Source organism: Modestobacter sp. SYSU DS0875 (assembly GCF_054050915.1).
This window is the reverse complement of record NZ_JBJHAH010000018.1, coordinates 1-55,638: the sequence shown is the minus strand read 5'-3', so window position 1 is coordinate 55,638 and position 55,638 is coordinate 1. Positions and strand designations below refer to the sequence as shown.

Here is a 55,638-nt window from a genome sequence, read left to right as displayed (position 1 = left end):
GGTGTACGACCGCATCGGCGTGCTGCGCGCCGACCGGGGCGTGAGCCGGAAGGAGCTGGCGGAGGCCGTCGGCGTGCACCCGCAGACCATCGGCTACGTGGAGCGCGGCGAGTACAGCCCGTCCCTCGCCCTCGCGCTGCGCATCGCCCGGTACTTCGACCTGCCGGTCGAGGCGGTCTTCTCCCTCGAGCCCCTGCCCTCGCTCAGCCAGGAACTCCTCAGGAGGACGTCATGACGCACTCGCCGACCCCGACCTACCTCGCCCGCACGTTCGAGGACGAGCGCTACTCCTGGGCCCGGCGCCCACACGTCCGCCGCCGGGCGGTCGTCGCCGAGGCGACGCTGCTCGCGGCACTGGTCGCCGCCACCCTCGTCGCCGCGACGATCGGGGAGGGGTGGTCGACGTGGTTCTTCGCCGCCTGGACGATCGGCATGTTCTCGTTCATCCCGCTGCACTCGGTGCTGAACCTGGGCATCCGCGGCGTTCTCGACCGGGACAAGCGGTCGCTCGACGAGCACCAGCGACGACTCGGCGAGCAGTCGCACAGCGCCGTGGCCTGGCCGAGCGCGGCGCTGACCTTCGCTGCGTGGGCCGGCGCGGTCGTCCTCGTCGGCCGCACCGGAGAAGTCGCCCTGGCGCTCTGCCTCGGCTTCCTGCTGTGGTTCACCAGCGGCCTGCTGACCTACTGGCACCTGGCGTGGACCTCCCCCGAGGAGCCCGTCGAGGACGCCGACCTGACGGACTGACCCGCCGACCTCAGCCGGACCGGTGACGCGGCCGGGCTGAACAGCGCCTCCACGTCACCGATCCGGCCGAGCGGCTCAGCCCAGCTGCGGGAAGAACAGCGCGATCTCGCGCGCGGCCGACTCGGGCGAGTCCGAGCCGTGCACGATGTTCGCCTGCACCTCGAGGGCGAAGTCACCGCGGATGGTGCCGGGGCCGGCCTTGACCGGGTCGGTCGCGCCGGCCAGCGCGCGGAACGCCTCGATGGCCCGCGGGCCCTCGACGACCAGGGCCATCAGCGGGGCGCTGGTGATGAACTCCACCAGCGAGCCGAAGAACGGCCGCTCGCGGTGCTCGGCGTAGTGGGTCTCGGCGACCTCGGTGGTCAGCGTGCGCAGCTCGGCGGCGACCAGGCGGAGGCCCTTGGCCTCGAGCCGGGCGATCACCTGGCCCACCAGGCCGCGGGCCACGCCGTCGGGCTTGACCAGGACGAGGGTGCGTTCAGCAGTGGGTGCAGACACGCCCGGGAGCGTACGGGACTGCGGTCGTCAACTTCAGTTGACAGGGGACTGTCGTCAACTTACGTTGACGGCCATGTCCACCACCGACGTCACCGCGGCCGCCGCGGCCGACGACCCGGCGACCGGGCTGCGCGCCGTCCGCGCCCTCCGCGAGCTGGCCGACCGCCTGGAGACGCTCCAGGTGGCCAGCGCCCGCGACCGCGGGTGGTCCTGGCAGCAGATCGCCGAGGCGCTCGGCGTCAGCCGGCAGGCCGTCCACAAGAAGCACGCCACCTCGAGAAGGGACCGTTGACGTGTTCGAACGCTTCACCGACGACGCCCGGCAGGTCGTGGTCGACGCCCAGGCGCACGCCCGCGGCCTCCGGGCCGACCGGATCGAGCCGGTGCACCTGCTGCTCGCACTGGCCGGGGACCCCGGTCGCGGCGGGACCGTGCTGCGGGCTGCGGGCGCCGACCACCCGTCTGTCCGCTCGGCACTGGAACGCTCCGGCAGCGCACTGGACGCCGATGCCCTCGCCGCCGTGGGCATCGACCTCGACCGGGTGCGCGCAGCCGCAGAGGCCACGTTCGGCCCCGGCGCGCTGGACCGCGGTGGGAGCGGGCGATCCGGGCACATCCCGTTCGCCGACGGCAGCAAGCGCGCCCTCGAGGAGTCACTGCGCCACGTGCTGCGGTCGAAGGTCCGCCGGCGGGCCCGGGCCATCGACAGCGCGGCCGTGCTCGCCGGGCTGCTCGAGGTCGGCGACCCCCTCGTCGGCCGGGTCCTCCAGCAGCTGGGCACCGACGCCGACCGGTTGCGCCGGCAGCTCGGGGACGCCCCGGCGGCCTGAGGCCGTCAGCCGGCGAGGTCCATCCGGGCCATGTGCCGCCACAGCTCCTGATCCTTCTCGCTGAGCCCGTTCCAGCAGTCGTAGCTGTTGCGGGCGTGCAGCTGCTGGGCCCGGCGCTCGACGGCGTCCTCGGGCAGCCGGAAGCGGACGCGCGCGGCGTAGTCGACGATCGTCGTGCTGATCGGCCCGGCCGGGCCGATCACCGGCTCATCCGTGGTGCTGCGTCGCGCCTTGCGCCCAGGCACGTCGTGGCTGCCCCCGCAGCAACTCCTGTGGTCTGCCATGACCTCTCCCCCGTCCCCAGCGGTGTTCCGCAGAGCGTGATCACCTCTGCACCGTTGGTCACGGCGAGCTTCGCGCACTTCTCGCGTCGAGCGCGCGGGCACTCGCCCGATCGGGTGAGCTCAGCCGGCCGGCGGCGGGCCGAACGCGGTGCCCAGCAGCTCCTTGCGGATCTGCAGCAGGTAGAGCCAGATGAGCAGGAAGATCCCGCCGACGAACCACATCGCGCCCCCGAGCAGCCCGGTCAGCAGCAGCGGCACCTGGAGCGCGGTCCCGATCAGCAGCCCCTGCGGACGACGCTGCAGCCCGCTGGCGAGCACCAGCACCAGCGCGAGAGCCAGCACCGACCACAGGCCGACGCCGGAGAGCCCACCCTCGGTGGGCGCGAACGCCCGCGGCACGAACAGCACCGCGATCCCCTCCAGGAACAGGATCGCCGCGGCCGCGCCGCCCAGCGCCTTCCCCGCGCGGACCGGATCGGGAGCGGTCATGCCCGCCGGCCGGCGAGCAGCGTGCGGGCCTCACCGGCGGTGATCACGCTGCCGGTGACCAGCACGCCGGAGCCGCCCAGCGCGTCGTCCGGCCCGGCCTCGGCGAGTTCGATCGCCGACTCGAGCGCCTCGGTGAGCCGCGGGTGGACGCTGACCCGGTCGGCGCCGAAGACGTCGACGGCCAGCGCCCCCAGCTCGTCGGCGGGCATGGCGCGGGCGGAGCTGTTCTGGGTGACGACCAGCTCGGCGCAGAGCGGCTCGAGCGCCTCGAGGATCCCGCTCACGTCCTTGCCGACGACGCAGCCGACCACGCCGACCAGCCGGGTGAAGTCGAAGGACTCGCGCACCGCGTCGGCCGTCGCGGCCATCCCCGCCGGGTTGTGGGCGGCGTCGATGAGCACGGTCGGCGAGGTGCGCACGCGCTCGAGCCGGCCCGGCGACCGCACGCCGGCGAAGGCCTCGCGGACGACGTCCTGGGCGATGGGTCCGCTGGCCGCACCGGCACCCAGGAACGCCTCGACCGCGGCCAGCGCCACGGCGGCGTTCTGCGCCTGGTGCGCCCCGAACAGCGGCAGGAACACCTCGTCGTACTCCCCGCCGAGGCCCTGCAGGCGCACCTGCTGCCCGCCGACGGCCACCCGCCGCTCCAGCACGCCGAACTCGGTGCCCTCGCGGGCGACGGTGGCGTCGACCTCGATCGCCCGGCGGACCAGGGCCTCCAGGGCACCGGCCGGCTGGTGGGCCAGCACCGCGACCGAGTCGGCCTTGATGATCCCGGACTTCTCCGTGGCGATCGTGGCGACGTCGGGGCCCAGGTACTCGGCGTGGTCCAGGGAGACCGGCGTGACGACGGCGACCCGCGCGTCGACGACGTTCGTGGCGTCCCAGGTGCCGCCCATGCCCACCTCGACGACGGCGACGTCGACCGGGGTCTCGGCGAACGCGGCATAGGCCAGCGCCACCGTGACCTCGAAGAAGGACATCGGCACGTCCCCGCCGGCGTCGACCATCTGCACGTAGGGCGCGATGTCGTCGTACACCTCGACGAAGCGCTCGGCGCTGATCGGCTCCCCGTCGATGACGATCCGCTCGCGCACCGTCTCCAGGTGCGGGCTGGTGAACCGGCCCACGCGCAGGCCGAAGCCGCGCAGCAGCTCGTCGACCATCCGCGCCGTCGTCGTCTTGCCGTTGGTGCCGGTGACCTGGACGACCGGGAACGCGCGGTGCGGCGAACCGAGCAGGTCGACCAGCGCGGTGATGCGGGTCAGCGACGGCTCGAGCCGGTTCTCCGGCCAGCGCGCCAGGAGCGCCTGCTCGACCCGGGCCAGCTCAGGGTCCGCGGCCGCCTGCCCTGGGGGAATGGAGGTGCTCATCGCTCTTAGGATGCCAGTCATGGTCGCTGACACCCGAGCCCCCGAGAGCACGGCGCCGGGAGCCGGTGGCGCCGTACCCGACAAGCCCTCCCTGGAGGGGCTGGAGTCCACGTGGGTCGCCCGCTGGGCCGAGCAGGGCACCTACGCCTTCGACCGGGCCGCGGCGCTGTCGGCCCCCCGCGCCCAGACCCACGCCATCGATACCCCGCCGCCGACCGCGAGCGGTTCGCTGCACGTCGGGCACGTGTTCAGCTACACGCACACCGACATCGTCGCCCGCTACCAGCGGATGCGCGGCAAGCACGTCTTCTACCCGATGGGCTGGGACGACAACGGCCTGCCGACCGAGCGGCGCGTGCAGAACTACTACGGCGTCCGCTGTGACCCCTCGCTCCCCTACGACCCGGCGTTCGAGCCCCCGGCCAAGCCCGGCAAGGACCAGCAGCCGATCTCCCGGCGCAACTTCGTCGAGCTCTGCGAGCGGCTGACCGCCGAGGACGAGGAGGAGTTCGCCAAGCTGTGGCGGCGGGTGGGCCTGTCGGTCGACTGGTCGAACGTGTACCGGACGATCTCCGAGTCCTCCCGGGCCACCGCGCAGAAGATGTTCCTGCACAACCTCGCCCGCGGTGAGGCCTACGCGCAGGAGGCGCCGACCCTCTGGGACGTCACCTTCCGCACGGCGGTCGCGCAGGCCGAGCTGGAGGACCGGGAGCGCCCCGGCGCCTACCACCGGATCGGCTTCCACGGTGCGGACGGCCCGGTCTTCATCGAGACCACCCGGCCCGAGCTGCTGCCGGCGTGCGTCGCCCTCGTCGCCCACCCCGACGACGAGCGGTACCAGCCGCTGTTCGGGAAGACGGTCACCACGCCGCTGTTCGGCGTCGAGGTGCCGGTCGTGGCGCACCGGCTGGCCGAGCCGGACAAGGGCTCGGGCATCGCGATGATCTGCACCTTCGGCGACCTCAACGACGTCACCTGGTGGCGGGAGCTGCAGCTGCCCACCCGCGCCGTCATCGGCTGGGACGGCCGGTTCGTCGCCGAGCCGCCGGCCGACGTGCCCGCCGACGTCTACGCGGAGCTCGCCGGCAAGACCTCCTTCAGCGCCCAGCAGCGGATCGTCGAGCTGCTGCGCGAATCCGGTGACCTGGTCGGCGACCCGAAGCCGATCACCCACCCGGTGAAGTTCTTCGAGAAGGGCGAGCGCCCGCTGGAGATCGTCACCACGCGGCAGTGGTACATCCGCAACGGCGGCCGGGACGCCGACCTGCGCGAGGCGCTGCTGCAGCGCGGCCGGGAGATCCAGTGGGTGCCCGAGCACATGCGGCACCGCTACGAGAACTGGGTCGAGGGCCTGAACGGCGACTGGCTGATCAGCCGGCAGCGGTTCTTCGGCGTCCCGTTCCCGGTCTGGTACCGGCTGGACGACGAGGGTGAGCCGGACTACTCCGCGCCGATCCTGGCGCCGGAGTCGGCGCTGCCGGTCGACCCGTCCTCCGACGTCCCCGAGGGGTTCACCGAGGACCAGCGCGGGAAGCCGGGCGGCTTCATGGCCGACCCCGACGTGATGGACACCTGGGCGACCTCGTCGCTGTCGCCGCAGGTAGCCTCGGGCTGGGAGACCGACCCGGAGCTGTTCGCGCACGTGTTCCCGATGGACCAGCGGCCGCAGGCGCACGACATCATCCGCACCTGGCTGTTCTCCACCGTCGTCCGGGCGCACTTCGAGCACGGCACGGTGCCCTTCACGCACGCCACCATCTCCGGCTTCGTCGTCGACCCCGACCGCAAGAAGATGTCGAAGTCGAAGGGCAACGCGACCACCCCGATCGACGTGCTCGAGCGCTACGGCACCGATGCCGTGCGCTGGCGCGCCGCCGGCGCCCGGCCGGGGGCGGACTCGCCGTTCGACGAGGCGCAGATGAAGGTCGGCCGCCGGCTGGCCATGAAGATCCTCAACGTCGGCAAGTTCGTGCTGGGCCTGGGCGCCTCGACCGCGCTGACCGCCGACCAGGTGACCGAGCCGATCGACCGCGGGCTGCTCGCCGCGCTGGCGTCGGTGGTCGACGAGGCCACCGCGGCGATGGAGGCCTACAACTACAGCCGGGCGCTCGAGGTCACCGAGGCGTTCTTCTGGTCCTTCTGCGACGACTACGTCGAGCTGGTGAAGTCCCGCGCCTACGGCACGGGGGACGCCGCCACCTCCGCGCAGGCGACGCTGGCGATCGCGCTGTCGGTGCAGCTGCGGCTGTTCGCGCCGGTGCTGCCCTTCGTCACCGAGGAGGTCTGGTCCTGGTGGCAGACCGGCTCGGTGCACCGCGCGCTCTGGCCGACCGCTCCGGAGCTGCCCACCGGTGGCGACCCGGCGGTGGTGACCGCGGCCGCCGAGGTGCTGTCGACCGTCCGCAAGGCGAAGTCCGACGCGAAGGCCTCCATGCGCGCCGACGTCGCGACGACCACGGTGACCGCGCCGGCGGCCCGGGTCGCCGCGATCGAGGCGGCCCGCGCCGACCTGGTGGACGCCGGGCGGATCGCGGAGCTGTCGATCGTCGCCGGTGAGGGCCCGCTGCGCGTCGACGTCGTCCTCGCCGCTCCGACCGAGTAGCCCGGCCGCGCACCGCCGAGAGTGGGCGCTGAGTGTCAGCGAACCGCGCCCTGACTGACACTCAGCGCCCACTGTCGAGGCCGAAGAGCCGGCATCGCGCGTCGTACGTCGCCCGGATCTCCCGGCTGCACTGGTCGGCGGCCCGGGTGAACCGTCGGTGGCTGAACCGCAGCGTCTGCCAGCCCAGCGTCGCGGCGAGCGCGTCACGGCGGATGTCCCGCTCCCGCTGGTCGCGAGAGCCGTGCCACGCCGCGCCGTCCATCTCCACCGCCAGCAGCACCTCCTCGTAGGCGGCGTCGAGGAAGACGGTCCCACCCGCCAGCACCAGGGGTCGCTGCTGCACGAAGGCGGGCATTCCCGGGGCACGCAGCACCTGGATGCAGCCCCAGATCTCCAGCTCGCTCTGGCACCCGTCGGCGAGCAACCGCACCAACTCCGCCAGCTCGCGTCGGCCGCGCAGCCGCGGGCGCAACGCGAGTTCCTCGGCCAGTGCCCTGGACGTGCACAGCCGACGCCGGACGGCGGTGATCGCGGCGCCACGGAGTTCGGCCCGGCCGGCGCCGTCCGGATCCCCCCAGGCGTCGACCAGGGACCGCTCGACCGAGGTGACGGGCAGTCCACCGGCCCGCCGCCGGTGCCAGTCGACACCCAGTCCCCGGTGCCGGACGACGCCGTTCGAGCCCCGCCCGCTGGCCCGGGCCGCGACGGTGACGTGCACCGGCCCCGAGGCCGGCGGCAGCAGACCCCACAGGGCCAGCGCGGTCGAGTGGCTGGCCACGGCGTCCGTGCCGTGCAGAGCGGCCGCGACCCGGATCGGGAACTGTCCGGCCGCTGCCGGTGTCGCGTAGCGCGCCGGAGCGACCTTGACCAGCCGCCCGTCGGCCACCCAGGCACGGGCGGTCGTCGGACTCACCTGCCGGGTCAGCCGGTCCCAGGTCGTCCACCCGTCCGGCCCGACGACGGTGGTGGGGTCGCGGCGCACGACGGGAGCCTGCCCGACCGGGCACCGTCGGCGTGCTCACGCGGGTGATCACTGTGGACGGTGACCGACAGCGGGTGCGGAGTGCCAGTTCGACGGGCTGCTGCTGACACCTGGCGCCCACTGTTGCGGAGCTGGAGATGACAACGGCCCGCTCCCCTGCTGGGGAACGGGCCGTCGGCAGAGCCGGCTGGGGTCAGGCGCTCTTCTCGCGGGGGGCGCGGCTGGGCTTGCGGGGCACGATCGTCGGGTTCACGTGCTCCAGCACGACGTCCTTGGTGATGACGACGGTGGCGACGTCCTCCCGGCTGGGGATGTCGTACATGACCGACTGGAGGACCTCCTCCATGATCGCCCGGAGCCCACGCGCGCCGGTGCCCCGCAGGATCGCCTGGTCGGCGATCGCCTCCAGCGCGTCGTCGGTGAACTCCAACTCCACGCCGTCGAGCTCGAACAGCCGCCGGTACTGGCGCACCAGGGCGTTCTTCGGCTCGGTGAGGATGTTGATCAGGGCCTCGCGGTCCAGCTTCTGCACGCTCGTGATCACCGGGAGCCGGCCGATGAACTCGGGGATCATCCCGAACTTCATCAGGTCCTCCGGCATGACCTGCGCGAAGGCGTTGGCCTCCTCGATCTCGGCCTTGCCGCGGACCTCGGCGCCGAAGCCGATCCCCTGCTTGCCGGTGCGGGCCTCGATGACCTGGTCGAGTCCGGCGAAGGCGCCACCCACGATGAACAGCACGTTGGTGGTGTCGATCTGGATGAACTCCTGGTGCGGGTGCTTGCGCCCACCCTGCGGCGGCACCGACGCCGTCGTCCCCTCGAGGATCTTCAGCAGCGCCTGCTGCACGCCCTCACCGGAGACGTCGCGGGTGATCGACGGGTTCTCGCTCTTGCGGGCGATCTTGTCGACCTCGTCGATGTAGATGATCCCCGTCTCGGCGCGCTTCACGTCGTAGTCGGCGGCCTGGATCAGCTTCAGCAGGATGTTCTCGACGTCCTCACCCACGTAACCGGCCTCGGTGAGCGCGGTGGCGTCGGCGATCGCGAAGGGCACGTTGAGCATCCGGGCCAGCGTCTGCGCCAGGTGGGTCTTGCCGCACCCGGTGGGGCCCATCAGCAGGATGTTGGACTTGGCCAGCTCGACGGAGTCGTCACGGCTGCCTGCGCCGCCGGCCTGCACCCGCTTGTAGTGGTTGTAGACCGCCACGGCCAGCGTGCGCTTGGCCTTGTCCTGGCCGATCACGTACTGCTCGAGGAAGTCGTGGATCTCCTTGGGCTTCGGCAGCTCGTCGAACTTGAGGTCCGACGACTCCGAGAGCTCCTCCTCGATGATCTCGTTGCAGAGGTCGATGCACTCGTCGCAGATGTAGACCCCGGGGCCAGCGATGAGCTTCTTGACCTGCTTCTGGCTCTTCCCGCAGAACGAGCACTTCAGCAGGTCGCCACTCTCACCGATACGTGCCACCTGGCTGACCTCCACCTCGAGTGGGACGGCACGGTGGCCGCCCCGGTACGCGTTGTCTTGCCCTGTCGACGCCCCATGTGGTGGGCGCCTGCGGATGTCCCTGCGGTGCGGACCGAACGGTGCGGACCGGGGATCGGGCGTTCGCCGAACCTACCCGGCCGGTGTGACGTTCGGGCGCAGGAACGCACCCGGGTCGTCCGCTTCGCCACACCCGCCCCGGCTCCCCCGCGACGCCGCCGGCGGTCGGGCCGGTGACCTCACGGGATGGGTGAACGGTACGGGCCGGGGACGCGACACGCGCGGCCCCGGCCCGTACCGATCGGGTCGATCAAGCCGGCAGGGCGTTGAGCTTCCGGCTGGCGATGACCTGGTCCACGATCCCGTACTCCTTGGCCTGCTCGGCCGTGAGGATCTTGTCCCGGTCGATGTCCTTGCGGACCTGCTCCTGGGTCTGGCCGGTGTGCCGGGCCAGGATCTGCTCCATCTGGGTGCGCACCCGCTCGATCTCGGCGGCGTGGATCTCCAGGTCGGTGACCTGACCGCCGGCCTCGCCGGAGGGCTGGTGGATCAGCACCCGGGAGTAGGGCAGCGCCAGGCGCTTGCCCGGCGTCCCGGCGGCGAGCAGGACGGCGGCCGCGGAGGCGGCCTGGCCCATGCAGACGGTCTGGATGTCGGGCCGGACGAACATCATCGTGTCGTAGATCGCCGTGAGCGCGGTGAACGAGCCGCCGGGCGAGTTGATGTACATGGTGATGTCGCGGTCGGGGTCGTTGGACTCCAGCGTGATCAGCTGGGCCATGACGTCGTTCGCCGACGCGTCGTCGACCTGCACCCCGAGGAAGATGATGCGCTCCTCGAAGAGCTTGTTGTACGGGTTGCTCTCCTTCATGCCGTAGCTCGTGCGCTCCACGAAGGAGGGCAGGATGTACCGGCTCGAAGGCATCTGGAAGTCGCTCATGTCAGTCCTCCGACCGTTCAGTTCTCGGTGACCGGGTTGTCGGTCTGCGTGGTGCTGGAGGCCCGGGTCACCACGTGGTCGACGAAGCCGTACTCGAGGGCCTCCTGCGCGGTGAACCAGCGGTCGCGGTCGGAGTCCTTCTCGATCTGCTCCACCGTCTGCCCGGTGAACTGCGCCTGCAGCTCGTTGAGCTGCTTCTTCGTGTTGCGGAACAGCTCTGCCTGGATGGCGATGTCCGACGCGGTGCCACCGACGCCGGCCGAGGGCTGGTGCATCAGGATCCGCGTGTGCGGCAGCGAGTACCGCTTGCCCTTGGTGCCCGCGGTGAGCAGGAACTGGCCCATCGAGGCGGCCAGACCCATGGCGTAGGTGGCGACGTCGCAGTCGATGAACTGCATCGTGTCGAAGATCGCCATGCCCGAGGTCACCGAGCCGCCGGGCGAGTTGATGTACAGGTGGATGTCGCGGGTGGGGTCCTCGGCGGACAGCAACAGCATCTGCGCGGCGAGCTGGTTGGCGATCACGTCGTCGACCTGGGTGCCCAGGAAGATGATCCGCTCGCGCAGCAGGCGCTCGTAGACCGAGTCGTTGAGGTTCATCCCCCCGGCGGCCGCACGCAGCAGCGGCGCGCTCGCCAGGTTCGGGTCAGTGGTGCTCACGGGTGCGGTGACCTCCGTAGGACTGCGGTGCAGTCGGTGTCGTGGAACGGGTGGGTCGGTGGTCTCGGTGCGGTCGCGGCCCCCCGCCGACGGGTGTCGGCCGGTGGTCCCGCGGTGACCGCATCGGTGTCACGTCGACCCTAACGCGCACCCCCGACCCGTTCCTCCCGGTCCGGGCCGGTGTTCGCCGTGGGCGCAGCACGAGACCGCCGAACGGCAGCCCCGGGAACGACAGCGCCGCCCGCACCCGGGGAGGGTACGGGCGGCGCTGGGCGACGGGGCGAGGTCAGGCCTTGGCGGCAGCCTCGTCGTCGGTGGTGTCGGCCTCGGTGGTCTCGGCGTCGGCGGCGTCGACGTCGGCCTCGACGGCGTCGTCGTCCCCGTCGGCGGTGACCGTCTTGGGGCGGAGCGCCTCGAGGTCGACCGCGTTGCCCGACGCGTCGGTGATGGTGGTCTGCTCGAGCAGCTGGGCCAGCGCCTTGGTGCGGCGGACGTCGGCGACGAAGTCGGCGATGTTGTTGCCCTGCTGCAGCTGCTGGGCGTACTGCTCCGGGCTCATCCGGTTGCGCTGCGCCTGGGCCATGATCTGCGCCGACAGGTCCTCGTTGTCGACGGTGACCTCACGGGCGTCGGCGATCGAGTCGAGCAGGAACTGGGTCTTGACCGCCTTCTCGACGTTCTCGCGCATCTCCGCGTCGTAGGCCTCCCGGCCGCCCTCGATGCCGGCGGCGGAGAAGTAGGCGTCCCAGTCCATGCCGGCCTGGAGCAGTTCGCGCTCCATCGACTGGGCCCGGAAGGCCAGCTCCTGCTCGACGAGCTTGTCCGGCACCGGGATCTCGGTGGCCTCGATCAGGTGCTCGACCAGCTTGTCGCGGGCCTGGGCGCCCTGCTGCAGCACCTTGGTGCGCTTCAGCCGGGTGCGGACGTCGTCCTGCAGCTCGGCCAGGGTGTCGAACTCGCTGGCGATCGAGGCGAACTCGTCGTCGAGCTCGGGCAGCTCCTTGGCCTTGACCGAGCGCACCGTGACGGTGACCTCGGCCTCCCGGCCGGCGTCGGGGCCGTTGAGCAGCGGGGTGGTGAAGGTGGCGCTCTCGTCGGCGGACAGCCCGCGGACGGCCTCGTCCAGGCCGTCCATCAGGTTGCCGGAGCCGACCTCGTAGGACATGCCGGTGGTGCTGCCGTCCTCGAGCACCTCGCCGTCGAGCTTCGCGTCCAGGTCGATGGAGACGTAGTCGCCGTCCTCGGCGGCCCGCTCGACCCCGGTGAGGGTGGCGAACCGCTCGCGCATGACGGAGATCTGCTGCTCGATCTCCTCGTCGGTGACCTCGACGTCGTCGACGGTGACCGCGAGGGAGTCCAGGGCGGGGAGCTCCAGGCTGGGGGCGACGTCGACCTCGGCGGTGAAGGCCAGCAGCTCGCCGTCCTCCAGGCGGGTGACCTCGACCTCGGGCTGGGTGATGACGCGGACCTGGTTCTCCCGGATCGCCTCGGAGTAGACCTCCGGGACGGCGTGCTGGACGACCTGCTCGAGCACGACGGGGCGGCCGATCCGCTGGTCGATCACGCGGTTGGGCACCTTGCCGGGGCGGAACCCCGGGATGCGAACCTGGTTGCGCAGCTCCTTGTAGACCTCGCCGAAGGCGTGGTCGAGGTCGCTCCACGGCACCTCGATCGCGAGCCGGACCCGGGTCGGGCCCAGGTTCTCGATGGTGCTCTTCACAGCGCAGCGCTCCTCGTGATGGGGACAGACTCATGGGACGCGACGCCTCGGAGGCGCCGCAACTCCCCACGAGTCTAGAGACGTGGGATCCGTGTCGGGGTGGCGGGATTTGAACCCACGGCCCCCCGCTCCCAAAGCGGGTGCGCTACCAAGCTGCGCCACACCCCGTGGCCGCCTGAGTGTAGGCACCCCGGCCACCCGGTACCCTGTGCGGGCACCGCGAGGTGCACTGCGGGTGTAGCTCAATGGCAGAGCCCCAGCCTTCCAAGCTGGCCATGCCGGTTCGATCCCGGTCACCCGCTCCACGCTTTCACGGAAGGTCAACCGGCTCCGGTGACCGGGCTGAGGCCTGCCGTCGCGCCACCCGGACCGGTCACGGAGTTCCCGCGACGCCCGGCAGCGGGTGCAGCGCCCGCGACCTGACACCCCCCCCCGGAGCCGTGCGGCCGTCACCGCGCATCCCGCAGCGGTGCGATGCAGCAGCCGTCGCAGTGGTGCCGGGCGGAGACACCCCCGAGCGCCTGGAGGTCGACGACGTCATCGGGATCGGGGTGGCCCAGGCGGTGCGGGCACAGCCGGACGTGGTAGCCCCGGTCGGCTCGCCAGACCCGGGGCCACTCGCGCATGTGATGCTCACTGGCCACCCCCGCGCAACGCTCCGACTCCGGTTCGGGTGCCGGCTGGCCACCGCCGGGGCGGGGCCGGGGTGGCGCGGGCGTCCGGCCCGCCTCTCCCGCATCGTCCTGGTCGGGACCGGGAACGGAGAGATGGCGGCCTGCGATCGACATGCCGACGATCGTTCCGACGCGCGCTCGCACTGCGGTGAGCACCAGCTGTGCGGGAACTGAGGAACACGGGGGGCTGCACCGTGGCGGGGCAGCTGGCCGGGCGAACCACTCAGTCCACCGGGGTGGGCGTGCGCGGCAGACCGAACAGCTCGAACAGCCGGGGGCCCAGGAAAGCCGTCGTCCGGGCGACCCGGCCGTCGCGGAACTCCAGCGCGTGCACCGCCCACGGCTCGAACGACCCATCCGGCCCGCTGGGCCGCCACTGGGCGAAGGCCGGGTTGCCGTTCATCTGCAGCGGCAGCACGTACGAACCCCGGCACCCGTGGCCCGGACCGAGGTACCAGGTGGCGATGTCGGCGGAGCCGCGCAGCCACATCGCGTACGGCGGCATGTCCATCACCGCCTCCTCGTGCAGCAGTGCCACCAGCGCCTCGACGTCGTAGCGCTCGAACGCGTCGAGGTAGCGGGCCAGCAGCTCGGCGTGCTCCGCGGCGACCGCCGGATCCGGCGCCTCCTCGGCGCCCCGGTGCGCGGCCAGCGTGGCCCGCGCCCGCTGCAGCGCGCTGTTGGCCGCCGCCACCGACGTCTCCAGCAGCCCGGCGACCTCGTCGGCACGCCAGCGGAGCACGTCGCGCAGGATCAGCACCGCCCGCTGCCGCGGCGGCAGGTGCTGCAGCGCCGCGATGAAGGCCAGCTTCACCGACTCGCGCTGGACGGCGAGCTCGGCGGGGTCACCGCCCACCGGCAGCACCTGGCGGTCCAGCGCAGGCTGCACCCATGCGCCGTCGGGCAGCACCCCGGCCAGCGACTCGACCACCGGCGGGCTCGGCTCGCCCCCGGACAGGTCGACCGGCAGCGCCCGCCGCTTGCGCCCCTCGAGGGCGTCCAGGCACACGTTGGTGGCGATCCGGTAGAGCCAGGAGCGCAGCGCCCCGGCCCCCTGCAGGCCGTCCAGGGAGCGCCAGGCGCGCACCATCGTCTCCTGCACCGCGTCCTCGGCGTCGAAGGACGAGCCCAGCATCCGGTAGCAGTACCCGGTCAGCTCCCGCCGGTGCTCGGCCAGCCGCGGTTCCAGCTCAGCCGCCTGCCCCGTGCCGGTCTGCTCGGCCACCACACCGGTCATCGCACCGCTCCTGCCCTCGCCGGACGCTCGCGGTGGATCCTGCCGGGAAGCACCGACAGAACCAAGGGGCCGGCTACTGGTAGGTGATCAGCTCCGGCGTCGGGTGCACCTGCTCGATCGTCTCCCGCGGCGTGAGCATGGGGACGTCCTCGTCGATGAAGTTCTTCCAGCCCCATGCGAGCTCCGGCTGGTCGGCCTGCCGGTGCAGCACCTGCCAGGTGCTCTGCTTGGCCGGCTGCGACCCCTGACCGTCGACGTGCACCATGATCGCCAGCTCGTCGCGGGAGAGGTCCAGCCGGTCCCGGTCGGGGATCATCCGCACCTGGAACTGGTGCAGCACCAACAGCTTCTGCGGCAGCGCCTTCTCCCGGGTGAGGTCGGCCAGCCAGGTGACCACCCGGTTGACCTCGTCGATGCCGACCTGCCCGATCTGGACCAGGTGCACCCCGTTGGGCCCCAGCCGCCACTCCGGGTCCAGCGCCAGCCCGACGTAGGGCAGCTCCAGCAGCGGCTGGTACATCTGCGCCTGGGTGAGGAAGTCCGTGCGGCCGGGCTGCAGGTCCAGCACCACGTAGAGCCCGGCCTCCCCCGCGCCCTCCACCCAGGGACGCAGCGCCTCGACGTCCTGCTCGGCGGAGTAGTCGCCGTCCGCCCCGGCACTCGCCGAGGCGACGGTCGCGATGATCTCGAAGGTCGGGACGACGGTGGTGTCGACCAGCGGCTCGTACTCCGCGGCCAGGTCCTTGGCCCGCTGGATCGCCCCGGGCAGGTCCTGCTCGCCCAGCAGCCCCAGCGCGCCGCTGCCCGGGATGCCGTACAGCGCGACCATCAGCCGGCCGGGGAACAGCACCTGCCCGCCACCCGGCAGCTGGGTGCCGCTGGCCGCGGTGTCCAGCTTCCACTCCAGCCCCGGCTCCTCGCCCAGGTCGGCGCCCAGCACGACGACGGACGGCTCGGCGGCCAGCTGGTCGACCAGCTCGGCCGACGCGCGCGGGTCGGTGCCCTCGATCACCTGGACCTCGGCCCCGGCCGCCCGCGCCGTGGCGACCCCGGCGAGGGAGTCGGGGCTCCCGCTCGTGACCACCAGGGTGTCCTCCAGCGGCTCGCCGCGGTCAAACTCCGGCAGCGGGTCGGGCAGCTCGGTCTCCTCAACCGCCGACGACGAGGCCGCCGACGACGAGGGGGCCGCAGAGCCGTCCGCCTGCTCGTCCGTGGCCGGCTCCTCGGCTGCCGGCGTCTCGGGAGCCGGCTCGAGCGCGGCGACCGACTCCGGGTCCAGCGCGGCGACGGCGGCGACCCGGCCCTCGGCGGCGACCGGCTCGGCAGTGGCCAGGTCCAGCCCCGTCACCGTGCCGACGGCGTCCGGGTCGGCGGGCACGGCGCGCACGTCGACGCCCTCCACCTGAGCATCGCCGACCGCGAGCACCATCTCGGCGCCGAGCCGGTCCAGCTCCGGGGAGAGGACGTCGTCGGCACCCGCCCCGTCGTCGAGCAGGAGGGGCACGCCCAGGCCCACCGCGGCCGAGGCGCCGAGCAGCTGCGCGGCCGCGTCGTCGGCCTCGGCGAGGACGACGACCGGCGAGCTGCGGAACAGTGCCCGGCTGGTCGAGACGGCGGAGGCGACCGGGTCGGCGTCGGTGACCAGGGTGCGCGGCGCGTCGGGCGCTGCCGTCACTGCGGCCGCCACGTCGTCCGAGCCCTCGGCGCTGGGGTCGTCGGAGGTGTCTCCTCCGGTGCACCCGGCCAGCAGGACCAGGGCGAGAGCGGCGGACGGGACAGCGGCGGCGGGGCGCATGGCCTTCTTCCTGTGGCCGCGGCACCGGGGAACCGGGGTCCCCGACTGCGGGCGGGCACGAATGCGGTCGACAGCTTCCCGAGCCTAGAGCCCTCCGTGCGGGACCCACAGGGGAACGGTGCTGGACTGCGGATCCAGCGGCCTGGATCATCGCCGCCGAGATGGACGCGGAGAGGTCGGGACAACCCGAGGGCAGGGCGGCCAGCCAGCGGGCTCGGCCCGCGCCAGCCGGACGAACAGGCTGGTCGGCATGACCACCGACACCTCCGCGCTGCCCGCCCAGGCCGGGCGCCCCGTGGCGTACGAACCCCGGCGCGGCTGGTGGCGCCAGCTCGGCGTCGACACCGGGTACGTGCTGGTCAACTTCTGGTTGTCGATCCTCGCGTTCGTCCTGGTGGTCACCCTGCTGACCGTCGGGGTGGTCACCCTGGGCATCTGGGTCGGGCTCCCGGTCCTGGTGCTGGCCCTGCTGGTCGCCCGCGGCTTCGCGGCGGTGGAGCGGAGGCAACTGCCCGACGTCCTGCGGAGGGAGCTGCCCCGGCCGGTCTACCGGCGCACACAGGCGGACGCCTCGCTGATTCGTCGGCTGATCGCGCCGCTGCGCGACCCGCAGTCCTGGCTCGACGTCCTGCACGCCGTGCTGCACATGACCGTGTCGATCCCGGTCTTCGTCGTGACGGTCGTCTGGTGGGCGATCGCACTGGCCGGTCTGACCTCCATGACATGGGACTGGTCGATCCCCTACGGGGGGGCGGACCAACTGGAGAACCACACGCTGCCCGAGCTCCTCGGACTGGCCGACACCTCCACCAACCGGGTGCTGCTCCACACCGCGATCGGCGTGGTGTTCGCCCTCACCCTGCCCTTCGTCGTCCGCGGCTGTGCGCTCGCCGAGGCGCAGCTGGGCCGCGGCCTGCTGACCTGGCGCGGCGAGGCGCAGGCGGAGATCGGCCGGCTGAGCGAGGGCAGGGACGCCGCGGTCGCCGCCGAGGCGGTGGCGCTCCGCCGGCTGGAACGGGACATCCACGACGGCCCGCAGCAGCGGCTGGTCCGGCTGAGCATGGACCTGCACCGGGCCGAGCGGATGCTCGACCGGGACCCCGCAGGCGCCCGGACCACCCTGCGGGAGGCCGCCGAGCAGACCCGGGAGACGCTCGAGGAGCTCCGCGCGCTGTCCCGCGGCATCGCCCCACCGGTGCTCGCCGACCGCGGGCTGGCCGCAGCGCTCGCCGCCGTCGCCGCCCGCTCCCCGGTGCCGGTCGAGCTCGCCGTCGACCTCGCGCCCGGGCAGCGGCTCGCCCCGGCGGTCGAGAACTCCGCCTACTTCCTGGTCAGCGAGGCGCTGGCCAACGCCGCCAAGCACAGCGGGGCGACCGTCGTCCGGGTGACCGTGGTCTGCGAGTCCGGCCGGCTGCGGGTCGTCGTCGAGGACGACGGCCGCGGCGGGGCCGTGCTCGCCCCCGGTCACGGGCTGGCCGGGCTCGCCGACCGGCTGCGCGCGGTGGACGGTGCGCTCGTGGTCGACAGCCCCCGCGGCGGACCCACCCGGCTGATCGGAGACCTCCCGTGTCCGTGACCACCCTCCGCCGCGTCGTCCTCGCCGAGGACTCGGTGCTGCTCCGCGAAGGTCTGATCCGACTGCTCGAGGAGGCCGGCGCCGAGGTCGTCGCCGCCGTCGCCGACGGGCCCGGCCTGGTGCGCGCCGTCGTCGAGCACCGGCCCGACGTCGCCGTCGTCGACGTCCGGATGCCCCCGACGCACACCGACGAGGGCCTGCGTGCCGCCGTGGAGGCGCGTCGGGTGGTCCCGTCGACGGCGGTGCTGGTGCTCAGCCAGTACGTCGAGGTCGCCTACGCCGACGAGCTGCTGGCCGACGGCGCGGGCGGGGTGGGCTACCTGCTCAAGGACCGGGTCGCCCAGGTCGAGCAGTTCCTCACCGCGCTGGACGACGTCGTCTCCGGCGGCACCGTCCTGGACCCGCAGGTCGTCTCCCAGCTGTTCGCCCGCCGCCGGCGGGACGACCCGGTGCAGGCGCTGTCCCCGCGGGAGCGGGAGGTGCTGGGGCTGATCGCCGAGGGGCACTCCAACGGCGCGATCGCCCGCCGGCTGGTCGTCACCCAGGGCGCGGTGGAGAAGCACACCCAGCACATCTTCGCCAAGCTCGGTCTGGCGCAGGACGAGGACCAGCACCGCCGGGTGATGGCGACGCTGGCCTACCTGCGCAGCTGAGCCGTCCGGGACCGCAGCGCCTCAGCCGGCGGTGCGGACGGTGACGGAAGACCTGCCCGGCGGAGCTCTCGGCCGTCACCTCCTCGGCGGTGACCCCGGTGGCCGAGCCCCGGCACTGACCGGCCGGCGGAACTGGTTGGCGGAACTGGTTGGCGGATCGTCACCCCGGCCCGGTAGACAGCTCCCGTGACCGACCTGGCCGACCAGCTCCGCCCCATCACCGCCGACGAGTGGCCGGGTTTCGCCCGGTCGATGCGCACCACGTTCGCCGAGGAGCACAGCGGCCCGTACCTGGACGAGCCCTCGCCCGTCGCCGAGCTGGACCGGTCGCTGGCGCTGTTCGACGGCGACCGGGTCGCCGCCACCTCGGGCATCTACAGCCTCGAGATGACCGTTCCCGGCGGTGCGGCGGTGCCGACGGCGGGCATCACCTGGATCACCGTCTCCCCCACGCACCGCCGCCGCGGGGTGCTGCGGGCGCTGATGCGCCGGCAGCTCGACGAGGTGCACGCCGCCGGCCGCGAGCCGGTCGCCGCGCTGTGGGCGGCCGAAGCGCCGATCTACGGCCGGTTCGGCTACGCGCCGGCCACCTGGCGGGGCGGGTGGTCCGGCGCCACCGAGCGTCTGCGGCTGCGGCCGGACGTCGACTGCGGCACCGGCACCGTTCGCCTGGTCGACGAGGCGGAGTTCCGCGCCGCCGCCGTCCCGCTGCACGACGCGCTGCGGCGGTGGGTGCCCGGCAACATGGCCCGCGACGACCGCTGGTGGGACCGCCGGCTGTTCGAGCGCCCCGAGGACGTCAAGGGCGGCCCGCCGCGCCAGCACGTGCTGCACGTCGAGGGCGACGGCGCCGTCACCGGCTACGCGACGTACCGGGTCCGGGCGGCCTGGAGCGCAGCCGGGGAGCCCGAGGGCACGCTCACCGTCGGCGAGGTCCGGGCCAGCACCCCGAGCGCCTACGCCGCGCTGTGGCGGTACCTGCTCTCGGTCGACCTGGTGCGCACCGTGGAGGCGCCCGACGCCTCCGCCGACGATCCGCTGCGCCACCTGCTGGTCGACCCGCGCGCCTGGCACGCCCGCCCGGTCGACGCGCTGTGGGTGCGGCTGGTCGACGTCGGCGCGGCACTGTCGGCCCGCCGCTACCCGGCGCGGATCGACCTGGTGCTGGAGGTGCGCGATCCGTTCTGCGACTGGAACGACGGGCGCTGGCACCTGTGGGGCCACCCGGCCGGAGCGTTCTGCGACCGCACCGACCGCGACCCCGACCTGGTGCTGGACGTCGAGGCGCTCTCCGCGGCCTACCTGGGCGGGGTCTCGCTGGCCACGCTGCAGGGCGCCGGCCGGGTGACCGAGGTGAGCCCCGGGGCGGTCGTCGCCGCCTCGACGGCGTTCGGCTGGCCGACCGCGCCCTGGTGCCCCGACCACTTCTAGGAGGACCCCGTCCTCCTCAGTCCTCGCGCTCAGTCCTCGCGAGCTCGGACCGAGCCGCTGGACGGTGCCACGACGTGCGCGGCCACCCCGACCACGCCCGTGCCCAGGGTGGGGACGGGTGCCGCGCCGTCGGGCACCCGGGCGGACAGCGCCCGGACCGCGGCGCCCGCGGCCCGCGGCTCGTCCCCGGTCAGCGGCGCCGACTCACGGGGTGTGGGTGGGCAGCCCGCCGGCCGGGCGGTGCCGGTCCCGCTCGTAGTCGGCCAGCAGCGCGATCCGGCGTGCGTGCCGCTCCTCGCCGCTGAACGGCTCGCGCAGGAACGTCAGCACCAGCGCGGTGGCCTGCTCGACGGTGTGCTGCCGGCCGCCGACGGAGACCACGTTGGCGTCGTTGTGCTGGCGGGCGAGCTTCGCGGTGCTGTCGTTCCACACCAGCGCCGCCCGGACCCCGGGCACCTTGTTCGCCGCGATCTGCTCGCCGTTGCCCGAGCCCCCGATCACCACGCCGAGCGCGCCCGGCTCGGTGACGACCCGCTCCCCCACCTCGAAGCAGAACGGCGGGTAGTCGTCCTGCGGGTCGTAGTCGAAGGCCCCGCAGTCGACGGGCTCGAAGCCCTCGTCGGCCAGCACCTGCATCAGGTGGGACTTCAGTTCGAGACCGGCGTGGTCGGTGCCCAGGAAGACGCGCATGCACCGATCTTCTCAGCACTGCTGGCAGGCTGGCCGGGTGGCGGTGCTCGGGGTCGACGGCTGGCGCGGGAAGTGGGTCGGCGCGCTGTTCGAGGGGCGCACGGTGGAGCTGCAGGTGCTGGACGACGCCGCGGCGGTGCTGGCCGTGCCGGACGTCGCAGTGGTGGCCATCGACATGCCGATCGGCCTGTCCGAGGACGGCGTCCGGGCGTGTGACCGGGAGGCCCGCGACCTGCTGCGGCGCACCGGTACGGCGAGCTCGGTGTTCCCCGCCCCGGTGCGCGCGGTGCTGGCCACCGACGACCACGCCGAGGCCCGGCGGCTGTCCCGGGCGGCCACCGACGGCCGACGCGCGCCGTCGGCGCAGACCTTCCAGCTGGTGCGCGCCATCCGTGCCCTGGACGACGCCCTCGGCGACCCGCCGACCGACCGGGTGGTCGAGGTGCACCCCGAGCTGGCCTTCCGGCAGGGCCTGGGTGGCGTGACCGACCGCAAGGGCACCGCGCGCGGGACGGTGCAGCGCCTGCGGGCGCTCCGCGCGGTGATGGACGTGGAGGAGGCGCTGGCCGGCGCGCCGGCCGGCGTCCCGGTGGTCGACGCGCTGGACGCCTGCGCCGCCGCCTGGTCGGCCCGGCGGATCGCCGCCGGCACCGCCGAGTGCGTGGGTGACGGGTCGCGGGACGCACGGGGTCGCCCGATGCAGATCTGCTGGTGACCGGGGACGCCCTCCCCCCGGTGCGGTCCGGCATCGGCCATGATCAGGACCGGCGCAGCGGTGGCGACGGAACGGGGGTGTGTGCGTGGCAGTGGAGCAGGAGGACGTGAGCCGGGCCCAGCGCTGGGCGGAGACCACGGACACCGCCGTGGTCTGCTTCGACCGCGACTTCCGCTTCGTCTACGCGAACGCCGCGGCGGAGAAGCTGGTCGAGGTGCCGCGGAGCCAGCTGCTGGGACGCACCCCGTGGGCGGTGTTCCCGGCCACCCTCGGCACCGAGCTGGAGCGCGCCTACCGGCACGCCATGTCCACGGGCGAGCGGGTGCTGTTCGAGCAGTACTACCCGCCGCAGGACATGTGGTACCGCCTGGACGTGAGCCCGGTGCCCGACGGGCTCGACGTGGCGTTCGCCGACGTGACCGAGAGCAAGCGGCTCGGCGGTGAGCAGCCGGCCGCCACCTCCGACGAGGCGCAGGCGCTGCTGGACCTGCTCACCGAGACCTCCGCCGCACTCAGCGCGACCCTGGACGTCGACGAGGCCGTCCACCGGCTGGCCCGGCTGCTGGTCCCCCGGCTGGCCGACTGGTGCATCGTCAGCTCGCGGACCCCCGGCGGGCAGCTGCAGGACCTCGCGGTCGCGCACCGCGACCCGCGGCTGGAGCGGGTCGCCGCGCGCTACGCCCGGCACCGGGTCGCGGCCATCGCGCCGGACGCGCCGGCACACCAGGCGCTGGCCACTGGGGAGGTCATCACCGTCGGGGACGGCCGCGCCGAGTCGATCGCGGAGCTGGTGGCCCGGCTGGTCACCGCCCCCACCGCTCGCCGGCTGGTCACCGAGCTCGCCCCGGGCTGGGTGGCCTCGGTGCCCCTGATGTCCGGTGGCCGGGTGATCGGCCTGCTCAGCCTCTACCGGGACGCCGGCCGGCCGGGCTGGTCACTGCGCGAGCTGAGCGCCGCCGCCGACGTCGCCGCCCGGGCCGGCACCGCGGTGGAGAACGCCCAGCTCTTCACCGAGCAGGCCCAGCTGGCCGAGGGGCTGCAGCGCAGCCTGCTCACCGACCCGCCGGAACCGGAGCACGCCGAGATCGCGGTCCGCTACCTGCCCGCCGTGGAGGCGGCCCAGGTCGGCGGCGACTGGTACGACGCGTTCGTCCAGCCCGGCGGGACGACGATGCTGGTCATCGGTGACGTGGTCGGCCACGACGTGCAGGCCGCCGCCGCGATGGGCCAGCTGCGCAGCCTGCTCCGCGGCATTGCCACCCACAGCGACGGCGGCCCCGCCGAGGTGCTCGCCGGCCTGGACCGGGCGATGGCGGTGCTCCGGTTGCGCGCCCTGGCGACCGCCGCGGTCGCCCGGTTCGAGCAGGACGACGGGGAGCGGGACCGGGGCGTCGTCCGGCTCCGGTGGTCGAACGCCGGGCACCTGCCCCCGCTGGCGATCCACCCCGACGGCTCGGTCGTCGTGCTCGGCGACTGGCGGGCCGACCTGCTGCTCGGCGTCGACGCCCACGCCCCCCGCCGGGAGTCGGTGCTCACGCTGGAAGGCGGCGCGACGGTCTTCTTCTTCACCGACGGGCTGGTCGAGGACCGGCGCACCGACCTCGACGCCGGCGTGGCCCGGCTGCGGGCGGCGTTGACGGAGTTCGCCGCGCTGCCGCTGCCGGAGCTGTGCGACGCCGTCGTCGACCGGCTGGTCGCCGGCAGCCCGGACGACGACGTGGCGCTGGTGGCCGTCCGCCTGACCGGACACTCCCGCGACGCCGCCGTCCCGCACACGGCCCGCTGAGGGACGGCGATGGCGGCGGCCGGGACGGCGGGGTGGCGCGAGGTCGGCGACGGTGTGTTCGTCCGGCGGCACGCCGACCTGGACCTGAACTGCGGGCTGGTGGTCGGGGACGGCGCCTGCCTGGTGATCGACACCCGCTGCCACCTGGGTGAGGGCCGCGCCCTCGCCGAGGCGGTGCGGGCGGTGACCCCGCACCCGTGGACGGTCGTCAACACCCACGACCACTACGACCACTGCTTCGGCAACGCCGCGTTCCGCCCCGCGGCCGTGTGGGGGCACCGGCGCTGCGCCGAGGGGCTGGCGTCCACCGGCGAGGCCCAGCGCGCCTCCGTCGTCGCCGGGCTCCGGGAGGACGGCGATCCGGCGGCCGAACTGGTGGCGATCGCGCCGATCGACGTACCGGACAACCTGGTGGACGACGTCGCCGTGCTCGACGTCGGCGGCCGGCCGGTGACACTGCGGCACCTGGGCCGGGGGCACACCGACGGCGACCTCGTCGTCGCCGTGGCCGACGTGCTGTTCGCCGGTGACCTGGTCGAGGAGGGTGGGCCGCCGGCGATGGAGGACGCCTTCCCGCTGGAGTGGGCGGCCACCCTGGACGCGCTGCTCGGGCTGGTCCGCGGCCCGGTGGTGCCCGGGCACGGTGCGGTCGTCGACGCCGGCTTCGTGGTCGGCCAGCGCGACGAGCTGGCCCGGCTGGCCCGCTGGCTCACCGACCCGGCGGACGACGCGCCCTTCGACCAGGCCACCCGGGACGCCGCCCGCTCCCGGCTCTAAGCGAGCCGGCGGACCAGCGGCAGCGGCAGCACGCGCAGCAGGCCGGCGATCGGGCGCCACGGCCACTCGGGCACGTAGGCGCGCACCGGCTCCCGCTCGATCGCCGCGGTCAGGGCGGTGACGCCGGTGGCGAGGTCGACGGTGAAGGGGCCGCGGCGGCCGACGTTGATGTCGGTCTCGATGAACCCCGGGTGGATGGTGCTGACCCGGATGCCGCGGGTGCGCCGGTCGCCCAGCAGGTCCGCCCGGATGCCCTCGGCGAGCACGGCGTCGGCGGCCTTGGAGGTGGCGTAGGCCGTCCGGCTGCCACCCATCCCCCGCACCCCGGCGACCGAGGAGATCACCACCAGGTGCCCGGCGCCCTGGGCGCGGAACAGCGCGACGGCCGCCTCGCAGCAGGCGTGCGTGCCGAGCACGTTGGTGACCAGCACCTGCCGGTTGGGCCGGGCGCCGCCGGCGCCGACCGGGACGCCCTTGCCCAGGCCTGCGTTGGCGATGAACCGGTCGATCCCGCCCAGCTCGGCAGCCAGCCGGGGCACGACGTCGGCGACGGCGTCCGGGTCGTCGACGTCCAGCTCCCCGACCACCACCCGGATGCCCGGGTGCTGCGCGGCCAGCTCGTCACGCAGCTCGGTGAGCCGGTCGAGCCGGCGGGCGACCAGCACCAGGTCCCGGCCGCGGGCGGCGAACTGCCGGGCCATGCCCTGGCCGAGGCCCGCACTGGCACCGGTGATGAAGATCCGCTGACGGACGGGGTGCGCCATCGGCCCAGGATGCCGCACCCCGTCGTCCCGGCCCCGTCCAGAGGCTCGCCCCGAGCGTGCGCGGGGTGAGGAGGACGGGGTCCTTCCTCAGCGGGTGCCGCGCAGCTCCAGGGCGTCGGCGGGCACCGAGGACATGTCCGGGCCTGCGGTGCGGGTGCGCTTGAGCTCCCAGAAGTCGGGCAGGTTGGCCAGCAGGACGGCGCCGTCGAACGCCTTGCCGGCGTCCTCACCGGTGGGCACCTTGCTGATGACCGGGCCGAAGAACGCGACCCCGTCGATGTGCATGACCGGCGTGCCGACGTCGTCGCCGACCGGGTCCATGCCCGCGTGGTGGCTCTTCTCCAGTGCCTCGTCGTACTCGGTGGAGCCCGCGGCCTCGGCGAGCTCGGCCGGCAGCCCGACCCGCTCCAGGGCCGGGGCGATGACGTCCTCGATGTCCAGGCCGTCATGGTGCCGCAGCGTGCCCATCGCGGTGTAGAGGTCGCCCAGCACGCCCTCCCCGTGCTGCTGCGCCGCGGCCACGAGCACCCGCACGGGGCCGATGGCCTTGGCCATCGTGTCGCGGTACTCCTCGGGCAGGTCCCGGCCGCGGTTGAGCACCGACAACGACATCACGTGCCAGTGCAGGTCGATGTCACGGACCTTGGCCGCCTCCAGCACCCAGCGGCTGGTCAGCCACGCCCAGGGGCACAGCGGGTCGAAGTAGAAGTCGACGCGTGCCGTCACGGGAGCGCTCTGCACTGCCTCGGTCATCGGTGGGTGTCCCTCCGGTCGTCTGTCGACCCCGCCAGCTGACGGGGTCCTCCGCGCGCCAGCAAGTCCGGCCGCGGTCGGCTTGTTCCCCCCGGCACCCCGGCGCGAACCGTCGGCGCCACGTGGGAAGCTCCCGGGCGTGGCAGTTCCCAACCTGACTCGTGACGACGCCGCGGCTCGCGCCGCGCTGCTGTCGGTCTCCAGCTACGACCTGGCCCTCGACGTGACCGACGGCGCCGGCCGCCCGGGCGAGGAGACGTTCCGCTCGGTCACCACCATCCAGTTCTCCGCCCGGACGCCCGGCGCCGACACCTTCGTCGACCTGGTCGCCGACCGGGTCCGCTCGGCCACCCTCAACGGCGTCGAGCTCGACGTGAGCACCTACACGCCCGAGGGCGGCCTCCCGCTGCCCGGCCTGGCCGAGACCAACGAACTGGTCGTCGACGCCGACTGCCGGTACTCCCGCTCCGGGGAGGGCCTGCACCGCTTCGTCGACCCGGAGGACGGGCAGGTCTACCTGTACTCGCACTTCGAGCCGGCCGAGGCGAAGCGGATGTTCACCTGCTTCGACCAGCCCGACCTGAAGGCGACCTTCACCGTGCACGTCACGGCGCCGTTCGACTGGCAGGTCGTCAGCAACACCGGCGACCGCACGATCGAGGCGGGTGAGGGCGGCTCCCAGCTGGTGCACTTCACCCCGACCAAGCGGATCTCCACCTACCTGGTGGCCCTGGTGGCCGGCCCCTACGCCCGGGTCACCGACCTGCACGACGGCATCCCGCTGGGCGTCTACTGCCGGGCCTCGCTGGCCCAGCACCTGGACGCCGAGGCGATCTTCGCCGTCACCAAGGCCGGCTTCGACTTCTACCACCGGGTGTTCGACTACCCGTACCCGTTCGACAAGTACGACCAGCTCTTCGTGCCGGAGTTCAACGCCGGGGCGATGGAGAACGCCGGCTGCGTAACCTTCCTGGAGGACTACGTCTTCCGGTCCAAGACCAGCCGTGCCCGCTACGAGCGGCGGGCGGAGACGATCCTGCACGAGCTGGCGCACATGTGGTTCGGCGACCTGGTCACCATGCGCTGGTGGGACGACCTGTGGCTCAACGAGTCCTTCGCCACCTACATCTCCACGCTCTGCCAGGCCGAGGCCACCGAGTACACGACCGCGTGGACGACGTTCGCCAACACCGAGAAGTCCTGGGCCTACGCGCAGGACCAGCTGCCCTCCACCCACCCGATCGCCGCGGACATGGTCGACGTCGCCGCGGTCGAGGTGAACTTCGACGGCATCACCTACGCCAAGGGCGCCTCGGTGCTCAAGCAGCTGGTGGCCTACGTCGGGCAGGACGACTTCCTGGCCGGGGTGCGCCGGTACTTCCGCAAGCACGAGTACGGCAACACCACCCTCGACGACCTGCTCACCGAGCTCTCCGAGGCATCGGGGCGCGACCTGTCCGACTGGTCGGCGCAGTGGCTGCAGACCAGCCAGGTCAACACCCTGCGCCCGGTGTTCACCCTCGATGACTCGGGCCGGTACTCCGCGTTCGCCATCGAGCAGACCGCGGTGCCCGAGCACCCCGTGCTGCGCCGGCACCGGCTGGCGGTCGGGCTGTACACCAGCGGCCCCGACGGGCTCACCCGCGCGCACCGGGTCGAGCTGGACGTCGACGGCGCCCGCACCGAGGTGCCCGAGCTGGTCGGCCACCCGGCCGCGGACCTGGTGCTGGTCAACGACGACGACCTCACCTACGCCAAGCTCCGCCTGGACGAGGGCTCGCTCGCCACCCTGCGCGAGCAGATCGGCGCCATCCCGGACTCGCTCCCGCGGGCGCTGTGCTGGTCGGCGGCGTGGGACATGACCCGGGACGGTGAGCTGGCGGCCCGCGACTGGGTGCAGCTGGTGCTGGCCGGGGTCGACGCCGAGAGCGAGATCAGCGTCGTGCAGTCGCTGCTGGCACGCGTGCAGACCGCGCTCGCCTCCTACGCCGACCCGGCCTGGGCGCCGACCGGCTGGGCGCAGCTGGGCGACAAGGCCCTGGCGTCGCTCGGCAGTGCCGCACCCGGCAGCGACACGCAGCTGCAGTGGTCGCGCACGCTCGCTGCCGCCGCCCGCACCGAGGAGCACGCCGCCGCGCTGCGCGGGCTGCTCGACGGTTCGCGGGTGGTCGAGGGTCTGGCGGTCGACGCCGACGCCCGGTGGGCGTTCCTGCACGGGCTGGTCGCGATGGGTGCCGCCGGTGATGCGGAGATCGACGCGGAGGCCGCGCGTGACGCGACCGCCACCGGTGTCCGCCGCGCCGCGACCGCCCGAGCGCTCCGGCCCACCGCGGAGGCCAAGGCCGAGACCTGGGAGCGGGCGTTCACCGACGAGTCGATCCCGAACGCGGTGCACGAGGCGATGGTCGCCGGCTTCTGGCAGCCGGCCCAGCAGGAGCTCACCCGCCCCTACGTCGAGCGGTACTTCGCCGACATCCGGGGCGTCTGGGACCGCCGGCCCGGCGAGATCGCCAAGAACGCCGTCGAGTACCTCTTCCCGAAGGTGATCGAGGAGCAGACGGTGGCCACCGCCGACCAGTGGCTGGCCGACCCCGGCCACCCGGCCGCGCTGCGCCGGCTGGTCAGCGAGGGCCGTGACGGCGTGGCCCGTGCGCTCCGGGCCCGTGCCCGGGACGCCGCCGCCGGGACGCCGTCCGCCGGCTGAGCGGAGCACTGAACGCCAGCGGCCCAGAACTCGAGGAGAGTTCTGGGCCGCTGGCGTTCAGTCCCCGTCCAGAGGCTCGGCCTGAGCGTGCGAAGGCCGAGGGGGACGGGGTCCTCCGACCTCTTTCAGTGGGCGGTGGCGATCCCGCGCGGGACGTTGTCCTCACGGCGGTGCGGGTGGCCGGCGGCGTCGGACATCTGCCGCAGGCCGTTGACGATCGCGCCCGTCAGGTCACCGGAGCCCAGTCGGTTGGTCATCGCCAGCACGGCCAGCGCGCAGGCGCGGTCCGGCAGCCGGCGGGCCGCCGCCGACCCGGTCACGATCTCCACCACCCGCTGACCGGGCGAGAGCGCGACCAGCACCCCGATCGAGGTGTCTCCGCCCGCGCGGGCGTGCAGGCTCTCGGCGGTGCTGCGGGTGTCGCTGCCCAGGTCACCGACGTACAGCGTGAACCGCAGCCCGGTCTCCCGGGAGGACATGGTCAGCGCCTCGTCCAGCCGGGCCAGGTCGGAGTAGCTGAACGGGCCGGGGCCCGGCTCGGCCACGGCGGTGTTGATCGTGTCCTGGCTGGCGCTGGGGCCGGCGTCGAGGTGCTGCGTCGACATCAGCGGGTGCCTCCGGTCGGCAGGGGACGGCGGGTGGGGTGGGGCAGCGGCACGGCCCGGGTCACCAGGTGCCCCGGGCGCCGCCGGCAGCGGTGCGCTGCGGCACGGGCGCCTCGTGCGGGTGCTGACCGATGGCCAGCGCCGCGGCGGTCGCCCCCAGCCCGCGCCGGCCGTGGTCGCCGGCGCTGCTGTGGTCGGCCGGGTCGTCGTCGCCGTGCCCACCGTGGACGCCGGGGACATCGGGGTGCGGCTCATACCAGACGGGCTCGTGGTCCCAGGGCTGGCCGGGCTTGTACCGCGTCCGGTCCTTGCCGCGGCCGGGGAGGATGGTCACCGCCCAGAACAGCAGGTACACCACCAGCGGGATGGCCGCATAGATCAACACGGTCTCGTACCAGGGCATGGCGCCAATCTACCGGGAGCCCGGGTCAGCGGCCCGGCAGCCGCGCGGTCACCAGGTGGCCGGGTGCCGGTGCGCCCAGGGCCGGGCCTCCTCCAGCTGCGCGGCCAGCGACAGCAGCGTCGTCTCCTCCGCCGGGCGGCCGACCAGCATCGTGCCGATGGGCAGCCCCTCGGGGGTCCACCACAGCGGCACGCTCAGCGCCGGCTGCCCGGTCACGTTGTAGACGGCGGGGAACGCGGCGTAGCGCTTCTGCCGCTCGAAGTCCGCCTCGCCGGGGTCCAGCCCGTCGGCGGGGCCGTCGAACCAGCCCACCGGCCGGGGCGGCAGGGTGCAGACCGGGGCCAGCAGGACGTCGAAGCCGCTGGTCGCCTGGACGAAGCGGCGGGCGAAGACGCGGAGGGTGAACATCGCCTCCATCGCGTCGCGGGCCGACAGGGCCAGGCCGCGCTCGCGGAGGAAGCGGGTCAGCGGGCGCAGCCGGTGCACCTGGGCCTCGGCCACCGGCAGGGTGGTGGCCGACAGCGCCCACACCACCTCGAATGCCGGGAACACCCCCGCGGTCAGCGGTGGGGCGGGCAGGTCCTCGACCTCGTGGCCCAACCCGGACAGCAGCGCGGAGGCGTCCTCGAACGCGGCGCGCACCTGCGGGTCCAGGTCGGCACCGGGCATGCCCGAGTCCAGGTACCGGCCGATCCGCAGCCGCCCCGGCGGGCGCTCGGCCGCACCGAGGAAGGTCTCCCCCGGCGGCAGCGGCGGCGCCCAGTACGGATCGCCGGGCACCGGGCCGGCGATCGCGTCGAGCACCGCGGCGGCGTCGCGGACCGTGCGGGCCAACGGACCCTGCACGCCCAGCCCGGTCACCTCGCTGCCCAGCGGGGCGTTGCTCACCCGGCCGCGGCTGGGCTTGACCCCCACCAGCCCGTTGATGCCGGCCGGGATGCGGATCGAACCACCGCCGTCCGAGCCGTGCGCGAACGGCACCATCCCGGCCGCCACCGCCACCGCGGCGCCGCCGCTGGAACCACCGGCCAGCAGCTCCGGGTCCCAGGGGCAGCGGGCCGGCCCGACCAGGTCGTTGTCGGTGTAGCAGGGGAAGCCGAACTCCGGCGTGCTGGTCTTGCCGAGGCTGATCGTGCCCGCGGAGGACAGGGCGGTGACCACGGCGTCGTCGACCTCGGGCACGAAGTCGGCCAGCAGCGCGGACCCGAAGGTGGTGCGCACGCCGGCGGTGTTGGCCAGGTCCTTGATCGCGGTGGGGACGCCGAACAGCGGGGGCAGCTCGGCGCCGGCCAGCACCGCCCGGTCGGCGGCGGCCGCGGCCGCCCGGGCCCGCTCGGGGGTGACCGTGATGAAGGCGCCGAGCCCGGGGTCGAGCGCCTCGACCCGGGCCAGCGCGGCGTCGACCAGCTCGGTGGGGCTCACCTCCCGGGCCCGGACGGCGGCGGCCTGCTCCAGGGCCGTGAGGTCGTGCAGCTGCGTCCCGCGCGCGGAGGTCACGGTCGGACGCTAGCCAACGCGGGGCAGGATCGGGCCGTGGACCTCTCCCGCGCCGCAGCTGCCGCGGCCGACGCCGCCGATCCCCTGGCCGGCTTCCGCGCCCGTTTCACCGGCACCGACGACGGCGCCGGCAACGAGGGCCCCGACCGGCTGCTGTACCTGGACGGCAACTCGCTGGGCCGGTTGCCGCGGGAGACCCCGGCCGCCGTCGCCCGCGTGGTCGAGCAGCAGTGGGGTGCCGGCCTGGTCGGCTCGTGGGCCGACTGGATCGGGCAGGCCCGCCGGATCGGCGACCTGCTGGCCACCGGGGTGCTGGGTGCCCGGCCGGGTGAGGTGCTGATCTCGGACACCACCAGCGTCGACCTCTACAAGCTGCTGGTCGCCGCCGCCGACGCCCGCCCCGAGCGCGACGTGCTGGTCTGCTGCGCCGACGACTTCCCCACCGACCGGTACGTCGTCGCCGGGGTCGCCGGGCAGCGCGGGAAGACCGTCCGGGAGGTCGGGGCGCACGTCGACGAGGGGCTGGACCTGGACGTGCTGGCCGCGGCGCTCGACGAGCGGGTGGCGGTGGTGGTGCTCTCCCAGGTGGCGTACCGCTCCGGTGCCCTGGTCGACATCGCGGAGGTCACCCGGCTGGCGCGGGACGCGGGCGCGCTGGTGCTGTGGGACCTCAGCCACGGGGCCGGTGCGGTGCCGGCGGAGCTGACCGCGGCCGGCGCCGACCTCGCCGTCGGCTGTACCTACAAGCACCTCAACGGCGGCCCGGGCGCCCCGGCGTTCCTCTACGTGCGGCGCGAGCTGCAGGAGCAGCTGCGCCAGCCGATCTGGGGGTGGTTCGGGGCGCGGGACCAGTTCACCATGGGCCCTGCCTACGACCCGGCCGAGGGCATCGACCGCTTCGCCGTCGGCACGCCGCCGGTGATCGCGATGGCCGCGGTGGAGGTCGGCGTCCGGATCACCGCGGAAGCCGGGGTGGACCGCATCGCGGCGAAGGGCCGGGCGCTGACCGACCTGGTCGTCGCGCTGGCCGACGCCTGGCTCGCGGACCACGGCGTCGCCGTGGCCAGCCCGCGGGACGCCGCCCGCCGGGGCGCGCACGTGAGCCTCGCCCACCCGGCCGCCTGGCAGCTCACCCAGGGGCTGATCGACCGCGGCGTCGTCCCGGACTTCCGGACGCCGGACCGGCTGCGCCTGGGGCCCGCGCCGCTCTACACCCGGTTCGTCGACGTCTGGGACGCGATGGACCGGCTGCGCACCGTGCTGGCCGCAGAGAGCTGGACCGGCTACCCGACCGAGCGGGCCCGGGTGACCTGACCGGACCCGCCCGGTCAGGACTCGGCGAAGACCACGAGGTTCTCGGTCGAGGACCGGCCGCCGCCGCGCTGGAAGCAGGTGATGAGCACCAGCCGCCCGGGCGAGGCCTCCCACACCTCGGTCGCCTCCGGCAGTTCCCCCTTGGCGTACCGCTGGGTGCGCTGCACGGTGTAGCTGACCTGGCCCGTCGGGGTGCTGACCTCCACGACGTCGCCGGGGCCGAGGGTGCTGCCCCCGCCTCCGGAGGCCATCAGCGGGTCGAACCCGTACTCCCCGGTGCCGGTCGAGTGGGCGGCCAGGTAGAGGGTGTTGTCCGCCTGCTCGGCCGAGCCGACCGGGTCGCCGTAGGGCTCGATCCAGTAGGCGGCGGTGAGCGTCGGCGGGTTGATCACCCCACGGCGGGGAGTCAGCGGCAGCACCGGCAGGTCCAGGTCCAGCCCGTCGATCACCAGGTGCACGTCCGAGGAGGGCGTGGGCAGCGCCACGCCCTCCGGAGGGAGCGTCGGCTGGGCCTCCTCGGCCGGGGGCGCCGCCGTGGGCGTGGCCGCGGCCACCGGGTCCGAGGACCCGGTGGCCGCGACGGCGTGCCCACCGCCGGTCAGACCGACGCTGAGCAGCGCGCTCCCCGCGGTCGCGACGGCAGCGACCGCCACGACCGCGGAGGCGCGCCCGCCGGGCCGGATCAGGCGCCGCACGTCCCGCCCTCGACCGCGGGGCGGCGACGGTTGCGGGCGACGGCGACGCCGCCGGCACCCGCGAGGAGCAGCAGCCCGGCGCCCGCAGCGACCGCCACGGTGCCGGTGGAGCCGGTCTCGACGGCCTCGACACCGGTGTTGGACTGCAGCCCGGCGTTGACGACGGTCGGCGCAGCCGGCTCGGTCGGCGCGACCGGCGCGGCGACGGCGTCCGGAGCGACGACCTCCAGCTGGACGGCGAGGACCGAGGCGCCGGTGGTGCCGACCGGCGACACGACCACGAGGCCGTAGGCGCCGGCGGCGGTCTCGGCCGGGACGACGAACGTCGCGGTCGACCCGCTGATGGTCGTGGCGAGCGCCACGGCGGTGCCCGTCGGCAGGCCGGCGGCGTCCAGCGGCTGGAGGCCGACCTCGGTGCCGGTCAGGTCGGTGAGCCCGAGGTCGCGCAGCAGCGAGGGGGTGGGCAGCTCGAGGGTGACCGTCGAACCCGAGGTGACCGGGGTCGGGAACGGGCAGGCGGTGGCCGAGGTGATGGCACAGGGAACCTGCGACCCGGCCAGCAGCAGCGGCGCGAGGTCGACCTGGGCAAGCGCGGTCGTGTCCAGGGCAAGCAGGTAGACGAGGTCGTCGACGACGAAACCCCCGCTCAGCCCGGTGGTGAGGCCGGTGACCAGCAGCTCGGCCCCGGGGCCGTTGGTGCCGTCGTCGGCCGGCAGGGTGATCGTCAGGGTCTGGGTCGCCTGGGTGACGGACAGCGGGTAGGTGCCCGCGGGGTCCGTGGTGTAGGTCTTCTCGGGCGTGCCGTCGCCGTCGTTGTCGAAGATCAGCTCGACGACGGCGGTGGCGGGGTCCAGCTCCGCGGGCAGCGTGATGGTGAGGTCGTCGCCGTACTGGGCCGGCACCGGTGTCCGCGTGGCGGTGTCGTCCATCGGGTCCATGACGCCCGCGAAGTTCTCGACCGGGAAGCCACCGATCGCGACCTCCGGCGGGGCGAGCGGGATGCGGACGTCGGTCGCGGCGCTCGCGGCGGGCGCGATCCCGACGACGAGGGACGCGGACGCGGCCCCGAGGAGACCCAGGCGCCGGAGCGACCTGCGGGACGTGGGCGTGGTCATGAGGACACCTTCCGGCGACGGCAGCGCCCGGGCGGCGCTGTCTGCAGCGGGAACCTACGGGCGCCCGCCGCGCGGGCCGCACACGCGACACACAGCATGGGGCGCGTGGGACGAAAGGGGACCAGGGTGGCGTGAATCCACCGCCCGTTCATCAGCTCCTGACAACCCGACGCCGGACGCCCTCCCCCGCGCCGTCATCCCTCGCCGTGCCGAGAGCCCCATCGCGCCACAATCCGCCAGGACTGGACGGCCGACCCTCACGCGCTGACGGACTCCGCCATGCCCAGCCAGGTGCGCCAGCGCGGGTCGACCGTGCGGTGTCCGAGCAGCCGCCAGGCCGCGCCGTTGGGCGCCCCCGGCGGGTAGGGCAGCGTCCACCCCAGCTCGGCCAGCGACCGGTCGGCCTTGGTGTGGTTGCACCGGCGGCACGCGGCCACCACGTTGTCCCAGGTGTGGGTGCCGCCCCGGCTGCGCGGCACCACGTGGTCGATGCTGGTGGCCGACCCGCCGCAGTAGACGCAGATCGAGCCGTCGCGGGTGAACACCGCGCGGCGCGACAGCGGCACCTGCACCGGGTAGGGCACCCGCACGTAGCGGGTCAGCCGGACGACGACCGGGACGGCGACGGCCAGCCGTTCGGCGTGGACGAGGTCCTCGGTGACGTCCACCGGCTCTGCCTTGGCCGTCAGCACGAGCACGATCGCGCGGCGGCTGGAGACCACGCACAACGGCTCGTAGGTGGCGTTCAGGAGCAGCGTGGCGGCGGTCGTGACCTGCGCCGGGACGGGCGCGCGCGGACCGGGGAGGGGGTCGGCGGCCGGGCCCTTGGGTGCGGGCGCGGACGACGACCCGAGTGCGGTGATCGACACGGGACACCTCCGAGGGCCCCGGGCTCCCGACGGCTTCGAGAGGCCCTGGGTCGCCTCATAGTGCCCTGTCGACGTGTGGTAACGGGCAGCGACCCCTCGGGCGCCGCCGTCCGGGCGGTTACCGTCGCCGCGTGCGCTACCCCGATGCCCCCCGCCTGGACCTGGTCGAGGACCTGCACGGTCACCGGGTCGCCGACCCCTACCGGTGGCTGGAGGACCCCGCCGACGACCGCACCGCCACCTGGGCCGCGGCCCAGGACGAGCTCGCCGCACAGCTGCTCGGCAGCCTCCCTGAGCGCCCGGCCTTCGCCGATCGGCTGGCCCAGCTGGTGCACGCCGGCGCGGTGGGCATCCCGGTGTGGCGCCGCGGCCGGGCGTTCTCCACCCGGCGCGACCCCGGCCAGGAGCACGCGGTCCTGCGGGTCACCGAGCCCGACGGCAGTGTGCGGGTGCTGGTCGACCCGACGGCGCTGGACCCGGCCGGCACGACCACGCTGGACGCCTGGTCGCCGTCCTGGGAGGGCGACCGGCTCGCCTACCAGGTCTCCGTCGGTGGCGACGAGGAGTCGCAGCTGTTCGTCCTGGACGTCGGCACGGGCGAGCTGCTCGAGGGCCCGATCGACCGCTGCCGCTACTCCCCCGTCGGCTGGCTGCCCGGCGGTGCGGAGCTCTACTACGTCCGCCGACTGGCCCCCGAGCTGGTGCCCGCGGGCGAGGAGCAGTTCCACCGCCGGGTGTGGCGCCACCGCGTGGGCACCGACCCGGACACCGACGTCCTGGTGCACGGCGAGGGCAGCGATCCCTCGACCTACTTCGGCGCGCGCACCAGCGCCGACGGCCGCTGGCTGGTCGTCTCCGCCTCGGTGGGCACCGCACCCCGGGACGACGTGTGGCTGGCCGACCTCGCCGGGGACGGCCGGCTGCGCCCGTTGCAGGTGGGGGTCGACGCGCAGTTGACCGCCTGGGTGGCCCGCGACGGCCGGCTGTGGCTGCACTCCGACCGGGACGCTCCCCGCGGCCGGCTCGCCGTCGCCGACCCGGCCGACCCGGCCGGCTGGGCGCCGGAGGCCTGGACCGAGGTGATCGGGCAGGCCGACGACGGCGTGCTCTCCGACGTCGCGCTCGTCGACGGTCCGGACGGCGACCTGCGGGTGCTCGCGGTGCACGCCGTGGACGCCACCGACCGGCTCTCGCTGTGGGCCGGGGACGGGTCGGGCCGGCTGGCCGAGGTGACCGACCTGCGCCCGGGCAGCGTCTCCGGCGTGAGCGCTCCCCCCGAGGGCGGGACGACGGCGTGGGTCGGCTTCACCGACTTCGCCACCCCGCCCTCGGTGCTGCGCTGGGACGCCGCCGACCCGACCGCGCTGACGACGCACGAGCAGGCGCCGGTCACCGGCCCGGTGCCCGACGTGCGCGTCGTGGAGACCCACGCGACGTCGGCCGACGGCACCCCCGTGCACCTGTTCGTGCTCTCGGGGACGGGGACGCCGGACTCCCCGCGACCGACGGTCCTCTACGGCTACGGCGGCTTCAACGTCTCGCTCACCCCCGCCTACAGCGCGCAGGCGCTGTCCTGGGTCGCGGCCGGCGGCGTGTGGGTGGTGGCGAACCTGCGCGGCGGCTCCGAGCACGGCGAGGAGTGGCACCGCGCGGGGATGCGCGAGCGCAAGCAGAACGTTTTCGACGACTTCGCCGCCGCCGCGCAGCACCTGATCGCCACCGGGTGGACGACGCCGGCGCAGCTGGCCGTGATGGGCGGCTCCAACGGCGGGCTGCTGGTCGGCGCGATGACGACCCAGCACCCGGACCTGGTCGCCGCCGTCGTGTGCAGCGCGCCGCTCCTGGACATGGTGCGGTACGAGCTGTTCGGGCTCGGCCGCACCTGGAACGACGAGTACGGCACCGCCGCGGACCCCGAGGAGCTGGGCTGGCTGCTGGGCTACTCGCCCTACCACCGGGTGGTCGAGGGCACCGCCTACCCCGCGGTGCTCTTCACGACCTTCGAGTCCGACACCCGGGTCGACCCGCTGCACGCGCGCAAGCTCGCCGCCGCACTGCAGCACGCCACCACCGCCGAGGCGCCGGTCGTGCTGCGGCGGGAGCTGTCGGTGGGGCACGGCGCCCGTGCGGTGAGCCGCACCGTGGGCCTGGCCGCGGACCAGCTGGCGTTCCTGGCCGCGCACACCGGGCTGACCCGGGCTCAGCAGCCGCACACCGGCGGCTGACCAGCGGAGACGACACACGGAACGACGTCGTCCGGGTGATCGACGGGCCACAACCAACCTGCGAGACTGTCCGCAATGAACGGCACACTCACGGTCACGGCGGCCGACGCAGGGGCACCGACTCCCGCCTGCGCGGAGGACGCGGGATCGCTCTGCGCGCGCCTGTGGGAGTGGACCGGGCTGGACTGGCTGGCCGCCAACGCCGACACGATCGTCGGCCGGCCGGCCCGGATCCTGCTGATCGTGCTGGTGGCCGCCGTGGTCCGACTGCTGCTCAACCGGGCGATCCACCGGCTGACCGACCGCACCGCCAGCGGCGCCGTCCCGACGGTCCTGCGGCCGTGGCGCAACCGCGCGCGGCAGGCCGACCCCGACGGCGTGGAGCTGATCGCCGCCCGGCGGACCCAGCGGGCCGAGGCGATCGGGTCGGTGCTGCGCAGCTGCGCGTCCTTCGCGGTGCTCGGCATCGCCGTCGTCCTGGTGCTCGGTGAGGTGGGGGTCAACCTGGCGCCGATCCTGGCCAGCGCCGGGGTGATCGGCGTCGCGCTCGGCTTCGGCGCCCAGAACCTGGTGAAGGACTTCATCGCCGGGATCGGGATCATCCTCGAGGACCAGTACGGCGTCGGGGACGTCGTCGACCTGGGCGAGGCCAGCGGCACGGTCGAGGCCGTCGGCCTGCGGATCACCCGGCTGCGCGACATCAACGGCGTGGTCTGGTACGTCCGCAACGGCGAGGTGCTCCGGGTGGGCAACCGCAGTCAGGGCTTCGCCCAGGTGGTCATCGACATGCCGGTCGCGCACGACACCGACCTCGAACGCTGCCGCGCCGTCATGCAGGAGGTCGCCGACGCGATGGCCGCCGACGAGGAGTGGGCCGAGGTCTTCCTCGGCGAGCCGGAGTCCCTCGGCGTCGAGCAGATCACCACCGAGGGCGTCGTCCTGCGGGTGCAGGTGCGCACCACCAACGCCGTCCAGTGGCAGGTCGCCCGCGAGCTGCGGCAGCGGCTCAAGGAGCGCTTCGCGGCCGAGGGCATCCGCACCCCGCTCCCCCTGCTGGGGATGAGCGCCGGCCCGGGCGCAGGCACCCGCTGAGCCGCCGGCGTCCCGACCGGGACACCCCCGCCGATCGGCCGGCCACCTTCGGGCAGGTCTTCGCGGTCGCCGAGTTCCGGCCGCTGTTCGGCTCCTTCACGCTGTCCACGATCGGCGACGAACTCGCCCGGGTCGCGCTGACCGTGCTGGTCTACCAGCGCACCGACTCCGCGCTGCTGTCGGCGATCACCTTCGCCATCAGCTACCTGCCCTGGGTGCTGGTCGGGCCGGTGCTGGCCTCGCTCGCCGACCGGTTCCCGCGGCACCGGGTGCTCATCGCCAGCGACGTCGCCCGCGCCGTGCTCGTCGCCGCGATGGCCGTCCCGGGGACGCCCTTGCCGGTGCTGCTGGCCCTGCTGCTGGTCGTGGCGTTGTGCGCCCCGCCGTTCGAGGCGGCCCGCTCGGCACTGATGGCCGATGTCCTGGAGGGCGACCGCTACGCGGTGGGCACCTCGCTGACCGGCGTCGCGTCGCAGGCCAGCCAGCTGATCGGCTTCCTGCTCGGCGGTGCGCTGATCACCGCGCTGTCCCCCTCGGCGGCCCTGCTGATCAACGCCGGCACCTTCGCCGTCTCCGCGCTCTGGCTGACCCGCGGCCTGCGGCGCCGGCCCGCGCCGGCGGCCGAGGAGGAGGTCGGGTCGATCTGGCGGGACACCGCCGGCGGCCTGCGGTTCATCGCCCGCTCCCCGCGGCTGCTGGCGATCGTCACGGTGCTGTGGGTGGGGGCGCTGTTCATCAACGCCCCGGAGGGGATCGCCACCCCGTGGGCGCTGCAACTGCAGGGCACCGCCGCCGCCGCGGGCCTGCTGCTGGCCGCCAACCCGGCCGGCACCGCGCTCGGTGGGCTGCTGGTGGGCCGCTTCTGCCCGCCGCACGTGCGGGACCGGCTCCTGGTGCCGCTGCTGGTGCTCTCGCTGACCGGGGTGCTGCTGGCCGGCCTCACCCCGCTGTGGCTGGGCACGGGGTCGGCCGCGTACGTCGTCGTCCTGGTGCTGCTGTTCGTCGCCGGGGTCGGCGGGGCCAGCAGCATCCCGCTGAACGTGGCGTTCGTGCAGGCGGTGCCGAGCGCCTACCGCGGGCGGGCGTTCGGCGTCGCGGTGGCCGGCCTGTCCGGCGTGCAGGGGCTCGGCGTGGTGCTGGCCGGCCTGGGCGCCGAGGTGCTCGCGCCGGGCACCGTGGTCGCCCTGACCGGGGGGATCGGGCTGGTCGCCCTCGCCGGGCCCCTGGTGGGCCTGCACCGCACCCGGCCCGGACGTGGCGGGGGTGACACCGGCCGCGCGCCCCGCGACGACCCTGCTGAGGGACGATCGACGGCATGAGCGAGACCAGCCGGTCACTGCCCTCGGCACGCACCTTCTACGACGAGGTCGGCGGCGAGCCCACCTTCCGGGCGCTCGTCGCCCGGTTCTACGCCGGGGTGCGCGAGGACCCGGTGCTGCGGCCGATGTACCCCGCCGACGACTGGGAGGGCGCGGAGACCCGGTTGCGGATGTTCCTCCAGCAGTACTGGGGCGGGCCGACCACCTACTCGGAGAACCGCGGGCACCCGCGGCTGCGCATGCGGCACGCGCCCTTCGCCGTCGACGAGGCCGCCCGGGACGCGTGGCTGCGGCACATGCGCGACGCCGTCGACTCCCTGGAGCTCACCGACGAGCAGGACGCGACGTTGTGGGGTTACCTGGTCATGGCGGCACACAGCATGCAGAACCGGTAAGGACCCCCTCCTCCTCACGCCTCGCAGGCTCGGCGCGAGCCTCTGGAGGGGGCCGCACCTGCCACGACCACCGAGGAGCCTGGTGACCAGCGTCCCGACAACACCCAGCACTGACGCCGACTGGTGGCGGGAGGCGGTCTTCTACCAGGTCTACGTGCGCAGCTTCGCCGACGAGACCGGCGACGGCGTGGGCGACCTGGCCGGCATCCGGTCCCGGCTGCCCCACCTCGCCGAGCTCGGCGTCGACGCCCTGTGGATCACGCCGTTCTACCCCTCGCCGATGCACGACCACGGCTACGACGTCGCCGACCCGCGCGACGTGGAGCCGGTGTTCGGCGACCTCGCCGACTTCGACGCCCTGCTGGCCGACGCCCATGCCCGCGGCATCCGGGTGACCATCGACCTGGTGCCCAACCACAGCTCGCACGACCACGAGTGGTTCGCCGAGGCGCTGGCCGCCCCGCCCGGCTCCCCCGCCCGGGACCGGTACTTCTTCCGCGACGGCCGGGGGCCCGGCGGTGCCGAGCCGCCGAACAACTGGCCCTCGGTGTTCGGCGGGCCGGCCTGGACCCGGGTCCCCGACGGTCAGTGGTACCTGCACCTGTTCGCCCCGGAGCAGCCCGACCTGGACTACGGCAACCCCGAGGTGGTCGCCGACCTGGAGGAGACGCTGCGCTTCTGGCTGGACCGCGGGGTGGACGGCTTCCGGATCGACGTGGCGCACGGGATGGCCAAGCCGGCCGGGCTGCCGGACATGGTGCCGGCCGAGGACACCGGCCTGTTCGCCGACGACGGCCCGGGCGACCTGCGGTTCGACCAGGAACACGTGCACCAGCTGCACCAGCGGGTGCGTGCCGTGCTCGACCGGTACCCCGACCGGATGGCCGTCGGCGAGGTCTGGGTCTTCGACGACGAGCGGCTGGCCCGGTACCTGCGCCCCGACGAGCTGCACCTGGCGTTCAACTTCCGGCTGCTCATCGCCGAGTGGGACGTCGCGGAGCTGCGCAGCGCGGTCGTGCACTCGCTGGCGACGGTGGCCGACACCCCCGCGCCGGCCTGCTGGGTGCTCTCCAACCACGACCGGCCGCGGCACGTCACCCGCTACGGCGGCGGCGAGGTCGGCACCCGCCGGGCGCGGGCGGCGGCGCTGCTGCAGCTGGCGCTGCCCGGCGTCGCCTACGTCTACAACGGCGACGAGCTCGGCATGCCCGACGTCGACCTGCCCGACGAGGTGCTGCAGGACCCGATCTGGGAGCGCTCCGGGCGCACCGAGCGGGGCCGCGACGGCTGCCGGGTGCCGGTGCCCTGGTCGGGCGACCGGCCCTCCTACGGGTTCTCCTCGACGCCGGACACCTGGCTGCCGATGCCGGAGGGCTGGGGACCCCTGACCGTGCAGGCCCAGGAGCAGGATCCCGACTCGATGCTGTCGCTGTACCGGGCCGCGCTGCGGCTGCGGCGGGGGTCCCCCGCGTTCACCGGCGACGGGCTGGAGTGGCTGCCCGCCCCCGACGGCTGCCTGGCGTTCCGCCGGCCCGGTGGACTCGTCTGCCTGCTCAACCTCTCCGGGGGGCCGGTGCCGCTCCCGGAGGGGCAGGTGCTGCTGGCCAGCGAGCCGGTGACGGACGGCGTCGTCCCGAACGACGGGGCGGTCTGGCTGCAGGCGTGACCAGGGACCGACCGCGGGCCGACCGGGCGGCGACGCCGGCCCGGCGGTAGGGCAGACTCACTCCCCGATCGGGGGCGATCGCGCCCCCCCTGCGCTCCAGGAGGTCCCGTGGCCACCGCCTCGATGCCCGCGCTGCCGTCCCGCCGGCTCGTCCTCGCCGACCTCGTGCCGGCCAGCCGCGCGCGGGACGCCGTCCTCGTCGCCCTGGGGGTGCTGCTGACCGCAGCGCTCGCGCAGGTGTCGGTGCCGGTCCCCGGGTCCCCGGTGCCGATCACCGGCCAGACGCTGGCCGTCGTGCTCACCGCAGGTGCGCTCGGCCCGGTCCGGGGCGTCTCGGTGCAGGCGCTGTACATGCTGTGCGCGCTGGTCGGGCTGCCCTTCTACTCCGAGGCCAGCGGCGGCTTCGACGTCGTCTTCGGCGCGACCGGCGGCTACGTCGTCGGCTTCCTCCCGGCCGCCTTCCTGATCGGCCTGGCCGCCCGTCGCGGCGCGGACCGGAAGATCTGGCAGGCGCTGCCGCTGTTCGCCGCCGGGCAGCTCGTGGTGTTCGCCGTCGGCGTGCCGTGGCTGGCGGTCAGCGCGGGCATGACCGCCTCCCAGGCGCTGGAGGCCGGCTTCTACCCGTTCATCCTCGGTGGCGTGGTCAAGGCCGGCGTCGCCGCCCTGGTGTTCCGCGGCGCCTGGCTGGCCGCGGGCCGCAACCGCTGACCGAGCCGCTCCCCGACCGCCCCGGGTCGGCGCCTCCCGCAGGCGCCGGCCCGGGGCGGTCTGCGTCCGGGCCGACCGGCCGGCTGCTGGAGGTCTGGACGGCGCCGACGGCGGCCGCGCCGATGGTCCGCCACGCCTCGGTGACGGCGCTGCCCGGGCTCGGGCTGGCCGGCGACCGCTACGCCCGGGGCGGGGGCACCTGGGCGCGGTACCCGGAGCAGGAGAAGCAGGCGACGCTGATCGACGCCGACGACGTCGCTGCGGTGGCCGCCGAGCTGGGCAGTGACCTGCCCCCCGGCTGGACCCGACGCAACCTGGTGACCCGGGGCGTTCCCCTGCCCGCGCTGGTGGGCCGGTTCTTCCTGGTCGGGGACGTGCTGCTGTTCGGCACCAAGCGGTGCCCGCCGTGCGCACACCTGCAGCGGCTCACCGGTCTGCGCCTGGTGGAGCCGCTGGCATCGCGGGGCGGGATCAACGCGGCGGTGTTCAGCGCCGGCGAGCTGGCCGAGGGCGCCGTCGTCCGGGTGCTGGACGACGCGGAGGCCGGCCGCCGCGGAGCGCCCGTCGGCCCCGACCGCCCGGTCCCCCGCATCGTGGTCCTGCCCGGCTGAGCCACCCCGCACCGCCCGCTCCCCCGCGATGAGGCGCGGAGGCTGCTGAGGTCAGTCGTCGTGGTGGGCGGCGAGGAAGGCCTTCTCCTCGGGGGTGAGCCGGCGTGGTCGGTTGAGCGCGAAGTCGAACGGCACCAGCACCGTGCTGCCGGTGACGGCGAGCTCGCCGTGGTCGAACAGCTCGTAGTGGCAGGTGAACGAGGCCGCGCGCACCCCGGAGACCCAGACCTGCACCTGCAGCGGCTCGGCGTCGTAGACCACCGGCCGCTTGTAGGCGATCTCGTGGCTGGCGACGACGATCCCCCGGCGCAGCCCGGTCTCCTCGTCGTGCGTCGGCTGGTCGAAGAAGAGGTCGACCCGGGCCATCTCGAAGTAGCCGAGGAAGGCCACGTTGTTGATGTGCTGGTAGGCGTCCATGTCCGACCAGCGCATCGGGACGGCGACGGTGTGCCTCACGCCGGTCACCCTGCCTCATGGCCTGCCGACGCCGGGCACGGCCCCAGTTACGTGGGACGCCTCCCCCCGCCTACGGTGCCGTCATGGGACCGTGGGCCGACACCGATCCCGGTGTGCTGGTGCTGCCTTCGGGGCGCCGGATCCGCGGGCGTGGGCTGCGGCAGGCGCTCCCCGACGGCCCGTCGCCGCAGTTCGGCGTCTACCTGCTCGGCCGCCCGCCGTGCCCGGTGCCGTGGGAGACCCGCTGGGTGCGCTGGCCGGACTTCCGGCTGCCCGCCGAGCCGGCCGACCTGCGGGACGCGCTGCGTGAGGTGTGGGAGCGGGCCGTGACCGAGCGGGTGGAGGTCGGCTGCGCCGGCGGCACGGGGCGCACCGGCACGGCGCTGGCCTGCCTGGCCGTGCTCGACGGGCTCCCCCCGGCGCGGGCGGTGGCCTACGTGCGCACCCACTACCGCCGGCAGGCCGTGGAGACCCGCGGTCAGGCCCGGTTCGTCGCCCGCTTCGGCACCAGCGGCTGAGCGCCCCGTCCGAGGACCCGGGTCAGCGCCGGCGGGCGACCCGCCGGGTGATCAGGCCGTGGCCGGGGCCGGACAGCTCCCCGACGGCTGCGCGGCGTCCGGCCACGGTCATCAGGACCGCCTCCGCTGGGCCGCGGACCTCGGGGCCGCGTCCGAATGCCCAGTCGGTGTCGGTGGCCACCAGCCGCACCCCGCGGACGCGCAGCGCCCCGAGCAGCGTGGGAGCGAGCAGGGCCGTGCGCAGCGCGGGCACCAGCCGCTCGGGTGGGACGGTCCGGGGCAGGCCGAGCGGCCGCCGGATGTCCTGGTGGTGGATCAGCCCGTCGGTGAGGGCGATGGCCCCGTGCACGCCCGCGGTCAGCCCGGTCGGGGTGAGGTGGCGGCGCAGCAGCTCGATCAGCTCGGCGGGGGGTCGGGAGGAGTACTCGCGCAGGCCCAGGGCGTTCACCCGGTCGAAGGCGAGGCGGCCCCGGGCGAACCGGGCGGCCAGCCGACGGGCGGAGAGCTCCTCGTAGCTGAGCACGTGGGCCACGACGTCGTGCACGGACCATCCGTCGCAGAGCGAGGGGGCCTGCCACTGCTCGGGCGTGAGGGTGAGCAGCAGGCCGAGCAGGTCCTGTCGTTCGGCGCGGGCCAGTGGCATCAGGTCCACGAGCGCTCCGAGGGGGTCACGGTCGCCCGGCGCGCGACGCGGTGCTGCGGACCCTAGGGGAGGCCCGTCCGATCCGGTCGCGTCCGTGCCGTGGAACCACGACGGCCGGCCGGAGCGAGGAGCTCCGGCCGGCCACGCAACGTGCTGGAACGGCCCCCTTCCAGGGGCCCGCCCTGAGCCTGCGAAGGGTGGGGAGGAAGGGGGTCCTTCGTCAGTCGCGGGTGAGCTTGCGGTAGGTGGCCCGGTGCGGACGTGCCGCGTCGGGGCCCAGCCGCTCGACCTTGTTCTTCTCGTAGTCGGCGAAGTTGCCCTCGAACCAGAACCACTTCGAGTCGCCCTCGTAGGCCAGGATGTGCGTCGCCACGCGGTCGAGGAACCACCGGTCGTGGCTGACCACCACGGCGCAGCCGGGGAACTCCAGCAGCGCGCCCTCCAGGCTGGTGAGCGTCTCGGTGTCCAGGTCGTTGGTCGGCTCGTCGAGCAGCAGCAGGTTGCCGCCCTGCTTGAGGGTCAGCGCCAGGTTCAGCCGGTTGCGCTCACCGCCGGAGAGCACCCCGGCCTTCTTCTGCTGGTCCGGGCCCTTGAACCCGAACGCGGAGACGTAGGCCCGGGACGGCATCTCGACGTTGCCCACCTGGATGTGGTCCAGGCCGTCGGAGACGACCTCCCACAGCGACTTGTTCGGGTCGATGCCGCTGCGGGTCTGCTCGACGTAGCTGAGCTTGACCGTCTCGCCGACCTTGATGTCGCCGTCGTCGGGCTTCTCCTCGCCGACCAGCATCTTGAACAGCGTGGTCTTGCCGACGCCGTTGGGGCCGACCACCCCGACGATGCCGTTGCGCGGCAGGGTGAACGACAGGCCGTCGATGAGCACCCGGTCGCCGAAGCCCTTGACCAGCTTGTCGGTCTCGACGACGACGCTGCCCAGCCGCGGGCCCGGCGGGATCTGGATCTCCTCGAAGTCCAGCTTGCGGAACTTGTCCGCCTCCGCGGCCATCTCCTCGTAGCGGGCCAGGCGGGCCTTGCTCTTGGCCTGCCTGGCCTTGGCGCCCGAGCGCACCCACTCCAGCTCGTCCTTGAGGCGCTTGGCGCGCTTGGCGTCCTTGGCCCCCTCGACCTTCAGGCGGGTGGCCTTGGTCTCCAGGTAGGTGGAGTAGTTGCCCTCGTAGGGGTAGGCCCGGCCGCGGTCGAGCTCGAGGATCCACTGGGCCACGTTGTCCAGGAAGTACCGGTCGTGGGTGACGGCGACGACGGTGCCGGCGTACTTCTCCAGGTGCTGCTCCAGCCACGCGACGCTCTCGGCGTCCAGGTGGTTGGTGGGCTCGTCGAGCAGCAGGAGGTCGGGCGCCTCCAGCAGCAGCTTGCACAGCGCCACGCGGCGGCGCTCACCACCGGAGAGGACCTTCACGTCGGCGTCGCCGGGCGGGCAGCGCAGCGCGTCCATGGCCTGCTCGATGCGGTTGTCGAGCTCCCAGCCGTCGGCGTTCTCGATGACCTCCATGAGCTCGCCCTGCTCGGCCATCAGCGCGTCGAAGTCGGCGTCGGGCTCGCCCATCGCCGCACTGACCTCCTCGAAGCGGGTCAGCGCCTGGCGGAGGTCCTTCACCGCCTCCTCGACGTTGCCGCGCACGTCGAGCTCCTCGTTGAGCGGGGGCTCCTGCTGGAGGATGCCGACGGTCGCACCCGGGGCCAGGGTGGTGTCCCCGTTGGAGGCGGTCTCCATGCCGGCCATGATCTTCAGGACCGTGGACTTGCCGGCGCCGTTGGGGCCGACCACCCCGATCTTCGCGCCGGGCAGGAACGCCAGCGTGACGTCGTCGAGGATGACCTTGTCGCCGTGCGCCTTGCGCGCACGGACCATGGAGTAGATGTACTGGGCCACTGGGCTGTCGAGCCTTCCGTCAGGTCGCGATCGGGAGCAGGGCGGGCACCGGGGTCTCCGTCGCCCGCCCCACCACCTGCGTTCTCAGCGCCGATCCTCCCAGTTCGGGAGGCTCACGTCAGCGACGGGACCAGCGGCCGGCCGTCGCCGAGCTCGTCGGCGGTCTCATCCTCCAACGTCACCGCCCCTCCGTCGTAGTCCTCCGGCGCGTAATCGGTGGGCCGGTCGGCGTACGGATCAGCCGGCGGGTCCTCGACCGTCCCGGCCGGCACGGCCGGGCGGGGCGTCCGCCGGTACTCGGCCACGCCGCGGGAGAGGTCGGGACCGACCGCCTCGGCGCGCAGCTGACTGCGGCTGCGGGGGCCCTGCTCGGACTCCCAGCGGTGGGTGTACAGCTCGCCGACCACGATCACCGGGTCGCCCTTGCTGAGGGTGTGCGAGACGTTGCCGCCCAGGTCGCCCCAGCACTCGACGTCGAGGAAGAGGGTGCGGTGGTCGGCCCACGTCTGGCTCTCCCGGTCGAACCGGCGGGAGGTGGACGCCAGCCGGAAGTTGGTGACGCTGGCGCCACTGGGCAGCCGGCTGCGCTGGGGGGCGTTGACGACGTTGCCGATGACGGTGAGCTCGGTTTCCTTCACGGTGCTCCTCGGACGAGGCGGGGCGCCGGAGCGGCGCGGCCGGCGGTCCGCCGGCGTGCACCCACCGTCGCGGGGACGCCGCACGCAGGACAGGCCCCTGGCCCGGATGTGGACGCGCACCCCCGCTGTGGACGGCCACCGGCGGGCGGAGCCGCCGTGGGCTACCCGCCAGGCCACGTTGCATCGCGGCAACGTTCCCACCTCACCCCGCACCCGCGATGTCATGATCGGACCCGAGCGCCCGTAGCTCAGCGGATAGAGCAGGTGCCTTCTAAGCACTTGGTCGCAGGTTCGATCCCTGCCGGGCGCGCTCAGCCCGCCCGGCGCGGCGGCACCGGGACGACGTCCAGGTCGGCGGCGACCACCACGTCCCCGCCGAACACCTCCCGGGCCTCGGCGGCGAACCGCGCCGGGTCCCGGTAGCGCTGGGAGAAGTGGCTGAGCACCAGCGTGCGCGCCCCGCACTCGGCGGCCACCGCGCCCGCCTGCCGGGCGGTCAGGTGCCCGTACTGCTCGGCCAGCGCGGCGTCCTCGTGCAGGAAGGTCGACTCGATCACCAGCAGGTCCGCCCCGTCGGCCAGCGCGTACACGCCGTCGCAGAGCCGGGTGTCCATCAGGAACGCGAAGCGCTGACCCGGCCGCGGCTCGCTCACCTCGGCCAGGCGCACCGGGCGCCCGCCGACGTCCAGCACGCCGGCCCGCTGGAGCCGGCCGACGTCGGGACCGGCGATGCCGGCCCGGGCGAGGAGGTCCGGGAGCATCCGCCGTCCGTCCGGCTCGACCAGCCGGTACCCGTAGGACTCGACCGGGTGCTCGAGCCGCCGGGCCTCGAGCACGCCGAACGGCCCGGTCGCCACCACGCCGTCCCGGTCGACGGGTGCCGCCACGAGCTCGGCGACCTCGGAGAAGACCGAGGCATGCCGCAACCGGTCGAAGAACAGCTGCCCCGACGCCGGGTAGTGGGCGTGCACGGGGTGCGCGACCCGGTCCAGCGACAGCCGCTGCACGACGCCGGGCAGGCCCAGGCAGTGGTCGCCGTGGAAGTGGCTCAGGCAGATCCGGTGCACGGCGCTGCTGGCGACGCCGGCGAGCAGCAGCTGACGCTGCGTGCCCTCCCCCGGGTCGAAGAGGAACCCGGTGCCGTCCCAGCGCAGCAGGTAGCCGTTGTGGTTGCGGGTGCGCGTGGGCGCCTGACTGGCCGTGCCGAGGACGACGAGCTCGCGGGCCGGCACCCCTGGGACGGTATCCGGACGGCGCACCGGGCCGACCACCGTCGGGCGGCCCGGTCGCACGTCGGTAGAGTGGCGGGACCTACTGGCGGTCAGCGGGCCCGCGCCCGCCGTCGTCACGAGGAGCGCCGTCGCGGGTTGATCCCACAGCCCCTGCGCCGGCCAGGACCTCTCGGAGACCGTCGTGCCCGGCGCACAGCCGCCCGTGTCCCCTGTGGGCGACACCCCGCTCACGTCCCTGGCGCACCAGGTCATCGACGCCCTCGGCCGCGGCACCTGGGGCCCCGACTCCCTCGACGTGCTCGTGCGCGCCGCCGCCGCGCAGCTCGCGGGGTGCGCCGACGCCAGCCTGACCTCCGTCACCCCTGGTCGTGACCCGCGCACGCTGGCCGCGACCAGCGACCGCGCCGCGCAGGCCGACGACTGGCAGTACGAGCTGGCGCAAGGGCCGTGCCTGGACGCCGCGGCCGGCAGCCCGATGGTCCGCGCCTCGCTGGTCGAGGGCGGGACACCGTGGCCGGAGTGGGCACCCCGCGCCGTGGCCGAGGCCGGCTACGCCGCCGTGCTGAGCGTCCGGCTGGGCAGCCAGGCCCGGCCGCTGGGCTCGCTCAACCTCTACGGCACCGACGCCGCCGCGCTGACCGCGCTGCCGGCGGAGGACGCCGAGTCGTTCGCCGCGCTGACCTCCGTCGTGCTGGCCTCGGCGCGGCGGGCCGGCAACCTGGAGGAGGCGGTGCAGCGCCGCACGGTCATCGGCCAGGCCCAGGGCATCCTGATGGAGCGCCACAAGATGACCGCCGACGACGCGTTCGCCCTGCTCCGGGGGCTGTCCCAGCAGTCCAACACCAAGCTGTTCGACCTGGCCCAGGAGCTCGCCGAGACCGGCCAGCTCCCCCAGGGGCCCGGCGGGACCCCGGCGGGGCCGGCTGCGGGTCCCCCGGCCCTGTCGTAGCCTTCCCGCAGCGGAGTCGGTTCAGCAGAGAGCCGGCGACGAACAAGGGACTGATGCGTGACCGTGCCCGCGGCTGACCTCGCGGCCCGCCCGTCGGGCGGCCTGGTCCACGACGTCGCGTTCGCGGCCTCCCCGACCGGGCTGGCCCGGCTCGCCGTCCCGTTCGCACGTGCGGGGCTCGCTGCCGGCGACCCGGTCGTCGTGGTCACCAGCGACGCGGTCGCCGAGGCGGTGCGGGCCGCACTCGGGGACGTGCCCGGTCTGGTCCTCGCCGATCAGGAGGCCGTCTTCGGCCGGCGCACCCCGGCGACGCTGACCGCCTTCCGGAAGCTGGTGGCCGAGACGACACCGGCGCCGGGCCGGCACCTGCGGGTGATCGCGGAGCTCCCCGGCGGGCTCGGCGCGCGGGACCGGCTGGAGTGGCAGCGGTACGAGGCGGTGGTGGAGCACGCCCTGGCCGGCTGGCCGGTGTGGTTCCTCTGCCTGCAGGACACCGGGCAGCTGCCCGGGCAGCTGGTGCGCTGGGCGCACTGCACGCACCGGCACGTCCTCGACGACGGGGGCCGCCGACCCAACCCCGCCTTCACCGAGCCCGAGCAGCTGCTGCCGCAGCTGCCGGTCCCCGCCGAGCCGCTGCAACAGGCCCCGCCGCTGCTGGCCGCCGACGGGGTGACCCGCCCGGGCGCCGTCCGCCACGGCCTGGTCCCGCTGCTGAACGCGCTGGACCGCTCCCCCGACGCCACCGACGACCTGCTGCTCGCCATCGACGAGCTGGTCACCAACGCGCTGGTGCACGGCCGTCCGCCGGTCGACGTCCGCGTCTGGGCCGACGGGGGCACGGTCGTGTGCGCCGTCGTCGACCGCGGCGCCGGCCCCACCGACCCGTTCGCCGGCTACGGGCCGGCACACGGGGACGACCTCTCCCGCGGCGGCATGGGGCTGTGGCTGGCCCGCCAGCTCTGCGACCACGTCGACATCTGGACCGACGAGCGGGGCGTCACCGTCCGGGTCACCACGGAGCTGCCGGCCCGCTGACCCGGGCCGGCGACCCCGGGTCAGCGCTCCGCGGGTGGGACCCAGCCGATCGCCGGGACGACGTGCCGGGTGATCGTCTCCAGGAGCCGGGCGTTGTACTCGACGCCGAGCATGTTCGGGACGGTCAGCAGCAGCGTGTCGGCGTCCCGGACGGCGGCGTCCTTCGCCAGCTGCTCGGCCAGCTGGTCCGGCTCGCCGGCGTAGCTCTTCCCGAACCGGGCGCGCACCCCCTCCAGGACGCCGACCTGGTCGGTGCTGGTGCGGTCGCCGCCGAAGTACTGCCGGTCCTCGTCGGTGGTGATGGGCATGACCGAGCGGCTCACCGACACCCGCGGCTCGTGCGCCCAGCCGGCGTCGGCCCAGGCAGCACGGAACAGCGCGATCTGCTCGGCCTGCAGCTCGTCGAAGGGCACCCCGGTGTCCTCGCTGAGCAGGGTGGAGCTCATCAGGTTCATCCCCTGCTGCGCGGTCCAGACCGCCGTCTGCCGGGTGCCCGATCCCCACCAGATCCGCTGCCGCAGCCCCGGGGACTGCGGCTGGACCGCCAGCCGCGCGTTCCCCCCGACCATCCGGGGATCGGCGTCGACCACCGCCGCGCCGTCGATCGCGGCCAGGAAGAGCGCCGTCTTCTCCCGGGCGAGCTCCGCGTCGCTGCTGCCCTCGCCCGGGACGTAGCCGAAGGCCTCCGAGCCGCGCAGCGCCGTCTCCGGTGACCCCCGGCTCACCCCCAGCTGCAGCCGGCCGGACGAGAGCAGGTCGGCGGCGGCGGCCTCCTCGGCCATGTACAGCGGGTTCTCGTAGCGCATGTCGATGACCCCGGTGCCGATCTCGATCCGCCGGGTCCGCGCCGCGATCGCCGACAGCAGCGGGAACGGCGACGCCAGCTGCCGGGCGAAGTGGTGCACCCGCACGTACGCGCCGTCGACGCCGAGCTCTTCGGCGGCCTCGGCCAGCTCGACGGTCTGCAGCAGGGCATCGGCCCCGGTGCGCACCTGCGAGCCGGGGATGGGCTGCCAGTGCCCGAAGTTCAGAAAGCCGATCCGCTTCTCCACCACGTCCACCTCTCGTCGGTCTCCTGGCGCTCAGCGCCGGGACGGCGGCGGCTGTTCCCGTCGGGACGATCCGGGCCCCCGATGGGGTTGAGCAGGTCGGAGAAGCAGTCCGGACCCGAGGAGACAGCCATGCGCGCCACCATCGACGGAACCGTGCTCGCCGAGGCCCCCGAGGAGGAGCTGGTCCGCATCGAGGGCAACTGGTACTTCCCGCCGGCGGCGGTCGTGCCCGGCACCCTCACCGAGAGCGCGACGGCCTACACCTGCCCGTGGAAGGGCGCCGCGCAGTATTGGGACGTGGTCACCCCCGCCGGGGTGCGCGAGGACGGCGCCTGGAGCTACCCCGACATCAAGCCCTCAGCGGTCGAGCGGGTGGGCCGGGACTTCGCCGGCTACGTCGCCTTCTCCCCCGGGGTGACCGTCGGCCCCTGAACGGGGGCTGTCGTGGGGCGCCGGGCGCTGTTACGGTCGATCCCGGGTCGAAGCTCCGGCCCTGATGACGCGCCTGACCGGCGCGCGACCGCCGGAGCGGACGTTCCGGGGGGTGACCGAGGGGAATGCCCACGTACACCGATCCACTTCCCGACGACCCGACGCTGGTCGTCAGCCTCGACTGGGCCACCGGGTGCGTCCACCTCCGGGGCGATCTGGACCGAGGGTCGGCGCACCACCTGAGGGACGCCTTCGCCGCCCTGCTGGCCACCGACCGCCTCGGGTGGACGATCGACGCCTCCGAGGTGACGTTCTGCGACGCCGGCGGCCTGCGCGCCCTGACCGCGGCCTCCCGGGCGGCCGCGGCGGCCGGCCGGGAGCTGCGGCTGGGAGCCGCCGCCCGCTGCGTGACGCGGCTGCTCGCCCTGACCGGTCAGACCGGCCTGTTCACCGACGCCCGACCCACGCCGCCGGCTCCCGCCAGCCGGGCCAGAGTGCGTCCGCGGAGCCGGACGAGCGGCGGTGGCAGCACCACCACCCCCGCCCGGCACACCGTCCTCCGCTGACCCGGATCGTCACCAAGCGTGACGGCACGAACACAGCCACGCGGTCGAGGATCCCCGGATCGGGCCGTTCGATGAGCGAGGCTGTCCCCCGTGACCTCCTCCGCACCCGAGTCGTCGAGCGCCTCCGGGCCCGGCACGGGGCAGCGGCTGCGCGCGGCCGACGTCCTGCTGGCCGACCGGGGACAGCTGTTCCGGGCCCTGTTCCTCGCCGCCCCCATCGGCAAGGCGGTGGTCGACCCGAGGGGGCGGATGCTGCTGGTCAACCCCGCACTGTGCGAGCTCACCGGCCGCACGTCGGGTGAGCTGATCGGCCGGCACCTCGACCTGCTGGCCCACCCGGACGACGTCCCGCTGGAGGACCGCGCCACCGAGCACGTGCCGGGCACCCCGCTGCTCGACCCCCAGCTGGCCGTCGTCGGCGAGCGCCGGCTCCGGCGTGCCGACGGCGAGAGCGTCTGGGTGCACCAGACCCAGGAGCTGGTGCACCACGCCACCGGTGAGCTCCAGTTCGTGCTGCTGTCGATGGTCGACGTCACCGACCGCCGCCGGGCCGAGGAGGACCTGGTCCGCCGCGCCTTCACCGACCCGCTGACCGGGCTGCCCAACCGGCGGGCGCTCACCGACCGGCTGGGCCGGGCGCTGGCGTTCTCCCGCCGCCGCGGCACCTCCGTCGGCCTGCTGCACCTGGACCTGGACCGGTTCACCGCGGTCAACGACTCCCTCGGTCACGAGGGCGGTGACCAGCTGCTCTGCCAGGTCGCCGACCGGCTGCGCTGGAGCACCCGGGTCGAGGACACCGCCGTCCGCTTCGGCGCCGACGAGTTCCTCGTGCTGGCCGAGGAGGTGGAGGACGTCGACGGGCTGCGGACCCTCGCCGACCGGCTGCTCTCGGTGCTCGACGAGCCCTTCCACGTGGGCGACCGGGAGATCACCCTGTCGGCCAGCGTGGGGGTCACCCTCGGCAACGACCTGGCCCCCGAGGCCCTGCTCCGCCAGGCGCACAGCGCGCTCGCCCGGGCCAAGGCCAACGGCGGACGCGGCCTGGTCGAGGTGCACGACGAGGCCCTCGGGGAGGGCTACGTCGACCAGCTGCAGCTGGAGACCGACCTGCGGCACGCGCTGGAGGCCGGCGAGCTGCGGCTGTTCTACCAACCGATCGTGGCCCTGTCCGACGAGCACCTGCTCGGCTACGAGGCGCTCATCCGCTGGCAGCACCCCACCCGGGGGCTGCTCCCGCCGGGGGCCTTCCTGGCCGCAGCCGAGGACAACCGGCTCACCTCACGCCTGGGTGCCTGGGTGCTGCACCAGGCCTGTTGGGACGCCGCCGGCTGGGACCCGGGCCTGCGGGTGCACGTCAACATCTCCGCCCGGCACCTGGCCGAGCCCGGCTTCAGCGAGCTGGTCGCCGACGCGCTGGCCACCTCCGGGCTGGCCGCCGAGCGGCTGGAGCTGGAGATCACCGAGTCCACGGCGCTGTTCGCCGCCGACGCCACGCTGCACGCGGTCGACCAGGTCACCGAGAGCGGCGTGACCCTGGCCCTGGACGACTTCGGCACCGGCTACTCGGCGATCACCGCGCTGCACCGGCTGCCGATCCACACCGTGAAGATCGACCGTTCCTTCGTCGCCGACGTGGTCACCCAGCCAGCCACCGCCGCGCTGGTGCAGGGACTGCTGCAGTTGGGCCAGGGCATGGGCCTGCAGGTCATCGCGGAGGGCATCGAGGACGGCGAGCAGGCCCGCTGGCTGCGCGAGCACGGCTGCGCGATGGCGCAGGGCTACGCCTTCGGGCGGCCGGCGCCACTGCCGGCCCGTGAGCTCGACGACCTGGCCGTGCCGCCGGACCTGGTCGACCTGGACGACCCGTCGGTGGTCCCGCACGACGGCGAGGACGACGGCGGCGACGACGGGTACGGCCCGCTGGACCCCGCGACCGGTGACGGCGAGGCCGCCGTCGCCGACGACGACGGGGGCGGTGCCGACGTGGGCGACGGGCTCGAGGACGGTGCCGACGCCGAGCTGCCCGCGCCGGACGCCGACGCCTACCCCGCCGTCCCGCAGCTGGACTCCTTCGCGGTGTTCGCCACCGACCCGCGCGACTTCGCCGAACCGGAGGACCTGCCCGAGCCCCCCGAGCCACCGGCGGTCCGGGCCCTGCACGCCACCGAGGAGCCGACGTCCGGGTCGATCGCACAGCCCATCCCGCTGTTCGGCCGCTGGGACACCGAGCCGGCGGAGCCGACAGCCGACGCGGAGCCGGCCGACGCGGAGCCGACAGCCGACGCGGAGCCGACGGACGCGGAGCCGACGGACGCGGAACAGCCGTTCGACCCGCACTCCTTCGCCCCGTCCAGCGCGCTGGCGGAGCTGAGCGCGCTGCTGGCCGCCAGCGGCCGGCCGGATGCGCTGCGGCTGCCCGAGCCCCGCGACTCCACCGAGTACCGGCAGTTCGCCGAGCGCGGTCCGCGGTCCGAGCCGTTCCCCCGTCCGGCCACTGGTCCGCTCCCGCGGACGCGGCCCGAGCCCGGCGACCGCTGACCGTCCCGTGCGGTGCCGCCCGGCACCGCACGGGCGGCCTACCCGAGCGGCGCGGCGACCGGGCGCTTGGCGACGCGGCCGTCGCCGGAGGACCGGCCGGTGAGCCGACGGCCGATCCAGGGCAGCACGAACCCGCGCACCCAGGCCAGCTCCTGCGCGGCGACCTCGCGGACGGACTTCGGCGGCGCCGGCTCCAGCGGGGTCCGCCATCCCTCGTCGGCCACCGGCACCCCGAGGGCCGCGGCGGCGGCCAGCGCGGTGCGGCGGTGCCCCTCGGCGGTCAGGTGGATCCGGTCGCCGGGGTCCCACATCCGCGCGTCCTGCAGCCAGGCCGCGCCCCACTGGTCGAGCACGACGGCGCCGTGCCGGGCGGCGATCGACCACAGGTGGGAGTTGAAGACGGCCACCCGGCCGCGGGTGCGCCGGATGATCGGGGTCTGCCGGGGGTCGACGCCGGTGGCCAGCAGCACGTCGGCGCCGGCCTCCCGGAACGCGACCACGGCGGTCTCCAGGTCGGCGGCCAGCCGGTCGGGGTCGACGCCGGGGCGCAGCAGGTCGTTGCCGCCGGCGACCAGGCTCACCAGGTCGGGTGCGGCCGCGAGCGCCACCGGCACCTGCTCGTCGAGCACCTGCGCGAGCAACCGGCCGCGGATAGCGAGGTTCGCGTACTCGATCTCCCCGCTCGGGGACGCGACGGCCAGGTGGCCGGCGAGCCGGTCGGCCCAGCCGCGGAAGGCGTCGGGCGCGGTGGGGTCCGGGTCGCTGAGCCCCTCGGTGAAGGAGTCCCCCAGCGCGATGTAGCGCTGCCACGTCCGTCGATCACTGCCCGGTTGCACGCGACCACTGCACCACACCTGGCGGGCCCGTCCGCCCGGCCCCCGGCGACCCCTTCCCCGGGGGGGGGGGGGGGGGGGGGGGGGGGGGGGGGGGGGGGGGGGGGGGGGGGGGGGGGGGGGGGGGGGGGGGGGGGGGGGGGGGGGGGGGGGGGGGGGGGGGGGGGGGGGGGGGGGGG

General features: G+C 74.4%; 54 protein-coding genes and 3 tRNA genes (1 of these 57 only partly in view). 28 read left to right on the top strand and 29 right to left on the bottom strand.

What is annotated here, in order from left to right; genetic code table 11:
* Both ACI79Y_RS12715 and ACI79Y_RS12710 read left to right on the top strand, forming a co-directional pair.
* Positions 1-235: the 3' portion of a helix-turn-helix transcriptional regulator gene (locus tag ACI79Y_RS12715; protein WP_457076588.1), read on the top strand. Its footprint begins 32 nt before the window's first position; 235 of the gene's 267 nt are visible here — the last part of the coding sequence; the start codon falls outside the window, past its left edge; its stop codon occupies positions 233-235.
* A complete protein-coding gene (locus tag ACI79Y_RS12710; protein WP_457158822.1) occupies positions 232-747 on the top strand; it encodes a hypothetical protein in 516 nt (171 codons plus the stop codon). The genes ACI79Y_RS12715 and ACI79Y_RS12710 overlap by 4 nt, the downstream gene beginning before the upstream one ends.
* Before the next feature lie 75 nt (positions 748-822).
* On the opposite strand, the gene ndk is transcribed toward ACI79Y_RS12710, so the two are convergent.
* The gene (gene ndk / locus ACI79Y_RS12705; RefSeq protein WP_457158821.1) at positions 823-1,245 is read right to left on the bottom strand and encodes a nucleoside-diphosphate kinase; all 423 of its coding nucleotides are present in this window, start codon (positions 1,243-1,245) and stop codon (positions 823-825) included.
* A gap of 73 nt (positions 1,246-1,318) precedes the next feature.
* Here ndk and ACI79Y_RS12700 point away from each other — a divergent pair, with 73 nt between their 5' ends.
* Both ACI79Y_RS12700 and ACI79Y_RS12695 read left to right on the top strand, forming a co-directional pair.
* Positions 1,319-1,537: a helix-turn-helix domain-containing protein gene (locus ACI79Y_RS12700; protein ID WP_457158820.1), complete on the top strand. Its 219-nt coding sequence runs from the start codon at positions 1,319-1,321 to the stop codon at positions 1,535-1,537.
* Position 1,538: 1 nt separating this feature from the next.
* Positions 1,539-2,075: a Clp protease N-terminal domain-containing protein gene (locus tag ACI79Y_RS12695; RefSeq protein ID WP_457158819.1), complete on the top strand. Its 537-nt coding sequence runs from the start codon at positions 1,539-1,541 to the stop codon at positions 2,073-2,075.
* A gap of 5 nt (positions 2,076-2,080) precedes the next feature.
* Here ACI79Y_RS12695 and ACI79Y_RS12690 read toward each other — a convergent pair whose 3' ends face one another.
* The 3 genes from ACI79Y_RS12690 to folC form a co-directional block, all read right to left on the bottom strand.
* Complete coding sequence (locus ACI79Y_RS12690; protein ID WP_457158818.1) at positions 2,081-2,278, bottom strand: hypothetical protein; 198 nt, start codon at positions 2,276-2,278, stop codon at positions 2,081-2,083.
* 201 nt (positions 2,279-2,479) lie between these two features.
* Positions 2,480-2,848, bottom strand: coding sequence for a DUF4233 domain-containing protein (locus tag ACI79Y_RS12685; RefSeq protein WP_457158817.1), 369 nt, complete (start codon positions 2,846-2,848; stop codon positions 2,480-2,482).
* Complete coding sequence (folC, locus tag ACI79Y_RS12680) at positions 2,845-4,221, bottom strand: bifunctional tetrahydrofolate synthase/dihydrofolate synthase (RefSeq protein WP_457158816.1); 1,377 nt, start codon at positions 4,219-4,221, stop codon at positions 2,845-2,847. The genes ACI79Y_RS12685 and folC overlap by 4 nt, the downstream gene beginning before the upstream one ends.
* 19 nt (positions 4,222-4,240) lie before the next feature.
* Here folC and valS point away from each other — a divergent pair, with 19 nt between their 5' ends.
* Positions 4,241-6,823, top strand: a complete 2,583-nt coding sequence (gene valS / locus ACI79Y_RS12675; RefSeq protein WP_457158815.1) for a valine--tRNA ligase — start codon at positions 4,241-4,243, stop codon at positions 6,821-6,823.
* 61 nt (positions 6,824-6,884) lie between these two features.
* On the opposite strand, the gene ACI79Y_RS12670 is transcribed toward valS, so the two are convergent.
* The 6 genes from ACI79Y_RS12670 to ACI79Y_RS12645 form a co-directional block, all read right to left on the bottom strand.
* Entirely contained in the window at positions 6,885-7,805 is a 921-nt protein-coding gene (locus ACI79Y_RS12670; protein WP_457158814.1) for a DUF559 domain-containing protein, read from the bottom strand.
* A 193-nt stretch (positions 7,806-7,998) separates the two neighbouring features.
* Complete coding sequence (gene clpX, locus ACI79Y_RS12665; protein ID WP_457079162.1) at positions 7,999-9,270, bottom strand: ATP-dependent Clp protease ATP-binding subunit ClpX; 1,272 nt, start codon at positions 9,268-9,270, stop codon at positions 7,999-8,001.
* Between the two features lie 328 nt (positions 9,271-9,598).
* A complete protein-coding gene (locus tag ACI79Y_RS12660) occupies positions 9,599-10,228 on the bottom strand; it encodes an ATP-dependent Clp protease proteolytic subunit (RefSeq protein WP_457079160.1) in 630 nt (209 codons plus the stop codon).
* Positions 10,229-10,245: 17 nt separating this feature from the next.
* Positions 10,246-10,887, bottom strand: coding sequence for an ATP-dependent Clp protease proteolytic subunit (locus tag ACI79Y_RS12655; RefSeq protein ID WP_457158813.1), 642 nt, complete (start codon positions 10,885-10,887; stop codon positions 10,246-10,248).
* Between the two features lie 286 nt (positions 10,888-11,173).
* Positions 11,174-12,607 carry a trigger factor gene (gene tig / locus ACI79Y_RS12650; protein WP_457158812.1) on the bottom strand — a complete coding sequence of 478 codons (1,434 nt, stop codon included), beginning with the start codon at positions 12,605-12,607 and terminating at the stop codon, positions 11,174-11,176.
* Positions 12,608-12,701: 94 nt separating this feature from the next.
* Positions 12,702-12,775, bottom strand: a tRNA-Pro gene (locus tag ACI79Y_RS12645).
* Positions 12,776-12,838: 63 nt separating this feature from the next.
* Between ACI79Y_RS12645 and ACI79Y_RS12640 the strand changes: the two genes are divergently transcribed.
* A tRNA-Gly gene (locus ACI79Y_RS12640) sits at positions 12,839-12,912 on the top strand.
* Positions 12,913-13,056: 144 nt separating this feature from the next.
* Here the strand turns inward: ACI79Y_RS12640 and ACI79Y_RS12635 are convergent.
* From ACI79Y_RS12635 to ACI79Y_RS12625, 3 genes are all read right to left on the bottom strand, one after another.
* Entirely contained in the window at positions 13,057-13,233 is a 177-nt protein-coding gene (locus ACI79Y_RS12635) for a hypothetical protein (RefSeq protein ID WP_457158811.1), read from the bottom strand.
* Between the two features lie 271 nt (positions 13,234-13,504).
* Complete coding sequence (locus ACI79Y_RS12630; protein WP_457158810.1) at positions 13,505-14,518, bottom strand: sigma-70 family RNA polymerase sigma factor; 1,014 nt, start codon at positions 14,516-14,518, stop codon at positions 13,505-13,507.
* Between the two features lie 73 nt (positions 14,519-14,591).
* Positions 14,592-16,313 (bottom strand): hypothetical protein, encoded by a 1,722-nt coding sequence (locus tag ACI79Y_RS12625; RefSeq protein WP_457158809.1) that lies wholly within the window; start codon positions 16,311-16,313, stop codon positions 14,592-14,594.
* Between the two features lie 250 nt (positions 16,314-16,563).
* Between ACI79Y_RS12625 and ACI79Y_RS12620 the strand changes: the two genes are divergently transcribed.
* The 3 genes from ACI79Y_RS12620 to ACI79Y_RS12610 all read left to right on the top strand — a co-directional run bounded on the left by ACI79Y_RS12620 (position 16,564) and on the right by ACI79Y_RS12610 (position 19,973).
* The gene (locus tag ACI79Y_RS12620) at positions 16,564-17,889 is read left to right on the top strand and encodes a sensor histidine kinase (RefSeq protein WP_457158808.1); all 1,326 of its coding nucleotides are present in this window, start codon (positions 16,564-16,566) and stop codon (positions 17,887-17,889) included.
* The gene (locus tag ACI79Y_RS12615; protein ID WP_457158807.1) at positions 17,880-18,542 is read left to right on the top strand and encodes a response regulator; all 663 of its coding nucleotides are present in this window, start codon (positions 17,880-17,882) and stop codon (positions 18,540-18,542) included. Before ACI79Y_RS12620 ends, ACI79Y_RS12615 begins: the two co-directional genes overlap by 10 nt.
* Before the next feature lie 186 nt (positions 18,543-18,728).
* Positions 18,729-19,973 carry a GNAT family N-acetyltransferase gene (locus tag ACI79Y_RS12610; RefSeq protein WP_457158806.1) on the top strand — a complete coding sequence of 415 codons (1,245 nt, stop codon included), beginning with the start codon at positions 18,729-18,731 and terminating at the stop codon, positions 19,971-19,973.
* A 204-nt stretch (positions 19,974-20,177) separates the two neighbouring features.
* Here ACI79Y_RS12610 and ACI79Y_RS12605 read toward each other — a convergent pair whose 3' ends face one another.
* Positions 20,178-20,663: a ribose-5-phosphate isomerase gene (locus ACI79Y_RS12605; RefSeq protein ID WP_457158805.1), complete on the bottom strand. Its 486-nt coding sequence runs from the start codon at positions 20,661-20,663 to the stop codon at positions 20,178-20,180.
* Positions 20,664-20,700: 37 nt separating this feature from the next.
* Here ACI79Y_RS12605 and ACI79Y_RS12600 point away from each other — a divergent pair, with 37 nt between their 5' ends.
* From ACI79Y_RS12600 to ACI79Y_RS12590, 3 genes are all read left to right on the top strand, one after another.
* Positions 20,701-21,378: a DUF429 domain-containing protein gene (locus ACI79Y_RS12600; RefSeq protein ID WP_457158804.1), complete on the top strand. Its 678-nt coding sequence runs from the start codon at positions 20,701-20,703 to the stop codon at positions 21,376-21,378.
* Between the two features lie 85 nt (positions 21,379-21,463).
* The gene (locus tag ACI79Y_RS12595; RefSeq protein WP_457158803.1) at positions 21,464-23,164 is read left to right on the top strand and encodes a SpoIIE family protein phosphatase; all 1,701 of its coding nucleotides are present in this window, start codon (positions 21,464-21,466) and stop codon (positions 23,162-23,164) included.
* A gap of 9 nt (positions 23,165-23,173) precedes the next feature.
* On the top strand, positions 23,174-23,941 hold the full coding sequence (locus ACI79Y_RS12590) for an MBL fold metallo-hydrolase (RefSeq protein ID WP_457158802.1): 768 nt from the start codon (positions 23,174-23,176) through the stop codon (positions 23,939-23,941).
* On the opposite strand, the gene ACI79Y_RS12585 is transcribed toward ACI79Y_RS12590, so the two are convergent.
* Together ACI79Y_RS12585 and ACI79Y_RS12580 are read right to left on the bottom strand one after the other, a co-directional pair.
* Positions 23,938-24,705 carry an SDR family oxidoreductase gene (locus ACI79Y_RS12585; RefSeq protein WP_457158801.1) on the bottom strand — a complete coding sequence of 256 codons (768 nt, stop codon included), beginning with the start codon at positions 24,703-24,705 and terminating at the stop codon, positions 23,938-23,940. The genes ACI79Y_RS12590 and ACI79Y_RS12585 overlap by 4 nt on opposite strands.
* Before the next feature lie 87 nt (positions 24,706-24,792).
* Entirely contained in the window at positions 24,793-25,431 is a 639-nt protein-coding gene (locus tag ACI79Y_RS12580; protein ID WP_457158800.1) for a mycothiol-dependent nitroreductase Rv2466c family protein, read from the bottom strand.
* Positions 25,432-25,597: 166 nt separating this feature from the next.
* On the opposite strand from ACI79Y_RS12580, the gene pepN reads away from it, so the two are divergent.
* Complete coding sequence (gene pepN / locus ACI79Y_RS12575; protein WP_457158799.1) at positions 25,598-28,162, top strand: aminopeptidase N; 2,565 nt, start codon at positions 25,598-25,600, stop codon at positions 28,160-28,162.
* A gap of 125 nt (positions 28,163-28,287) precedes the next feature.
* On the opposite strand, the gene ACI79Y_RS12570 is transcribed toward pepN, so the two are convergent.
* The 3 genes from ACI79Y_RS12570 to ACI79Y_RS12560 all read right to left on the bottom strand — a co-directional run bounded on the left by ACI79Y_RS12570 (position 28,288) and on the right by ACI79Y_RS12560 (position 30,667).
* Positions 28,288-28,767 (bottom strand): DUF5130 family protein, encoded by a 480-nt coding sequence (locus ACI79Y_RS12570; protein ID WP_457158798.1) that lies wholly within the window; start codon positions 28,765-28,767, stop codon positions 28,288-28,290.
* A gap of 61 nt (positions 28,768-28,828) precedes the next feature.
* Positions 28,829-29,170 (bottom strand): aa3-type cytochrome oxidase subunit CtaJ, encoded by a 342-nt coding sequence (gene ctaJ / locus ACI79Y_RS12565; protein ID WP_457158797.1) that lies wholly within the window; start codon positions 29,168-29,170, stop codon positions 28,829-28,831.
* A 48-nt stretch (positions 29,171-29,218) separates the two neighbouring features.
* Entirely contained in the window at positions 29,219-30,667 is a 1,449-nt protein-coding gene (locus ACI79Y_RS12560; RefSeq protein WP_457158796.1) for an amidase, read from the bottom strand.
* A 36-nt stretch (positions 30,668-30,703) separates the two neighbouring features.
* Between ACI79Y_RS12560 and kynU the strand changes: the two genes are divergently transcribed.
* Positions 30,704-31,981 (top strand): kynureninase, encoded by a 1,278-nt coding sequence (gene kynU / locus ACI79Y_RS12555; protein WP_457158795.1) that lies wholly within the window; start codon positions 30,704-30,706, stop codon positions 31,979-31,981.
* A gap of 14 nt (positions 31,982-31,995) precedes the next feature.
* Here the strand turns inward: kynU and ACI79Y_RS12550 are convergent, their stop codons facing one another.
* The 3 genes from ACI79Y_RS12550 to ACI79Y_RS12540 all read right to left on the bottom strand — a co-directional run bounded on the left by ACI79Y_RS12550 (position 31,996) and on the right by ACI79Y_RS12540 (position 34,660).
* On the bottom strand, positions 31,996-32,676 hold the full coding sequence (locus ACI79Y_RS12550) for a class F sortase (protein WP_457158794.1): 681 nt from the start codon (positions 32,674-32,676) through the stop codon (positions 31,996-31,998).
* Positions 32,664-33,791, bottom strand: a complete 1,128-nt coding sequence (locus ACI79Y_RS12545) for a hypothetical protein (RefSeq protein WP_457158793.1) — start codon at positions 33,789-33,791, stop codon at positions 32,664-32,666. Before ACI79Y_RS12545 ends, ACI79Y_RS12550 begins: the two co-directional genes overlap by 13 nt.
* 257 nt (positions 33,792-34,048) lie before the next feature.
* Positions 34,049-34,660, bottom strand: a complete 612-nt coding sequence (locus ACI79Y_RS12540; protein ID WP_457158792.1) for an HNH endonuclease — start codon at positions 34,658-34,660, stop codon at positions 34,049-34,051.
* A gap of 131 nt (positions 34,661-34,791) precedes the next feature.
* Here ACI79Y_RS12540 and ACI79Y_RS12535 point away from each other — a divergent pair, with 131 nt between their 5' ends.
* The 7 genes from ACI79Y_RS12535 (at position 34,792) to ACI79Y_RS12505 (ending at position 42,676) form a co-directional block, all read left to right on the top strand.
* The gene (locus tag ACI79Y_RS12535; RefSeq protein ID WP_457158791.1) at positions 34,792-36,885 is read left to right on the top strand and encodes a prolyl oligopeptidase family serine peptidase; all 2,094 of its coding nucleotides are present in this window, start codon (positions 34,792-34,794) and stop codon (positions 36,883-36,885) included.
* A gap of 75 nt (positions 36,886-36,960) precedes the next feature.
* On the top strand, positions 36,961-37,977 hold the full coding sequence (locus ACI79Y_RS12530; protein WP_457158790.1) for a mechanosensitive ion channel family protein: 1,017 nt from the start codon (positions 36,961-36,963) through the stop codon (positions 37,975-37,977).
* Positions 37,974-39,296 (top strand): MFS transporter, encoded by a 1,323-nt coding sequence (locus ACI79Y_RS12525; RefSeq protein ID WP_457158838.1) that lies wholly within the window; start codon positions 37,974-37,976, stop codon positions 39,294-39,296. Before ACI79Y_RS12530 ends, ACI79Y_RS12525 begins: the two co-directional genes overlap by 4 nt.
* A complete protein-coding gene (locus ACI79Y_RS12520; RefSeq protein WP_457158789.1) occupies positions 39,293-39,691 on the top strand; it encodes a globin in 399 nt (132 codons plus the stop codon). The genes ACI79Y_RS12525 and ACI79Y_RS12520 overlap by 4 nt, the downstream gene beginning before the upstream one ends.
* Positions 39,692-39,773: 82 nt before the next feature.
* The gene (locus tag ACI79Y_RS12515) at positions 39,774-41,357 is read left to right on the top strand and encodes a glycoside hydrolase family 13 protein (protein WP_457158788.1); all 1,584 of its coding nucleotides are present in this window, start codon (positions 39,774-39,776) and stop codon (positions 41,355-41,357) included.
* Between the two features lie 108 nt (positions 41,358-41,465).
* Positions 41,466-42,065, top strand: coding sequence for a biotin transporter BioY (locus tag ACI79Y_RS12510; RefSeq protein WP_457158787.1), 600 nt, complete (start codon positions 41,466-41,468; stop codon positions 42,063-42,065).
* A 122-nt stretch (positions 42,066-42,187) separates the two neighbouring features.
* Positions 42,188-42,676 (top strand): MOSC domain-containing protein, encoded by a 489-nt coding sequence (locus ACI79Y_RS12505; protein WP_457158786.1) that lies wholly within the window; start codon positions 42,188-42,190, stop codon positions 42,674-42,676.
* 51 nt (positions 42,677-42,727) lie between these two features.
* On the opposite strand, the gene ACI79Y_RS12500 is transcribed toward ACI79Y_RS12505, so the two are convergent.
* Positions 42,728-43,132, bottom strand: coding sequence for an acyl-CoA thioesterase (locus tag ACI79Y_RS12500; protein ID WP_457158785.1), 405 nt, complete (start codon positions 43,130-43,132; stop codon positions 42,728-42,730).
* 83 nt (positions 43,133-43,215) lie between these two features.
* On the opposite strand from ACI79Y_RS12500, the gene ACI79Y_RS12495 reads away from it, so the two are divergent.
* Complete coding sequence (locus tag ACI79Y_RS12495) at positions 43,216-43,650, top strand: protein-tyrosine phosphatase family protein (RefSeq protein ID WP_457158784.1); 435 nt, start codon at positions 43,216-43,218, stop codon at positions 43,648-43,650.
* A 22-nt stretch (positions 43,651-43,672) separates the two neighbouring features.
* Here the strand turns inward: ACI79Y_RS12495 and ACI79Y_RS12490 are convergent, their stop codons facing one another.
* The 3 genes from ACI79Y_RS12490 to ACI79Y_RS12480 all read right to left on the bottom strand — a co-directional run bounded on the left by ACI79Y_RS12490 (position 43,673) and on the right by ACI79Y_RS12480 (position 46,822).
* The gene (locus ACI79Y_RS12490) at positions 43,673-44,293 is read right to left on the bottom strand and encodes a maleylpyruvate isomerase family mycothiol-dependent enzyme (protein WP_457158837.1); all 621 of its coding nucleotides are present in this window, start codon (positions 44,291-44,293) and stop codon (positions 43,673-43,675) included.
* A 220-nt stretch (positions 44,294-44,513) separates the two neighbouring features.
* Positions 44,514-46,184, bottom strand: a complete 1,671-nt coding sequence (ettA, locus tag ACI79Y_RS12485; RefSeq protein WP_457158783.1) for an energy-dependent translational throttle protein EttA — start codon at positions 46,182-46,184, stop codon at positions 44,514-44,516.
* Between the two features lie 113 nt (positions 46,185-46,297).
* Positions 46,298-46,822, bottom strand: coding sequence for a single-stranded DNA-binding protein (locus ACI79Y_RS12480; protein WP_457158782.1), 525 nt, complete (start codon positions 46,820-46,822; stop codon positions 46,298-46,300).
* 237 nt (positions 46,823-47,059) lie between these two features.
* On the opposite strand from ACI79Y_RS12480, the gene ACI79Y_RS12475 reads away from it, so the two are divergent.
* A tRNA-Arg gene (locus ACI79Y_RS12475) sits at positions 47,060-47,132 on the top strand.
* A 1-nt stretch (position 47,133) separates the two neighbouring features.
* Here the strand turns inward: ACI79Y_RS12475 and ACI79Y_RS12470 are convergent.
* The gene (locus tag ACI79Y_RS12470; protein WP_457158781.1) at positions 47,134-48,054 is read right to left on the bottom strand and encodes a ribonuclease Z; all 921 of its coding nucleotides are present in this window, start codon (positions 48,052-48,054) and stop codon (positions 47,134-47,136) included.
* Positions 48,055-48,265: 211 nt separating this feature from the next.
* On the opposite strand from ACI79Y_RS12470, the gene ACI79Y_RS12465 reads away from it, so the two are divergent.
* Positions 48,266-49,003, top strand: coding sequence for an ANTAR domain-containing protein (locus tag ACI79Y_RS12465; protein WP_457158780.1), 738 nt, complete (start codon positions 48,266-48,268; stop codon positions 49,001-49,003).
* 57 nt (positions 49,004-49,060) lie between these two features.
* Entirely contained in the window at positions 49,061-50,038 is a 978-nt protein-coding gene (locus ACI79Y_RS12460; protein ID WP_457158779.1) for an anti-sigma factor RsbA family regulatory protein, read from the top strand.
* Positions 50,039-50,058: 20 nt separating this feature from the next.
* On the opposite strand, the gene ACI79Y_RS12455 is transcribed toward ACI79Y_RS12460, so the two are convergent.
* Entirely contained in the window at positions 50,059-51,099 is a 1,041-nt protein-coding gene (locus ACI79Y_RS12455) for an LLM class flavin-dependent oxidoreductase (RefSeq protein WP_457158778.1), read from the bottom strand.
* A gap of 120 nt (positions 51,100-51,219) precedes the next feature.
* Here ACI79Y_RS12455 and ACI79Y_RS12450 point away from each other — a divergent pair, with 120 nt between their 5' ends.
* The 3 genes from ACI79Y_RS12450 to ACI79Y_RS12440 all read left to right on the top strand — a co-directional run bounded on the left by ACI79Y_RS12450 (position 51,220) and on the right by ACI79Y_RS12440 (position 54,626).
* On the top strand, positions 51,220-51,522 hold the full coding sequence (locus tag ACI79Y_RS12450; protein WP_457079072.1) for a DUF427 domain-containing protein: 303 nt from the start codon (positions 51,220-51,222) through the stop codon (positions 51,520-51,522).
* Between the two features lie 125 nt (positions 51,523-51,647).
* Positions 51,648-52,088: an STAS domain-containing protein gene (locus ACI79Y_RS12445; RefSeq protein ID WP_457158777.1), complete on the top strand. Its 441-nt coding sequence runs from the start codon at positions 51,648-51,650 to the stop codon at positions 52,086-52,088.
* Between the two features lie 90 nt (positions 52,089-52,178).
* On the top strand, positions 52,179-54,626 hold the full coding sequence (locus tag ACI79Y_RS12440; RefSeq protein ID WP_457158776.1) for an EAL domain-containing protein: 2,448 nt from the start codon (positions 52,179-52,181) through the stop codon (positions 54,624-54,626).
* A gap of 38 nt (positions 54,627-54,664) precedes the next feature.
* Here the strand turns inward: ACI79Y_RS12440 and ACI79Y_RS12435 are convergent, their stop codons facing one another.
* Positions 54,665-55,462 carry an SGNH/GDSL hydrolase family protein gene (locus ACI79Y_RS12435; protein WP_457158775.1) on the bottom strand — a complete coding sequence of 266 codons (798 nt, stop codon included), beginning with the start codon at positions 55,460-55,462 and terminating at the stop codon, positions 54,665-54,667.
* Positions 55,463-55,638 lie beyond the last annotated feature (176 nt).

Bases quoted from the DNA above. Each gene is read 5' to 3' on its own strand.
- ACI79Y_RS12710 (WP_457158822.1), top strand. From the start codon at position 232: ATGACGCACTCGCCGACCCCGACCTACCTCGCCCGCACGTTCGAGGAC.
- ACI79Y_RS12700 (WP_457158820.1), top strand. From the start codon at position 1,319: ATGTCCACCACCGACGTCACCGCGGCCGCCGCGGCCGACGACCCGGCG.
- ACI79Y_RS12685 (WP_457158817.1), bottom strand. From the start codon at position 2,848: ATGACCGCTCCCGATCCGGTCCGCGCGGGGAAGGCGCTGGGCGGCGCG.
- folC (WP_457158816.1), bottom strand. From the start codon at position 4,221: ATGAGCACCTCCATTCCCCCAGGGCAGGCGGCCGCGGACCCTGAGCTG.
- valS (WP_457158815.1), top strand. From the start codon at position 4,241: ATGGTCGCTGACACCCGAGCCCCCGAGAGCACGGCGCCGGGAGCCGGT.
- ACI79Y_RS12660 (WP_457079160.1), bottom strand. From the start codon at position 10,228: ATGAGCGACTTCCAGATGCCTTCGAGCCGGTACATCCTGCCCTCCTTC.
- ACI79Y_RS12635 (WP_457158811.1), bottom strand. From the start codon at position 13,233: ATGCGCGAGTGGCCCCGGGTCTGGCGAGCCGACCGGGGCTACCACGTC.
- ACI79Y_RS12630 (WP_457158810.1), bottom strand. From the start codon at position 14,518: ATGACCGGTGTGGTGGCCGAGCAGACCGGCACGGGGCAGGCGGCTGAG.
- ACI79Y_RS12625 (WP_457158809.1), bottom strand. From the start codon at position 16,313: ATGCGCCCCGCCGCCGCTGTCCCGTCCGCCGCTCTCGCCCTGGTCCTG.
- ACI79Y_RS12620 (WP_457158808.1), top strand. From the start codon at position 16,564: ATGACCACCGACACCTCCGCGCTGCCCGCCCAGGCCGGGCGCCCCGTG.
- ACI79Y_RS12605 (WP_457158805.1), bottom strand. From the start codon at position 20,663: ATGCGCGTCTTCCTGGGCACCGACCACGCCGGTCTCGAACTGAAGTCC.
- ACI79Y_RS12590 (WP_457158802.1), top strand. From the start codon at position 23,174: ATGGCGGCGGCCGGGACGGCGGGGTGGCGCGAGGTCGGCGACGGTGTG.
- ACI79Y_RS12585 (WP_457158801.1), bottom strand. From the start codon at position 24,705: ATGGCGCACCCCGTCCGTCAGCGGATCTTCATCACCGGTGCCAGTGCG.
- ACI79Y_RS12570 (WP_457158798.1), bottom strand. From the start codon at position 28,767: ATGTCGACGCAGCACCTCGACGCCGGCCCCAGCGCCAGCCAGGACACG.
- ctaJ (WP_457158797.1), bottom strand. From the start codon at position 29,170: ATGCCCTGGTACGAGACCGTGTTGATCTATGCGGCCATCCCGCTGGTG.
- ACI79Y_RS12545 (WP_457158793.1), bottom strand. From the start codon at position 33,791: ATGACCACGCCCACGTCCCGCAGGTCGCTCCGGCGCCTGGGTCTCCTC.
- ACI79Y_RS12530 (WP_457158790.1), top strand. From the start codon at position 36,961: ATGAACGGCACACTCACGGTCACGGCGGCCGACGCAGGGGCACCGACT.
- ACI79Y_RS12520 (WP_457158789.1), top strand. From the start codon at position 39,293: ATGAGCGAGACCAGCCGGTCACTGCCCTCGGCACGCACCTTCTACGAC.
- ACI79Y_RS12505 (WP_457158786.1), top strand. From the start codon at position 42,188: ATGGTCCGCCACGCCTCGGTGACGGCGCTGCCCGGGCTCGGGCTGGCC.
- ACI79Y_RS12495 (WP_457158784.1), top strand. From the start codon at position 43,216: ATGGGACCGTGGGCCGACACCGATCCCGGTGTGCTGGTGCTGCCTTCG.
- ACI79Y_RS12490 (WP_457158837.1), bottom strand. From the start codon at position 44,293: ATGCCACTGGCCCGCGCCGAACGACAGGACCTGCTCGGCCTGCTGCTC.
- ACI79Y_RS12450 (WP_457079072.1), top strand. From the start codon at position 51,220: ATGCGCGCCACCATCGACGGAACCGTGCTCGCCGAGGCCCCCGAGGAG.
- ACI79Y_RS12445 (WP_457158777.1), top strand. From the start codon at position 51,648: ATGCCCACGTACACCGATCCACTTCCCGACGACCCGACGCTGGTCGTC.